Origin of the sequence: Gluconobacter sp. P1C6_b, assembly GCF_018811945.1 — a bacterium.
In the GTDB taxonomy this organism is placed as follows: domain Bacteria; phylum Pseudomonadota; class Alphaproteobacteria; order Acetobacterales; family Acetobacteraceae; genus Gluconobacter.
This window is the reverse complement of sequence record NZ_JACRVU010000011.1, coordinates 57,672-108,689: the sequence shown is the minus strand read 5'-3', so window position 1 is coordinate 108,689 and position 51,018 is coordinate 57,672. Positions and strand designations below refer to the sequence as shown.

Genomic DNA, 51,018 nt, shown 5'->3' with positions numbered 1-51,018 from the left:
CAGTTTCCGCCAGGACCTACTGCTCTACGGGATCCTGCCGATTATTCCATCACGCAAAGGCCGAAGTGCGCCGCAGAAAACAGACTGGCGGCGCTACCAGGACCGTAACCGCATCGAGCGGATGTTCAACAGGCTCAAGCAGATGCGCCGCATCGCAACCCGCTACGACAAGACCGTCCTGTCTTTCATGAGCTTTCTCAACCTCGCCGCCGCGAGGCTCTGGATTGGATCTTTTGTCAACACGGCCTAATCTAACCAATAGTTTTCTTGATACGTATGGGGTTATTTATGACTTTGAATATATTTTGGGATAATTCCAATATATGGCTTTCCGGGCGTAACGTATGCAGCGTTCAAGAACCGGGTTATGAAAATGAATTTCGAATTCATTTTTCTAAACTACTTGATTTCGTAAGCGCAGGACGTCCGGTATCATATGCCTTTGTCGGCGGATCAGTTCCCCCCAATAATGACCAGCTTTGGACTCGGCTTGAAAGCCTTGGAGCCAATCTTGAAACGCAAGAGCGCGCAGTGTCCGGCGGAGAAGTCGCTGTTGATGAGATAATCCAATTGAATATGGCAAATAGAGTTCTAGACGTTTCCCCTCCAGAGACTATTGTTTTGCTCACCGGAGATGGCAGTGGTTATAGCGATGGAAAAGGCTTCATTAAGCAACTTGAACGCGCAGTAAAGCATGGTTGGAAGATTGAAGTTGTGTCATGGGATGGCTCCTGCAATCGCTACCTCAAGGCATTCGCCCAAGCGAATGGTATTTATCGAGATTTAGACTCTTCCTATGATAAGGTGACATTCATAAATAATGTCCGGTGGGTTCGATAGTTACTGCCCGAGCGGTACTGTTTTTAAGTTCTCTTAATATTAGAAACCCCGAAACGGTATCGCGGGCATAGCCGTATTAGAGCATCAGGATTTCGCCCACCCCTCCCAGTCATCCATCATTTGTCGGCGCTTGGCAAAGAGATCGCCCCGCCGGTAGGCCCTCTCGACACTTGAACCCACGGTATGGGCCAAAGCCATCTCGGCCACCTCACGCGGATAGTCAGTCTCTTCAGCGGCCCAGTCCCGGAAAGTCGACCGGAGGCCGTGTATCGTGACAGCCTTCGTCCCAGCCGCAATATGAAGGGCCTTGGAGACAGCAACATCGGACAGAGGCTTACCGGTTTTCTGTCCCGGAAAGATGAGATCGCCTCGTCTTGTGTCTCGCAAAGGTAAGGCTTCCCGGAGAATTGCTATTGCCGAGTTACAGAGCGGGACGCGGTGCTCTTTCCCGGCTTTCATCCGCTCTTTTGGGATGGTCCAGACCCTCCCTTCGAGGTCGATTTCCGACCAGACAGCGCCCCGTGCCTCTCCGGACCGTGCCGCCGTCAAGCAGACGAAGCGCGCAACCTTAGCCGCTACCCCCTCCGACTGGGCCAAAGCTGCCATGACCCGTGGCACGTCTCTCCGGTCGAGTGCGGCGAAATGTCCTGCCTGTGTCACTTTTCCGGGGGCTGGGAGGATGTTGGATAAGTGGCCGCGCCAACGGGCAGGGTTCTCTCCCTCACGCCAACCGTGGCTCCTGGCGTAGTCAAGTACGCGCTCGATGCGCCCACGAACTCCGTTTACCGTCTCATTCTTCTCAGACCAGATCGGCCGGAGGATCGCAAGCACGTCTTCCGTGTCTATGGCGGAGACGATCTTCTCGCCAAGGGCAGGATAGGCATACCGGATGAGCACGCTACGCCAGATGGGGGCGGTCTTGGCGTTGCGCCAGCCGGGGGTCTGCTCAGTAATGTATCGCTCAGCGGTCTCAGCAAAGGTTCTCCCGACCTCCCTGTTTCGGGCGCGGGCATCTATCGGGTCGATACCTTCCCGGAGAAGCGCACGGGCGTCCGCTGCCAACGTCCGAGCCGTTGCCAATGACACATCGTAGGTGGGGCCGAAGCCCATTTCCCGACGCTTGCCTGTGGCCGGTGACTTGAAGCGGAAGGACCATGTCTTGGACCCGCCTCGTGCCACGGCCCACAAGTTGCCGCCGTCAGACAGAGCCCCTTCTCGCAGGGTCTCCACTTGACGTGCCTTTAGCCGATGTGGTGCCACCTTCATTAGTCTACCTCGCCCATCTTCCCGCCCCCCTTAAAGTCGGCGTTCCCTGGATAGCTTGAGATAGGACTGGACGCCTAGAAAATAATTTTCTTCATGATTTCAAAGACTTTAAGACACCCAGAGAAAGGACTGGATAGGCTGGTATGGCGCCCGTACGGACACCACGGCTTTCAGCCAGAAAAACAGATTTTCTGCCATGTCTGTTGATGGTCTACTCAGACCGCTACAGATACTGATCTTCTGCGCTCAGAAGCAGATACAGCGACGTCTTTTTTAAGTGATCTGAACTCTGGTTGTTCCCAGCCATTGAGTTGTCTCCTCAATGGAGGCGCTCATGCCTTTTCCAGACCGCACTTTCCCTGATGCTCCTGAAAACCCGCGTGATCGGGTTCAGTCTGTGTTTGCTCCATTATTCATGGTGAGCATCTGAGGATGGCTCATGTACGAACGGAAGACGCAGCTTCCGCATCGCGGGGCAAAGAGGCCCTGTTCTGGAAAAAGCCGAGAATCGTGGCGATCCCCGTATGCAATGAAGAAGACCACATCGTCGCCTGTCTTCTCGCCCTGGCAGCGCAGACGTCCCTTCCGGACAGGGTCGTTCTGTGGATCAACAATACGACGGACGAGACCTGTGATCGGGTTCTCTCTGTAGCCCACAGGCTTCCGTTTGAACTGGAAACAGTCACGGCCTGCTATCCCCTGGCCATTGCGAGTGCCGGACAGGCGCGCCGTGACGCCATGGCTCATGCCGCCGGAACCGCATCTCCTGATGCGATCCTCCTGACCACGGATGCCGACAGCGAAGTCGCCAGTGACTGGATCGAGAGCATTCTTGCGGCGTTTATTCAATATCCTGTGGAAGCGGTTTTTGGGCGCGTCCTGCTTCTGCCTGAAGAATACAGAAAGATTCCGCTTCATCTTCATGAAGATGAACAATCCGAACGGGCCTATGGCGCGCTTCTGGAGCAGATCGGGCTTCTGCTCAGCCCCGAATCCCATGACCCGTGGCCACGGCATCTGGAACATTCAGGCGCCAGTATCGCCGTAACGCATGCGGCCTGGCGCAGGGTGGGCGGCATTCCGGACGTGCCTTCCGGAGAAGACCGGGCATTTGCCAGAGCCCTGCGACAGAACGGCATTGCGGTTCGTCATGCGCCCCAAGTGCAGGTCTATGTCTCGGCGCGCCTTCAGGGTCGCGCACGCGGTGGAATGGCGGAAACTCTGGCGCGGCGCTTGATCACCCAGGACGAATATATTGACGATGCCTTCGAGCCCGTTTCCCGGCGTTTGTTGCGCATCCGCAGAGAACTCGCGTACTGGCAAAGCCGGTCTTCTTTCCTCGATATCCCCTATCCGGAGCTTCCGGTGGTCTGCATCCACAGGAAGGAACTGTACCAGCATCATGAACGGGCCCTGCGGGTTCTCAAGCTCCTTCGCCAGATGAAACGCCGCTCACCGGAGAATTTCCCGATCGAAACAGTCGATCAATACGATATCCCACCCCCTGCTCTGACAGGTCCCGAACCCAGTGTCTTTCATGGCAGGCCCGGATAAAATTTTCGGCCGCTTCACTCCCGGTGCAGGGCGTATCCGTCTGTCCGGTCCAGTTGACGATCAGGATATGGCCTTTGAGATGGAGACTCTCCATGACCATCCCCGCAAGACTGCGAATGTCTTGCGGCGTCAGGAAATACAGAAGCTCGGAGATCAGAACGAGATCACAGCCCGAAGCCTCCGCAGCAGGATAATCCGAAGGCAGGAAGGCTTTCAGAAAGCTGACATGCTCCTGCCCCTCACACCGCCGTCCTGCAATCGCCAGGGCATTTTCCGAAGCATCGACGGCCAGAACACGCCCGCAACGCTGCGCCAGCGCCAAGGTGCCGACGCCGATCGCACATCCGAGTTCCACCGCAAAGGAAATGGGCGAGGCCGGAAGACATTCCAGAACCCGCGAGAGTTTCTGGCGCTCATACGGACGGCTTTCAAACCCCCAGGGGTCAGGATTATCCTGAAAGAGACGTTCAAAGACCTCCGGTTTCCATGTTCCCATACTCATGACGCGATAAAGATTTCATAGGGCTGAAGCATTTTCTCCAGCAGATGATCGGGAAGAACAAAGCCGCCCGGATCATCATCCACGACCAGCCCCCTCTGGCTTCGATGCGCCTGAATGGCGTCCCGTTTTCTGCCCATAAACGGTCGGATATCAAGCCGCCATCCTGCCGGGGCGACGTCATCGAGTTCCATTTCAGGCGGCAGCGTCACGCCCCAGACAGGATAGGACAGGAGCCTCAACTGCGGCAACAGAGCCTTCAGCTTTTGCCCCATCATCCAGACAGCCTCGTGATCACAGTGCGGATCGTACCGCCACGGGACCAGAACCGTCTGGCACTCATAGCGGCCGATCATTTCAGCAAGGTGACGGATGACGGCATCGAAACTGTCGCCTTGTGTTGGAACGCCTGCATCCTGCAATTCCAGAAACAGTAGCCGCTCGGAAGGAAGGCCGAGCACTGCCGACGCGTCCCGGCTTTCTTCCTGACGAAGCCGCGCAATCCGCTCGGGTGGCCATGTCACTGAACCACGATGCGACGCAGAGCCGTCAGAAACGATCACAACCACCGGCGAACGCCCGTCCCTCACCGCAGAGGCGATAAATCCCCCACATCCCAGACTTTCATCATCCGGATGCGGGGAGAGAATGAGTGCCGTTCCGCGGGCGATTGTCTCAAGGGGCGCAACCGGAAATTCCGCGAAATACTGAAGCATATTCCGGACTTTCATAAGCAGTTCTCCCGCCAGTCATGCCTGACAAACCACGCCGCGCCTTCGATCAAAGCCTCGTCCGGAGCGGGCTGTCGCAGATAGGTCGCCAGATCCCGCATGACCTGCTCGACCGGCCGCCCTTTTACAAAAGCCGAAAGCCCCAGACCGCGCTGTACCAGCGTGATCAGTTCCAGGGCCGCGCGTTCAACGGCCAGCCGCGCCAGATTGACAGTCGCCGTAACCTCTTCGGGGGACCTATCCGGACAGTCGCATGCCGCCTGCGCGGCCTGCCCAACCCACAGAGCGGCTGTCTTCTGCAGGATCATGGCCTCTCCGATCCGGCAGAGCTGATGCGGGTTGTCAGCCCGCTTGCGGGCCAGAAGTTCTTCCCTCAGCAGATCGACCAGCCGGTCCACAGCGCCCAGCGCAACGGCCGATCCGCGCCACGCTCCCGCGGAAAACTCAGGCTGCCGCAGATAATCCCCCGCAGACCCCAGAATATCCTGAGCGGAGACCCTCAGACCGGTAAAATCATAGGCTCCCGTGCCACTTGCCTGCATCCCGGTCAGCTTGCCCGGTCCGGGCCGCCTGCGCGAGGGATCCGTGGTCGGCACGAGGAGCATGACCGACTCTTCCTGCTCGGTCGTTGCCGTGATCAGCGCGAGACCAACCTCACTGACACCGCTGGCAAATCCCTTGATCCCGGAAAGCCTGTATGTTTCGCCTTCCTTTCGCAGCGTCACAGGCGGTTCGCCATCCGTGACCCATATCCCGGCCAGAACCCCGTTTTTCAGCGTGTTGGCCAAGGCATGACGATGCTCTGGCGTGCCATACAGCGCCACAAGACGGACAACATTCACATGCCCTTCAAGACACCGTCCCAGAGACAGGCTTAAATAACCCGTCCGCCGCAGAAGCAGCGACAGAAGCCGCCCCCCGTCAGACGGAGAGGCCAATCCAAGCCCACCTTCCTCAATAGAAAGAAGGCCATCCAGTGCCCCGATCTGTCGCAGGGAGTTCAGGAGGTCTGACGGGAACAGATTTTCTGCAGGCGTGAAAGGTCTGGCTTTCCAGTCCGCGAACAGATGCTTCAGTCTGGCCAGAAAGGCAGACCGTTCCCCCTCGGTCATTCCATGACCAGAATTCGACATGCCCTATGACCCTTCCGCACAGCCCGTTCTGGGCAACGTCTGCAAGCCCGGCAGAGATCCCGATTAAAATTGCACCGCCGGTCACTATTCTGCGGGAATGGGGCAGGCGCCCATCCTGCATCCAGTCACGCCCCCTCACAGGCCGGTGAATGCGTCTCCGGCATCCCCCATGCAAACAGACAGGCCACAGCAGCCCCTGTCAGCCCCAGAACCACGAACGTCGTATTGAACCCATAGCCTGACGCCAGAGCACCCCCGGCGAGATTGGACAGCAGCGCCCCTATGGTCCCCAGCGCCAGCCCCAGACCGATCAGCAGATTGCGCCGTCCGCTGCCAGAAGCAATGTCCGAAAGAATGGCATAGAACAGCACCAGAATAATGCCTGAAGACAACCCGTCGAGGATCTGGACCAGGACCAGCGTCGGCCAGTCCGCGCTCAGGATCACCAGACCGTCCCGAACGGGTTGCAGCGCGAGCGCGAACACGAACAGCGGCTTGCGAGGCCATTGTGGCGCCTTTTTGCCCACGAGAAGGGCTACGGGCGCCATGGTGATCTGGGCGACCACGATACAGATCGCCGTCACGCTTGCTGGATCGCCCAGATGGAAAAAGGCATAACGCTCGATCATGAGCGGGACCACGGCGCCATTGGCGACATTGAACAGCAGATAGGTCGCCAGAAAAACGGCCAGCCGTGCCTCGGAAAGGAGCATAAAAATGGCACGCAGGGTCTGCCGCAGCGAAGCGGCATCCCGCGACTGTTCCGATGGGGCGTCCGCACGTTTCGAAAAGCCCCCGACCAGCAGCAGACTGACTGCTGCAAGGCCGCCCACACCCCACAGGGGAGCAACAGGCCCCATCATCCTGCCAAGAAGACTCATCACAAACCCGGACGACGCATTGCCCAGATGATTGAAGGATTCATTGCGGCCCATACGCGCGATATAGCCTCTGGCCCCCGCCGTATGATGGCTGATGGCCGCAAGAATGGGCGTAAAAAGAGCCCCTGCGCCGCCCGCGATGAAATGAGCCAGAACAATGGGATAAAACAGCGGCGTCCAGGCCATCACCGCGACGGAGAGGAACGTCACGGCACAGCAGGCAGCAAGCATCAGGCGCCGGCGCGGGAAGATATCCAGAGCCCATCCGCCGATGAACCGGGCCAGAACCGCCCCAAGTCCGCCCGCTGCAATCGCCGCACCAATCCGGCTTGAGGGCCAGCCCTGTATCGTCAGGAAGGCTGTCAGGAAATTCCCCAGATTGTCCTGAACATCAGCAAGAAGGAAGCTCAGACCGTCCAGGGAAACGTCATCCCTTCGGGGCCGGATCTGTGCTCTGTTTTTCGTCACCATAATTCCCGTCAAAGTCTTTTTGCAGTCGTCCCTCGTACTGAACGGTCGGGTCACGGGTCCGTTACAAAAAACAGTAAGGGTTTTCCTTTTTTGAAAAGGCGGATCCTGTGTGGTCAGGTCCGTATCTGCGGGATGTTTATTATCAGCACGCATTTTATGACCGGGAGCACAGAGAATTCCGTGAAACCTGAACGCTCCCGGACGCTTACACCCTGACACGCTGAAAAACCCTGACACCGAACGGAGCGCCCTCCCATGACCGATGTGTCTGTCGCCAGCCCCTGTCACCTCCGGATCAATGGACAGTCCTATTCTGCCGACCTGCCACCCAGCGTAACCCTGCTGGACCTGCTGCGGGAGCGCCTGGACCTCACGGGAACGAAGAAGGGATGCGATCACGGGCAGTGCGGTGCCTGCACCGTTCTCGTCGATGGCAAGCGGGTCAAAAGCTGCCTCATCCTGGCCGTATCGATCCCGGACGCCGAGGTCACGACGATCGAAGGTCTGGCACCGGATGGACATCTGCACCCTATGCAACAGGCCTTTATCGATCGGGACGCTTTCCAGTGCGGATACTGCACGCCGGGACAGATCATGTCGGCAGTGGCGCTTCTGGAAGAAGGCCATGTCCACACACGCGAGGAAATCCGCGAATTCATGAGCGGCAATCTCTGCCGGTGCGGCGCCTATAACGGCATTGTCGATGCCATTGAGCAGGTCGTCGCCCGGCAGCAGCAGGAGCGGGCGGGAGAAGCCGCATGAGACAGTTCTCCTATTCCCGCCCCGACACGCTCGGCACCGCCTGTCACATCCCGGATCATACGCGCTATCTCGCAGGCGGTACCAATCTCATCGACCTCATGAAATCGGACGTTGAACGGCCCGAACATATCGTCGATCTCAATGCCCTGTCCCTGAGCCAGATCGAGGAACGCCCTGATGGTGGCCTGCGCCTCGGCGCCCTCGCCACCAATGCCGATACGGCGGCTCATCCTCTTGTCAGCGAACGCTATCCCCTTCTGGCCTCCGCCATTCTTGCCGGTGCCAGCCCCCAGATCCGCAACAGGGCCACAAATGGCGGAAACCTGAACCAGCGCACCCGCTGCCACTATTTCTATGACCCCGATATGGCCTGCAACAAGCGCTCCCCCGGCACGGGATGTTCCGCCAAAGGCGGCCGCAACCGGATCATGGCCATCCTCGGCACCAGCGATGCCTGTATCGCCACATTCCCGTCCGACATGTGCGTGGCCCTCGCAGCCCTGAACGCGACCGTCAACCTCACAGGTCCCGAAGGCGAGCGCACCGTTCCCCTGCGCAACTATCACCGCCTGCCGGAAGACACGCCCTGGCAGGACAATATCCTGTGTGCCGGTGAAATCGTCACGTCCATCGACCTTCCACCGCTCGGCTTCGGCCCTCATCATACCTATCTCAAGATCCGCGACCGCCTGTCTTTCGCCTTCGCTATCGTGTCCGTCGCAGTGGGACTGCAGATGGGAAACAACACGATCCGCAAGGCCTGCATCGCTATGGGCGGCGTCGGCACAAAACCCTGGTGTGTCCCGGAAGCCGAAGCCCTTCTTGCAGGGAAAACGCCCTCTCCCTCCCTGTTCCGCGACGCCGCCGACTGCCTTCTGCAAGGGGCCGTCACCGACCGCGACAACGCCGCAAAGCTGAAGCTGGCCCCGCGCGTAATCATCCGCGCCCTGTCACAGGCTGCCGCGGGCACGCCCCAGTCCCAGACGCAAAAGACCATTTTCTGAAAGAACCCGGGTATGACCCTCCATTCAGCAAAAATCGGACAGCCCGTCTCCCGGATCGATGGCCTCGCCAAGGTGACGGGACAGGCCCGGTACGCTGCCGAACCTCATCCTGCTGGCATGCTGTACGGCTTCATCGTCAACAGCCCCATAGCCCGCGGCCGGATCGAGGCGATCCGGGACGAAGCCGCCCGCGCGGTGCCTGGCGTGGTGGAGATCATGACGCATCTCAACCGCCCCCACAGCGCGCTTTCTGAAAAATCCTATGTGGATGGTCTGGGCGTCCCCGGCTCTCCCTACAGACCACTTCATGACGCGGAAATCAGCTTCAACGGCCAGCCCGTTGCCGTTGTCCTCGCAGAGACATTCGAAGCCGCCCGTGAGGCCGCCATGCGTCTCGAAGTGGATTACGAACGCTGGCCGCATAACGCGGATTTCGAAGCGTCCCTGCACCAGAAATACATGCCGGGCAAAACCCGCAGCAATTATGTGCCGCCCAAGTCACGCGGGAACGCTGCCGAGGCCTATGCGCTCAGCCCGATCAAGATCGAAGGGCGCTATCACCTCGCCCCCGAACATCACAATCCCATGGAGATGCACGCAACCACCGTCATCGCCGAGGATGACGGTACCTTCACGGTCTGGGACAAGACACAGGGGCCGCAGGCGGTACAGGCCTATCTGACCAGCGCCCTGTCCCTTTCAAAAGATCAGGTCCGCGTGCGCAATCCCTATGTCGGCGGGGCATTCGGCTCCGGCCTGCGCGCCCAGCACAACGTTTTCCTCGCAGCGCTGGGCGCAAAAATGCTGAAGCACTCGGTCCGGATCACCCTGACACGCCAGCAGATGTTCACCCATGTCTTCCGTCCGGAAGCCGTTATGGACATCGCCCTCGGCGCCCAGCCGGACGGTACGTTGCAGTCCATGATCGTCGATGGCGTAACGGACACGTCGCGCTTTGAGCACAACATGGAAAATCTCGTGATCTGGGGCCTGATCAACTACAAATGCCCCAACGCCACGGCCGATTACAAAGTCGCCCCGCGTGACACCTACACTTCCAGCGACATGCGCGCCCCAGGCGCGGCCACAGGCGTCAATCTTTTTGAAATGGCCGTCGATGAAATGGCCTATGCCTGCAACATGGACCCGCTGGCCTTCCGCCTGCACAACTATTCCGACATCGACGCCATGCATGACATGCCCCTGACCAGCAAAGCGCTGAAAGAAGCCATGCAAGAGGGCGCGGAGCGTTTCGGCTGGTACAATCGTCCGATGGCCCCGAAAAGCATGCGTGACGGAAAAGAGCTGATCGGCTGGGGCATGGCGACAGGCATTTGGGATGCGATGTTTTCTCCCACCTCAGCCCGCGCCACCCTGACCGCTGACGGACGTCTGCATATCGCCACCGCTGCCTCCGATATCGGAACCGGAACCTACACCATCCTGGCCCAGACCGCCTCGGAAGCTTTCGGCATCCCCATCGAGATGATCGATATCGAACTGGGCGATTCAACCCTCCCCGAATGCCCGACAGAGGGCGGCTCATGGACAGCCGCCTCCGCAGGCGCCGCCGTCTGGCTCGCCTGTCAGAGCCTGCGCGAAAAACTGTTCAGGACGCTGGGCAAAAGCGGAAATATCTCCGCCTGGCTGACGGAAGGTCTGTCGAACAAGACCACGGTGCTACAGGACGGATTTCTCCAGGATAAGGGTGCAGACGAAAATCTCAGACTGTCCCTCTCCGAAGCCCTGTCCCTGACAGGGCAGGACAGGCTCGAAGTCGAGGAAACCGCAAAACCGGGCCTGCGCGGCACCATCAGCCAGATGAGAAAAGCCCGCTTCACCCATAGCGCCGTCTTCTGCGAAGTCCGCGTGGATGAAGAACTTGGCATCGTCCGCGTGACACGGCTGGTCAATGCCGTCGCCGCCGGTCGCATCATGAACCCCAAGACCGCAGCCAGTCAGGTCCGCGGCGCCATGGTGATGGCAACAGGTATGGCGCTTCACGAAGAGTCCCTGATGGACGAACGGGTCGGCCGCTTCATGAATCATAATTTTTCCGAGTATCACATCCCGGCCCACGCCGACATTCCGGACATGGACGTCCTCTTCGTCACAGAAAAAGACAAGGAAGTCAGCCCGCTCGGGGTCAAAGGCGTGGGCGAAATCGGCATGTGCGGAACGGCGGCCGCCATCGCCAATGCCATTTTCCATGCAACAGGCCAGCGCCACCGCAGCCTGCCCATCACCCCCGGAGATTAATCACCGCGCCTCTTCCGACGCGCCAGTCGGAAGAGGCACAGAAAGGCATCCTCAGCCGTTGATGATCATGCCGCCATTCACATGCAGCGTCTGCCCCGTCACGAAGGACGCATCTTCGCTCGCCAGATAGACATAGGCCGGACCCAGCTCGGCCGGCTCCCCACAACGCCCCATCGGCGTATCCTTGCCCAGATCGGCCACAGCCTGCGGATCAACCACACCCCAGCTCGCCGGCTGAAGCGGCGTCCAGACCGGCCCCGGCGCCACGGCATTCACCCGGATGCCCTTCGACACCAGCTGAAGCGCCAGCGCACGCGTCATGCCCATCTCCGCCGCCTTGGTCGTGGAATAGGCCAGAAGCGCCTTGTTCCCCGCAAATGCATTGATGGACGATGTGTTGACGATGGCGCTGCCCTTCTTCAGATGCGCCAGCGCCGCCCGGACGAGATAGAAATAGCCGTTGATATTGGTGTCCATATGACGCTGCCATTCCTCGTTGGAGATGGCTTCGATGTCTTCCTCGACAATCTGAACACCGGCGTTGTTGACGAGAATGTCGAGACCACCAAGCTCCTCGACCGTGCGCGCCACGGCATCCTCACAGACCTGGCTGGACGAGACATCTCCGGCAATAGCCAGCCCCTTGCGTCCTTCCTTCTCGATGAGCCGCACAGTCTCCTGTGCATCCTCATGCTCCTCCAGATAGAGGATCGCCACATCCGCACCCTCACGGGCAAAATGGATAGCCGCAGCGCGGCCGATCCCACTGTCCCCCCCGCTGATCAGGGCCTTCTTTCCCTCAAGCTTACCGCTTCCGCGATAATCCGGACGGATATGAATGGCCCTGGGCTGCATCAGGCCCTCAAGCCCTGGTTGATGATCCTGAGACTGCGGAACAATATGATCAGGCATGAAACAGCACTCCGAAAAGGGTTCTGGTGCTTTCCGCAGAAAACACTTCTGCCATGTTCAACAGCCCAAGCAGACAAATGTTGCCTCACGTCTTTGCGGAGCAGAATAGTCATGAAGAGCGGAAACGGGTTGTGCTATCGCTCGATTTCGCATCCCGGACACAGCAGCGACCAACGGCCGGGCTCTATACCTGAGAACTCCGAACAACGATGACATCCGATTTTACCATTTACTATTTTTCTCGGTGCAAGACGGTAATTGCGAAACCCAGCCAGGTACCATCGCCAGTTTTCGCACACGCTCGGAACAGGGTCTGCCCTTCGCATAAACAATGATAAAATCCGTTTTCATCGCCCCTTTTCGATTATCCTGTACAACTGATCGGGCGGAGTAATTAAGGGGCAGTGCACCCACCAGACTAATTCCTTCAGCGCCCTCAAGAGCTTTGAGGGCCTGCCATTCTTTCTGATGTCTCGAATTGAAAAGAAGAACAACGAACCCACCGTCTTTTACTTTTAGAGCTGTCGTTTGTAGCGCTTCCGTCAGTCTGGCATTGTACTCGTTCATCGTCATCTGACGGGCAGCCGCGTTCGAAACCACTATTTCTTCAGACAGACAGGGGATTTCGTCCAAAACGGCATTCCAAATTTCACTGAGCTCCAGATACGGTATTCTGTCACCGTGCGGGGGATCGGTGATGACGAGCTGAATCGAGCTTTCAGGAACTTCCTTGAGCAAAGATAAAGCGCCACGGTTGCTCAGGTAGACCGCAGCCTGGCCTCCAAGAACACTGCCGATCGTCTTTCCAACGGTTATTGGGACCGGTATCTCGGGCAAAGCCCTGGCAAGTTTGCTGGCTCTGGCCTCAAAGCAGTTCCAGACATTTATCTCGAAGTGTTGCTTTGGCCGCCAGAATCCGAGCACCCAGCTTCCGACTTCAACTTTCCCTGCGGTTGCTCCTGTCGTTTTCCCACGGGACGTGATGGCAAAAACCATCCGGGACATCTGACCTATGGATGCCGTCAGCGTCAGTTCAAAAGCTTCTCTCACATCAGAAGGTAGAAGTCTGATTGCCTTGATTAATATCTCGATATTACGAAGAGCACGCCCGCTAAACAGGGTTTTCCAGTCAAGATCAGCACTGGCATTGATCCGACTATTTTTGAATATCACCAGATCACGAAGGATTTTGGGCTCATATCCTTCATAAAGCGCAGACAATTCGTAATCGGCATCTGTTACACCGCGTTCAAGGCGGCGTCGAACGCCCGATACAGGGCGCTGCCAGACTGACGAGATAACACCCTCTTCCCATAAAAGATGGCTGGTCAGGCCCAGGCCCTCCACATCATAGCTTTCAAGAATACTGCTTTGGACGGTATCGGACAGATGCTGCAGTGCGCTCTTGTAAGCCTGTGCGGAGCAGGGATTTATATTGAAAGAAGCCAGACGGAGGGCGACAGGATTTATATCACTACCAAGAAAACGCCGCTTCAATACAGCGGCTTCCCTGGCAATCGCGCCAGCCCCCAAAAAGGGATCGGCCACAAGATCGCCAGCGTCACTGAGCACCGATATCAAGGCACGCAGGGGTTCAACCGGCTTCTTTCCCCAATATTTATGGAAACCATATAGCCCCGAATAGGCACTGGGTGCGGTCAGATCTGTCATCTCCCCACAGGCAAAGCTGAGAGGCTCTTCAAACGAGAGTTGAAACGACGAGGGCAATGGGCATTCCTGTTGGTCGACAAGACCCAGACTTGTCAGGGTTAAGTCGCCTTGACAAAAGATCTTTCGTCAACGTGACCTAAGATTTCTGGCTGGCTCTGCGCAGCTCGTTGAACAGGGCGCGGATGACGGGGCGGACGCCGTGGCCGGAGAACTGTTCGATATAGTAATTTCCCAGACCCGGTATGGCGGGAAGGGTGTTGCAGACCGTCAGTCCCAGCGCTTCGACAAGATTCTGCGCGGCCGGCCAGGGCACGAGGGCGAGAGCGGAGCCTTCCTTGACCATCATGAGGGCCAGGGGCGTTGTATCCACGGATTCCACCGTCAGGGCGGATGTGTCGGAAATCCCGGGATAGCGGGACAGCAGCGTATTCCAGCCCACTGCATGCGAGCGGACGTCAAGCAGTTTGTAGTCCACAACTGCTTCTGCCGTGGTAATGCGTTCCACATCCTGCGGCTGTCCGACCACGACATGGCTGATCCCCATCAGCCATCCCGGATGCTCCCGCGTTGTCATGACATAATCAAAACGGATCACAAGGTCCGGCTCTCCGTTGCGCTGGGAGTCTTCCGGGATGAGATCGACACGCACCGAGGGATGCTTCTTTTCAAAGGCCGCCAGACGCCGGGGCAGCCAGCTCATGGCCATCAGCTGACTGGCGACGAGGGACACACGCTCCACATCCCGTCTGGGGAACAGGGAGGCCGATTTGGCCTCGATGGCCCTGAGGGAGACCTGTATGGTCGGCAGGAATTCGTTGCCCTCCAGCGTAAGGCGGACCTTGTTGGCGCTTCTGAGGAACAGAGGTTTCTTGAGATAGGTTTCCAGCGCCAAAATCTGCTGACTGACAGCGGCGGCGGACATGTTCAGCTCGCGCCCGGCGGAGGCAAAGCTCTGGTGCCGTGCGGCGGCATCGAAGACGCGAAGCCAGTTCAGGGACGGGATACGGTGGGGCTGCATCCCTAAAGCGTAAGCTCAGCTTACGCTTTCTGCCAAGAAGAAATATATTCCGATATCGAACTCAAGGCCATAAAGCAGGTGAGTGATCCTTTCCCTCATGCCCTGGCGGGAACTTCATGAATGGCTGTTCGTGCGACTTGTCTGCTTCTTCCGGTCCTGTCTGGGGCGTGCCTGTTTGGGGCGTTTAAGGCGCCTGCCGTTGCAGAGGACTTTCCCCACCACCTTACCATCGGCGCGGAAGGCACATATCCGCCCTGGGCCTTTGCGAAACCGGACGGATCCTATGCCGGGTATGAAATGGACCTCGTGAAGGTGCTCTGCGAGCGGATGCACGCGACCTGCAAGATTGTCACGCAGGACTGGAACGGCCTTATTCCCGGACTTCGCGTGGGACAGTACGACGCCATCATTGCTTCCATGGGCGTTACGGACGAGCGGCGCAAAGTTGTCTCCTTCTCGCATCCCTATACGCGGGCGCCGAACGGTTTTCTGACCTCGGGCACAGGGTCCCTGACCCGTCTGGCCCATACGGGTGTGCCCTTTGACCTGACGCGCGGGCCGCAGGAAGCGCAGGCGGCCCTTGCGGAACTGAAGAGCGCCCTGGCCGGGAAGGTCATCGGGGTGCAGACAGGATCGACAGCCGCGGGGTTTGCCGATGCCTATCTTCAGGGCCTGAAGATCATGGAATACCCTTCCCTCGACCAGCTTGGACTGGAGCTGATTGCCGGGCGCATCGATATCGCCATCGCCAATGTCACCACCTTCGGGACGATGATGGAGGCGGCCCCAAAAGGGGCGCTCGTCATGACCGGGCCGACATTCTCGGGCGGGGTGCTGGGGTCGAACACGACCAATATTGCGTTCCGCCCGGATGATGCTGCGCTGCGCAATGCCTTTGACGCGGCCCTGACATCCGTCAACCGCGACGGCACCAATCAGAAGCTGTCCGAAAAATGGTTCGGTACGGATATCTCGATCCATGAATGAGTCCGTACCCCGCCCCGGCTCTGCCCATTCCCCTGCCCTTCAACCGGGACCGAAGATGTTTTCAGACCTCGCCACCCTCACCGATGCGGTCACCCTGTCTGTTGACGGGCAGCCGGTCAAAGCCCGTGCAGGTGAGACCGTCGCGGCCTGTCTGCTGCGGGCCGGGGTGCCTTATAACCGCCTGACACCGGTTTCCGGCGCCCGCCGCCTGCCCTACTGCATGATTGGACACTGCTTTGAATGTCTCGTCGAAATCGACGGCATCGGGAACCGGCAGGCCTGCCTGACACTGGTGCGCGAGGGCATGAAAGTGCGCCGGCAGGCCGGTGCGCCGCCGGCGCTGGAGCCGTCCGTTCCATGAGCATGACTGCGCCTCTCCCTGATGCGGATGTCATCATCATAGGTTGCGGGCCGTCCGGAATGGCAGCTGCGGTTACGCTGGCGGAGGCGGGTCGCTCCGTCATCGTGCTGGACATGCAGCCTGCGCCCGGCGGCCAGATTTTCCGGAGCCTTGAAGCCAATCTGTGCGACACGAGCCCCGCAGGCCAGAGCCTGCTGGCCGCGCTGGGGCCTGCCTATCGGGCGGGTACGGACCTGATCCGGCGTTTCCGGGCGTGTGCCGAAATTGATTACCGGCCGCAGACCACCGTCTGGGAAGTTCGCCCCGATGGAACCGTGGGCTGGTTACAGGGAATGAACGCCGGCTATGTGAGGGGGCGGCAGGTTCTGCTCGCGCATGGGGCGATGGAGCGGCCTGTGCCGTTCCCAGGCTGGACGCTGCCCGGCGTCATGACGGCCGGTGCGGTGCAGACGCTGCTCAAGGCCGGACATCTGAAGCCGTCGGGCAGGATCGTTCTGGCGGGGACGGGTCCGCTGCTGCTGCTTCTGGCCAACCAGTTGCACCAGCTTGGCGTCAAACCGGCGCTGGTAGGCCGGACAGACCGGCTTTCCGATAGTGTGCGGGCTTCACGGCATCTACGGCCGGATGGGCTTCTTCCGCTTGTGAAAGGGCTTGGCTGGCTGGGGCGTCTGAAGCTGGCGGGGGTAAAATCCGTGACGGGGCTTGAAAACCTTGCCGCACATGGGGCGCAGAACGTCGAGAGCGTGAGCTTTACGGCTGGTGGCAAACGGCAGACGCTACCCTGCGACCTGTTGATCGTCCATGACGGGATCGTGCCTGCCATCGATATTCCCAATGCGGCCGGGCTGCGTCTGCAATGGGACGGGCCCAATGCGAGCTGGCGTCCCGCGACGACGCCGGACGGGCTGGGCGCCTCTACCCTTCCGCCGGAGCTTTCCGCAGGGCCGTGCGTGCTGCGCGTTACGGGCGATGCCCGCAGTATCGGGGGCGCGGATGCGGCCATAGCGCACGGCAAAGTGGCCGCGCAGGCCATTCTGGCGGAGCTGGATCACGGTGCGGGGCCGTCCGGGGACGCTCTGCGGGCGGTCGATAAGGCGCTGTCCGTGCGTCCGTTTCTGGATGCGGCTTTCCCGCCGGGTCTGTCACAGAACCTGCCGGACGATGACACGATCGTCTGCCGCTGCGAGGAACTGACGGCCGGAGATCTGCGAGCAAAGATCCGTTCGGGCTTTCGAAACATGGATGCGCTGCGCGGGGAATCCCGCTGCGGCATGGGGCCGTGTCAGGGCCGCAGTTGCATGGTGACGGCGGCGCGGCTGCTTCAGGATGAGACGTCTGCTGCGGGCTGCCCGCCAACGTTCCGGGGACGGCCGCCGATCCGGCCGGTTCCGCTTGGGGCGGTGGCGACGCTGTCGGGTCTTGACCCCCGTGCCACCATCCGGCTGACGCTTGAAGACAAGCCCGAAAATGCATCAGAGGATACGGTCAATGCCCCGGCAGAATGAAACCGCCCTGATCATCGGTGCCGGACTTCAGGGCTGTTCGATCGCCCTGTTTCTGGCGCGTGCGGGCTGGCGTGTCACGCTGCTCGACAAGAATGTCGCCGGGCGCCATGCTTCCAGCGTCAATGCGGGCGGCCTGCGCACGCTGATGCGCGACTGGCGGGAATATCCGCTGTCCGAACTGGCCATGAAGCACTGGCGGCATCTTGATCAGCTTGTCGGCACGGAGGCCGCCGAAAGCTGTGAAGTACGGCTCGGCGTGGGGCAGATCGCGGTGGCGCTCGATCAGGCGGAGCTGTCCTGGACGCTGGGCCGTGCGCAGGACATGGAGCGGCGGAGACTGGGGGCGGAAGAACTTCTCTCCGCCACAGAGGTCCGGAAGATGCTGCCCGGTCTGACAGATCAGGCTCTGGGCGGGCTTGTCTCCCGTGGGGATGGACATGCCAATCCGGCCGCCTCGACCCGGGCTTTCAGACAGGCTGCCATGGCGGCGGGCGCAAAGATCGTTGAGAACTGCCGCGTTCTGGGCCTCGACCGTCTGCCGGGCGGCGGATGGTCCGTTACGGCAGCGTCAGGGCGGTACGAGGCGGGCGTACTGGTGAACTGCGCCGGAGCATGGGGTGCACAGGTGGCAGCCATGGCGGGGCAGACGCTACCGCTGAAGGTGGTCGCCCCCTCCATGATGGTCACGGCACGGACGCAGCCGTTTCTTGAACCCGTGGTCATCGGGATCGACCGTCCGCTGTCCTTCAAGCAGAGCGCTGTGGGATCGCTGGTGATCGGCGGAGGCATTCTCGGAAAGCCCTGCGCGGATCATGACACATCCTTTACCGTCATGGACCGGATGCCCGAGGGCGCAGCTGCCACGCTCGAAGCCTTTCCGGCGCTGGCCCACGTCCCGGTCCTGCGGACATGGACCGGGCTTGAAGGCGCGACGCCAGACGGGATTCCCGTGATCGGGCCGGACGAAGGCACGCCGGATCTGTGGCACGTCTTCGGATTCTGTGGGCACGGCTTCCAGCTTTCGCCGGCGGTAGGCGATGTTGTGGGGCGCTCGCTGGTTGGCGGAACCGTCGATCCGTTACTCGCGCCGTTCAGCGGCAGGCGCTTTGACGCGGGAGACGCCGCGTGAGCACACCGGCCTTCACGCTCATCGGGTTCGGCCCGGAAGGCTGGGGGAAGCTCCTGCTGCTGGCAGCCGGGCTGACGCTCGTGGCGGCGGTGTGCAGCTTTGCGCTGGGCAGTCTGCTTGGAGCCGCAGGCGCGGCGCTCAAGCTGGCATCGTCTCGGAGCCTGCGGGGGATTGGCACTTTTTACACGACGGTTTTCCGAGGCATTCCGGAGATCCTCGTCGTCTATCTTTTCTATTTCGGGGGCTCGCTCGCGCTGACGCGGCTGATGCATCTGGCGGGGTTTCCGGGGTTCTTCTCCCTGCCCTCTTTCATCATCGGTGTCGTGGCTATCGGGCTGGTTTCGGGGGCCTATCAGACCGAGGCCTATCGTAGCGCCTGTCTGCGCCTCGAACGCGGACAGATTGAGGCCGGCAAAGCCTGCGGCATGTCCACGTTTATCCTGCTGTGGCGTGTCATAGCACCTCAGACCCTGCGGTTTGCGCTGCCTGCGCTGGGCAATATCTGGCAGTCCGTTCTCAAGGAGACAGCGCTCCTGTCCATCATCGGGCTGGTCGAACTGCTCCGCCAGTCCACGATTGCGTCGGGTGCGACACGGCAGCCGCTACTGTTCTACGGTGTGGCCGCGCTGCTCTATCTTGTCATGGGTCAGATCACGGCGCTGGGCATCAGGACTGTCGAGAAACGTCTTGCACGCAGCTGGGGGCGATAGGATGGACTGGCCTTTTCTTTTCGCAACGGCGAAGACGCTTCTTATGGGTGTGCCGCTGACCCTCAGGCTGGCGGCAACGTCGCTCTGCGCGGGGTTTGTGCTGGCGGTCGGGATCGCTGCCCTTGCCGGGAGCCGGTTTGCTCCCGCGCGCTGGATTGCTGCGCTCTATGTGATGCTCTTTCAGGGCACGCCGCTGCTGGTGCAGATTTTCATCGTCTATTACGGCTTCGGGCAGATCGATTTCCTGCGTGCGTCCTTTGCCTGGCCGTTCCTGCAGCAGCCCTACTGGTGCGCCATTCTCGCGCTCTCGCTCAACACCTCGGCCTATGGTGCGGAAATCATCCGCGGGGCCATCGCCGCCGTTCCCGAACGGGAGATTGAGGCGGCGCGCGCCATCGGCATGTCCGGGCTGCGGCTGCGCCGGCGGATCATCTGGCCGCAGGCGCTGCAATACGGGCTGGCGAATTACGGCAACGAGGCCATCCTGCTGCTGAAAGCCACGTCTCTGGCCAGTGTGATCACGCTGATGGACGTTACAGGTCTGGCTTACAGGCTGGTCTCAAAGACCTATCGTTCGGAAGAAATCTTCACGGTCGCGGGTCTGATCTATCTTGCACTGACCTTCGTGATCGCCACGGGGGTCCATCTCCTTGAACGCCGCCTCACGCCCTGTCGCCGGGTCTAACCCAGACGCCCCCGTCTTTTCCGGAGTTTTCATGGAACCGATCCAGTCCGCCTCCCCTGTCATCAGCGCCACCGGCCTGACGAAACGCTATGGTGCCCTGGACGTCCTGCGGGGCGTTGATCTGGACGCGCATGAAGGCGAGGTGATTTCGATCCTGGGGGCTTCCGGATCAGGAAAATCCACGTTCCTGCGCTGTTTGAACCTTCTGGAAGTCCCTTCGAGCGGCACGCTCAATGTACTGGAAGAGGATGTCCGTTTCCGCATGAAGGGCGCAGAGCGGCAGATTGCGGATGCACGGCAGGTCAACCGGCTGCGATCGCAGGTCGGCATGGTGTTTCAGAACTTCTGCCTGTGGAGCCATCGGACGGTCCTGCAGAATGTCATGGAAGGACCGGTCCATGTTCAGGGACGCAACCGCCACGAGGTGCGTGAGGAAGCCGAAAAGGCTCTGGACCGTGTCGGTCTGCTGAACCGGGCGGATTACTATCCGTCCCAGCTTTCCGGCGGGCAGCAGCAGCGCGCCGCGATTGCCCGCACCATCGTCATGCGCCCGCGCGTCCTGCTGTTCGACGAGCCGACCTCCGCGCTGGACCCGGAGCTGGTCGGGGAAGTGCTCAAAGTCATGCAGGGTCTGGCCGCCGAGGGCAGGACCATGCTGATTGTCACGCATGAAATGGCGTTTGCGCGGGATGTCTCAAGCCGGGTCGTGTTTCTGGAAAAAGGAACCGTCCGCGTCCAGGGTGCCCCGCAGGATCTGTTCAAAGGCGGTATGGATGAGCGTTTCGACAGGTTTGTCAGCCATTTTTCGCGTCAGGGCTGAAGCCCCGGCGCAGAGCATCGGAAAGGAGTTGAGATGAAGACGTGCCAGATTCTGGGAGTCCCCACCCAGAGCGGAACCTCCGAAAGAGGCTGCATCATGGGCCCGACGGCCTTTCGAATCGCGGGACTGCCCGAAATCCTGCAGGAGCTCGGATGGCAGGTTGAGGATGTGGGAGACGCCGTACCCGCCGCGATGCCGGATATACGCCATTCCAACCCCGCCGTGCGCAATCTGGACGCGATCATCGCCTGGACGAAAAGCGTGGGGGAGCGGGCCTATGAGATGGCAAAAGCCTGCGATTTTCCGATTTTCCTGGGTGGCGATCATTCCATGTCCGCCGGCACGGTCTCGGGTGTGGCGCGTCATGCACAGGATCTGGGGCAGCCCCAGTTCGTCCTGTGGCTGGATGCCCATACCGACCTTCACACACTGCATACGACCACCAGCGGCAATCTGCACGGCACGCCTGTGGCCTATTTCACGGGTCAGTCGGGATTCGAGGGCTTCCCGCCACCGGCCGCGCCCGTCGATCCGCGCAACATGTGCATGATGGGCATCCGCTCGGTCGATCAGGCCGAGAAGCTCCATGTCGCGGAAATCGGCATCACCGTGTTCGACATGCGCGCCATTGACGAACAGGGCATCGTCGGTCCGCTGAACAGCTTTCTGAACCGCGTTCGCGCTGCCAATGGCCGCCTGCATGTCAGCCTGGACGTGGACTTCCTCGACCCGGACATCGCACCGGCCGTGGGAACGACCGTCAATGGTGGTGCGACCTTCCGTGAGGCGCATCTCATCATGGAGATGCTGCATGACAGCGGGCTCGTGACGTCGCTGGATCTGGCGGAACTCAATCCGTTCCTCGACGTGCGCGCCAAGACCGCTCTGCTCATGACCGATCTGGCCGCCAGCCTCTTTGGCCGCCGTGTTCTCGAACGCAAGACAAGGACCTACTGAGATGACTTCCTCCGCCCCTGCCCCTTCCCATCTCGCCTTCGTACCGTTCGTCTCGGTCGAGAACATGATGGCGCTGGTCCATACCATCGGGATCGAGACCTTCCTGCGCGAACTCGCGGAGTATCTTGAAGCCGACTTCAAACGCTGGCCGGAATTCGACAAGACCCCGCGCGTGGCCGCGCATTCGGCCGAAGGCGTCATCGAGCTGATGCCGACGAGCGACAGCAGCCTGTACGGGTTCAAATACGTCAACGGCCACCCCAAGAACACGAAGGAAGGCCTGCAGACCGTCACGGCGTTCGGCATGCTGGCGGATGTCGCTTCGGGCTATCCGACGCTTCTGTCCGAAATGACGCTGCTGACGGCCCTTCGGACGGCGGCGACGTCGGCCATGGCGGCGAAATACCTCGCACCCGCGAACTCGAAGACGATGGCCATTATCGGAAACGGCGCGCAGTCCGAGTTCCAGGCCATGGCATTCCGTGAGATCGTTGGGATCCGGGCGCTGCGGCTGTATGATCTGGACCGGACGGCTTCGGAAAAATGCGCCCGCAATCTGAGCGGACAGGGCTTTGACATCACGATCTGCGACAGCAGTGAAGAGGCCGTGGACGGAGCGGACATCATCACGACCGTCACGGCCGACAAGCAGTGCGCGACGATCCTCTCCGACAACATGGTTGGCGCAGGCATCCACATCAACGCGGTCGGCGGGGACTGCCCGGGCAAGACGGAGCTTCAGCGCGATATCCTGCTCCGCGCCTCCATCTTTGCAGAATATCCGCCCCAGACGCGCATCGAAGGCGAGATCCAGCAGCTTCCCGAAGATCATCCGGTGACGGAGCTGTGGCAGGTCATCAACGGCGAAGCGAAGGGCCGCGCCAGCGACAGCCAGATCACGCTGTTTGATTCCGTAGGTTTCGCGATCGAAGATTTCTCGGCCCTGCGTTATGTCCGCGACAAGCTGGACGCAACCGGCCTGTACGAGAAGCTGGACATGCTCGCCGATCCGGATGATCCGCGCGATCTGTTCGGAATGCTGCAGCGTTCCAAGGGCGCTGGCAAAGCCTGAAACGCCGCTCTGGCTGCTTCTATAAAGGGGCAGCCAGAGCAGGTTCCCAGATTAGAGGCCGCCCTGTTCGACGATGAAGCGGGCGATTTCAGCCACACCCTCGCCCGCGCGGATATTGGCGAAGACGAAAGGCCGCGTGCCACGCATCTTTTTGCTGTCGCGGTCCATCACGCCCAGATCCGCACCGACATAGGGGGCGAGATCGATCTTGTTGATGACCAGCAGGTCACTTCGGGTAATGCCGGGGCCGCCCTTGCGGGGGATCTTGTCTCCGGCCGAAACGTCGATCACGTAGATCGTCAGATCGGCCAGTTCGGGGCTGAAGGTCGCGGCCAGATTGTCGCCGCCGCTTTCCACCAGAACCAGATCCAGCCCTTCAAACCGCTCCGTCAGTTCGGCGATGCCCGCCAGATTGATGCTGGCATCCTCGCGAATAGCCGTATGGGGGCAGCCGCCCGTCTCGATCCCCTTGATCCGTTCCGGCGGGAGGGAGCCCGCGCGGGTCAGGAACTCGGCATCTTCGCGCGTGTAGATGTCGTTCGTGATGGCGGCGATGTTGTACTCGTCGCGGAAGGTCCGGCACAGGGCATCCATCAGGGCTGTCTTGCCCGTCCCCACCGGTCCACCAATGCCGACCCGCAGCGGGCCGTGTTTTGCTTTTGTCATGTTCTGAACAACCTTGTCGTCTGGGTTTCGTGATGCATGGCCGCAAGGTCGGAGCGGAAGCACGCGCCCCCGACATCGTCCAGGGTCCAGTTTTTCGTAACGGTTACGGCGCGCGAGAGAAGCGGTTCCAGCCGGGCCAGAGCGTGCAGGCCGTCCGTCTGTCCCAGCGGCACGAGGCGGACGGCCGCTGACACGAGGGCGGCGATGGTAGCGTATCCCCCCGAAAGCAGCGCCTGTTCCAGCGTCAGACCGCCGCGCCGGAACACCAGCCCCTGCGCGACCGGCAGCGGCCAGCGTATGCCGCGCAGTTCGGACGGATCAGGCGTGACGGGCCAGACGGACGCGGCTTTGAGGAAGGCTTCGCCCTGATAGACTGTTTCGTCATACCGCTCCCGCGATGAGGCGCAGGCGCAGGCAAATTCCGCCAGAGCGCGCAGCCGGAACATGTCGTGCGCAGCGCTCCATGCTTCCTGAAGGACGATCAGGTCGCTGCCCGGCGCACCGTGTTCCAGCAGGCAGCCGATCCAGTCGCAGAGTGTTGCGACATCCGTGACGTCTCCGCTTTCCACCGCCCATTCCAGACCGTGGCTGTAAGCGTATCCGCCCGTTGGAAAGGCTGGCGACACCCATGACAGGAGGCGCAGGAAGGCGGCGCCTGTCTGCGGGAGCGGGGTTTCAGTCATGCGTGTGGTGATGGTGCCCGTCCCCGTGGTGGTGCGGTTCGTGGCCGCCCGCGCGGGAGGCGTAGGCCCCGCTTTCCGGATCGAACGGGGCTTCCACCCGGCGAACATGACCGCCCAGACCGTGGATCATGTCGGCGATGACGTGATCGTAGCGCACGAGGATGCGATGTTCGGCGATGGCGGCGGGCAGATGGCGGTTGCCCAGATGCCATGCGAGCTGAAGCAGTTGCAGGGGGCTGTGGGTCGTGACTTCCATCAGTTCTTCGGGCAGGGCTTCCACGCGGATGATGCGGCCATCCTCCAGACGCAGCCCCTCCCCGGCCTGAAGCAGGCGGGCATGTTCCAGCTCCAGCCGGATTTTCTCGCCGTTCTGCAGGGTCAGCATCATCCGGCGACGGTGCCGCCCTTCATAATCGGCGGCAAAGACGCCGCTGGCCTCGGCTTCGGGCCAGCTTCCCGCAGGAAGGATATCCAGAATTTGGGTCATCAGAACAGGAAATACCTCTGGGCCATGGGAAGGACTTCGGCGGGTTCGCAGGTCAGGAGCACGCCATCGGCCCGCACTTCATAGGTTTCGGGATCGACTTCGATATGAGGCATGGCGTCATTATGGATCATGCTCCGCTTGCCGATCCCCCCGCGCACGTTCGAAACAGCCGAGAGCGGCCGACGCAGACCCAGCTTTTTGCCGATATCATCTTCCAGCGCGGCCTGTGACACGAAGGTCAGGCTGGTATGGGTCAGCGCGCCGCCATAGCCGCCGAACATCATGCGGCCATGCACGGGCTGCGGCGTGGGGATCGAGGCGTTGGGATCACCCATCATCGCATAGACGATGGCGCCGCCCTTGATGACCAGATCGGGTTTGACGCCGAAGAAAGCGGGCTCCCACAGGACCAGATCCGCCAGCTTGCCGACTTCGATTGATCCGACTTCATGGGACAGACCATGCGAAATGGCGGGGTTAATGGTGTATTTGGCGATATAGCGCTTTACGCGGGCATTATCCGCCGCACCATCCCCGGCCAGAGAGCCGCGCTGGATTTTCATTTTATGGGCCGTCTGCCATGTGCGGAGCGGGACTTCGCCGACGCGGCCCATGGCCTGACTGTCCGAGGACATCATAGAAAGCACGCCCATGTCATGGAAAATGTCTTCAGCGGCGATCGTCTCGCGGCGGATGCGGCTTTCGGCGAAGGCGATGTCTTCCGGCACCCGCTGGTCCAGATGATGGCAGACCATCAGCATGTCCAGATGTTCGTCCAGCGTATTGACGGTGAACGGGCGCGTGGGATTGGTCGAGGACGGCAGGACGTTGGGCAGGCCAGCCACGCGGATGATATCCGGCGCATGGCCCCCTCCCGCGCCTTCCGTATGAAACGCATGGATCGTCCGGCCCTGAAAGGCGGCGATCGTGTCTTCAACGAAGCCGCTTTCGTTCAGCGTATCGGTATGGATCATGACCTGCACGTCCATGCGGTCGGCAACGCTCAGGCAGCAGTCGATGGCGGCGGGGGTTGAACCCCAGTCTTCATGCAGTTTCAGACAGCAGGCCCCGGCGCGCACCATTTCCTCCAGCCCGTCCGGACGGGAGGCGTTGCCCTTGCCCGCGAAGGCCAGATTGACCGGGAAGGCTTCCGCCGCCTGAAGCATCCGCGCCAGATGCCAGGGGCCGGGTGTGCAGGTTGTGGCGGCCGTGCCGGTGGCAGGGCCGGTGCCGCCGCCGAGCATGGTCGTGATGCCCGATGCCAGTGCTTCCTCGATCTGCTGCGGGCAGATGAAATGAATGTGGCTGTCGATCCCGCCAGCGGTCAGGATCTTGCCCTCGCCCGCAATGATTTCCGTGCCCGGGCCGATGATGATGTCCACGCCCGGCTGGATGTCGGGGTTGCCTGCCTTACCGATGGCCGCGATCCGTCCGTCGCGGAGTGCGATATCGGCCTTCACGATCCCCCAGTGATCGATGATGACGGCGTTCGTGATGACGGTATCCGCCGCCCCTTCTTCCCGCGTGACCTGCGACTGGCCCATGCCGTCACGGATGGTTTTGCCGCCGCCGAAGCGGACTTCCTCGCCGTAGGTCGTGTGGTCGCGCTCGATTTCCACGAGCAGCGCGGTATCGGCGAGGCGCAGGCGGTCGCCCACCGTGGGGCCGAACTGTCCGGCATAGTCATGTCTGGAAAGACGCATCACTGATCCACACTCCCCATGACATCCCCCCGGAAGCCCACAACGCGCCGCAGCCCGCGCAGGGGGACGAGCGTGACTTCACGGTCCTGCCCGGGTTCAAACCGGATGGCTCCGCCGGATGCGACGTCCAGACGCCAGCCCCTTGCCAGTTCACGGTCGAATTTCAGCGCCGGATTGACCTCGGCAAAATGATAATGGCTGCCGACCTGCACCGGCCGGTCGCCGGTATTCGTCACCAGAAGTATCCGGCGCGCCTGACCTTCGTTGAGCACAATCTCGCCTTCGGCGGGCAGGATTTCGCCGGGAATGGCACCGACGGCAAGGGATTCAGCGTATCGGGTCATGAACGGTCACCAGCTTTGTGCCATCAGGAAAGGTTGCTTCCACCTGCACGTCATGAATCATTTCAGCCACGCCCTGCATGACCTGGTCGCGCGTCAGAACGCGGCCGCCACTGGCCATGAGTTCAGCCACGCTTCTGCCGTCCCGCGCGCCTTCGACGACGTGATCGGTGATGAGGGCCACGGCTTCCGGATAATTGAGCACGACACCGCGTTCCAGCCGTCGGCGTGCGACGTTTGCCGCCATCGCCACCAGCAGCTTGTCCTTTTCCCGGGGGGTAAGTTTCATGTCCTGCTCCGTTCCGAACTCTGTGTCATGACCGCCATGTGGCTGGCATGGGGCGCCCGTCCCGCAGGACCGGCAGGATCTGTCTGATCGTCTTTTCCAGCGACCACCCGCCCGACGCCACACCTCGGATAACCAGCATGCCATTCCAAGCGGATGCTGCAAACTCATGCGGCACGATCGTATCCAGCACGTCCCGCACGGCGTCGAGCCGCGCTTCCGCAAACGGCGAGACCAGCACCAGTGTGGCGACCGCGAGCTGATCCGCACTCACGGCTTTCCGGGCCATCAGCGCGGACACATCCCCGCTTTCCAGCCGCACGAGGTCTTCCAGAATGAGGCGGTCGTCCCGCCGGATTGTCAGCCGGTCGCGCAGGGTGAGTGTCTGCAGGATTTCGCCCGATCCGGTGCGGCCGAACATCCGGCTTTCGAGGAACAGAAAGCTGGATGACGCGTCCATCTCAACCGTCATGTGTCGACGGAGCTGACTGCCATCGAAGAAGATCGTGCCATGGGGCAGCCAGTCCAGTCTGGCTCCGGCCGCGATATGGCAGGATGTGAGGATTTCGGGCGGCGTATCGCTGGCGCGGGCGCGGTAGATGCGTTCTGCGGCCTGCGATGTGACCAGAAGTTCCGTGTCCGGAGCGCAGGCGATGCGGCCTTCAATCCGATCCCCACCTGCGATGCCGCCGGAAATATTGACAGTGACGGCTTCCAGAGACGCGCCGTCCACGCGTGGGAACAACAGGCGACAGCATCCGCCCTGCTCCAGATCGCCGCGAACAGTCCGCCCGTCACAGAGTTTTGCCGTCAGGCCGAACCAGCCTCTGGCGCGCTGAAGGACTGCCGTGCTCATGCAGGCTCCTCTTCCCGGCCGGATCGGAGCAGAAACCATCCGAGGACGGAGGCGCAGAAGACGGCGCCGCCGATCAGTTCAAAATGATCGGACAACACGCTGGCGAGAGGCGTGAGCGTTTCCAGCCCCGGCAGATGGTCCGCAAGAAGGTTCACCAATTCGATCCCCGCAATCACCAGCGCCAGCATAACGGAGATGGTGGTCAGGGCCAGATTCCAGTTCACCCTGCGCCCTGCCCGTCTGTAAACACCATGCATCAGAACGCTGTCAGCCGTGTCCAGCAGGGCCATTCCGGCGGTGAAGAGCATCGGGAACATCATGATCTGCCAGATCGGCAGACCGTGCTGGTTCTGGACGATGGAGATGCCCAGAAGGCTGATTTCCGATGCGGTATCAAAACCCAAACCAAAGAGAAACCCGACCGGATAGAGGTGCCAGCTCACCGAGACCTGACGCAGGACCGGGGTAAGCAGCCGGGAGAGCCCTCGTGGTGGCGTATCGGGAGGGGATGCATCTGCTCCGCGCCGTCTGCGCCACAGATCATGCAGGGTCGTGGCGTTGAGGGTGGCGATGACGAGCAGGAACAAGACGGAGACCCATGTTCCGAACAGGCCACCCTGCACTGCAAACGCATCGATCTGCGCGCGGTAATGCTGCCCGGCAAGGACGATCACGAGTGTTGCCAGACAGACGATCGTGGAGTGACCCAGCGAGAAGAACAGTCCGGCCGCGCGGGCCTGCCGGTTCTCACGCAAAGCCGCCCGCGTGACATTGTCTATGACGGCAATATGGTCCGCATCCAGGGCGTGGCGCAGACCCAGCCCGTAGGCCAGTGCGGCCGCACCCAGAAGAAGTGCGTTTCCGTGGAACAGCAGAAACGCCAGAAGCCATGCCAGAGCGTTGACCCCAATCAGAAGTCCGATCAGGCGCAGCGCTCCGGAACGATGGGGGAGATCCTTCCCTGTCAGGAGCTTTCTCCCGTGTCTGGCACCCTCATGACGCGTGTGTCCTAGAAGTTCAGATTGGCCTGCAGGTAGTAGTATCCACCGTTATAGCCGAGCTGTTCAATCTGATAGTCGTACTGGAACGCACCAAGATAGCGGAATTCCTTGGGAATACGGCGCTGCTTCGCGTTGCCGACATTATTCCCGCCGAGCGTCAGCCCAAGTTGCGGCAGGACCTGATAGGACACGGCCAGATTGGTCTCGAAGCGGGCCTTGTTCACGTAGCGCATGAAATCGGTATTCGAATAGGCCAGCGGACCTTCGTAATAGGTCAGGGACGACGTCGCGTGGCCGTAGCGGACTTCGTGTACCGACACGCCCAGCTTCTTATACTGCCAGGTTCCACCGAAGATCAGCTTGTTCTTGGGCGTATAGCTCGTGATGTAGGCGGCCTGCTGGGAGTTCAGAAGACTGTTGCCGTTCCCGTCCTTGCCCGTATGGGTCAGGTCCGTCTCGTTGAGGTTCAGGGCCACATCCCAGTCGATCTTGCCCCAGTCGCGGAAGCGGGTTTCATAGCGGGCGGTCACGTCCAGGCCCCGCGTCCGCGTGTCGGCCGCGTTGGCGTAGTAGGAGGCGGTGACGGCGTTGGACTGGAGCGTGGACGGCACGGTGAAGCCGTCGAGACGAAGGGCTTCGATCGCATTCGCGCCGTTATAGACGCCTGCCGCTAGGATGCGGTTCTTGATGGTGATCTGATACGCATCCACACTGATATGCAAGCGCGGCAGCGGGTCCAGCGTAAAACCCGCACTGTAGCTCATCGTGTGTTCCGGATGGAGCGGCTTGGCTCCGATCAGGCGTGCACCGGCGGAATTGACCGGCAGATAACCCGTTGCATAGGTCGGTGCGACAGACAGGTTGGACCAGTGCTCCTGAAGCAGGGAGGGTGCGCTGAAGCCGTTCGAGATCGTCCCGCGCAGGGCGAAGTACTTGTTGAAATCATACCGCGTGGAGACCTTGCCGGTCTTCGTATCCCCAGCATCCGTGTAATATTCGTAGCGCCCGGCGAAATCGACCTGCCAGTTCTTCAGCGGCCGCATGGAAAGTTCCACATAGCCTGCCGTGACATCACGGTTGCTCTCACTGGCATTCTGCGGGCTCAGACCATGCAGACCCTGTGGGCCGGTGCCGTAATATGAGTTGGCGTCGCCCGCCATAATGTCGAATTCATCGTAGCGGTACTGCGCGCCCATCGCGAGGTTGATCGGGCCTGCGAAGATCGGCGTATGAAAGCTGCGATGGATGCCGAAATCATTCGTCCACTGGGTGTTTGTGAACGCCATTTCGTGGAAGCTCGTCGGAGAGGAACCCGTTGCGGCATAGAGCGACGGGTTGACGGTATTGAAGAGATCCATCGACGTATGGTCGCTGCCATAGGTCGTGCTGAGATCCCAGTTCCAGCCGAATTTCTCACCCTTCAGGCCGAGGGTGACGCTGTAATCGTCTTCCGAAACGCTCTCCTTCGGGCTGAAGCCATTGGGGTACATGGGCCAGTCTGAAGAGGCGACGCGTGCATCCTGATAGCTCTCGCCATAGCGATGGCCGTAAGTCGAGAACGAATACAGCGACAGATCCGGCAGGAAGTCATACTGCATGTTGTAGGAGATGGTGCCGCGCTGCTGACGCGGATCGCCCTCGTCCTTGAAGTCATACTTGCCGTTCCGGCTGTCGGCCGAATTGCGGATGGTGTGATCCTGATATTTGTATTCCGCGCTCAGATCGAAAAAGCCGCGCCCCATCAGATCAAAACCCGCATTGATGGACTCGCCGGACTGGAAACCGTCACCAGCGTAACGTCCGCCATTGGTGGCCTGCATCGTGATGCCGGACTTGCGGTGCTTGAGAATGATGTTGATGACGCCTGCGACCGCATCGGAGCCGTAAAGGGCGGCGGCGCCGTCCTGAAGGATCTCCACATGATCGATCGCGGAGATCGGGATCATGTCGATATCAACACCGTTCGATCCCTGTTGCGGCCCGGAATTGTTGGACAGCACGGAGGTCGCATGACGGCGCTTTCCGTCAACGAGGATCAGGGTGTGATTAGGGGACAGGCCACGCAGACGCAGGACATCCACCATATTGGCGTTACCGATCAGAAGCGGCGCACGCGTCAGGGACGGTGTCAGCTGCGTCAGGGCATCACGGAGATCGGACTGGCCCGTGCGGGAAATTTCGGCAGAGGTGACGACCTGGATCGGGCTGGCACTCTTGCGGACCGTCTGGTGCGGGTCACGCGTTCCGGTTACGATGACGGTTTCGTCTTCCCTGGGGAGCGCCACCGCTTTCTGTTTTGAAGCCGTACGGATACCTGCCGCCTTGCGGGTCTTGGCGCTGTCTGTCTCCGGTGCGGGATCTGCCGCGTGGGCCTGCATACAGACCAACTGGCTCGCCGCGCAGGTGAGCAGAAGGGCACTTAGAGGAATGGAGACCTTTTTCATCGGCTGATATTCTTCCCGCTCGTCTCCCGCGTGCCTGTCGCTCAATCCAGGCATCCGGAAGTTCTGAATGTTCCCGGTGACCTCCCGCACTCAGCCGATCACCTTGAGGGAAAATCTAACGAACTTCGGAACGATAACGGAATGTATGTTTTTTTCTATCCTACCGTAAGCTGTTCTTATCCTTTGAGAGGAAACGAAGCGGCCCCCCCCCCGCTGCCCCTCCTCCTCTCGGATATTATGCGCCTGCTGGATGAAGCCAGTGTCTGACGGCATCCATAAAAAAACGCGGAAAGGATAACCTTTCCGCGCTCAAAGCATGATCTGCTCAAACCGTTTCTGATATCAGAGCGTGAAATTGACACGTCCGTAATAGTACCCGCCGGTCATCGGAACCTGCGACGAGAACGTATCGTAAGGGTTGCCACCAAGCTGGTTCAGCTCGCCCGGGAGCTTGCGGGGACGGACATTGAAGATGTTGTTCGCCCCCACCGCCAGATGCCAGCGGGAATTCACACGATAGCCGATCTCAAGATCCGTCAGCCAGCGCGGAGAATTCTTGAACTGGGCGAAGCAGCTGCTGGACTGCTGAAGCTGCTTGCCGTCGATCGGACAGATCGAGGCCGTCGGCGTCCAGTCCTGATAGGTCATCATGTCCGTCGTCTCACCGTAACGGGTCTGACGCACGTTCACGTCCCATTTGCCGATCGTCCAGAACGCATTCAGGATGATCTTGCTGCGCGGATAGGCCGTCGTCAGATAGGCAATGTTCTGGGCATTCAGAAGCGGCGATCCCGTAGCGGACATACCGTTATGCGTCAGGCGCGTCCGGTTCAGATCGAGCGCCATGGACAGGCTCAGATTGCCGTAACGATGCATGCGGAACATGTAATCCGCCTTGATGTCCAGCCCCTGCGTCCGGGTGCTTGCCCCGTTCGTGAAGTAGTAGGTCTGTACGGCGTTTTCGGAAAGCTGGGTCAGGGCCGGGAGAGAGACACCCATGGCTTCCAGCGCCGAAATCGCAGTTGCCCCCGTCACGTTGCCGCCCTGCACGATGCGGTCGCGGATGTTGATCTGATAGACATCCGTCTCGATATGAAAGCCGTCGATCGGCTCAAGAACAATGCCACCGGTCGCGCTGGTCGAACGCTCCGGCTTGAGGGGGGACGCACCCGTCGCACGGGCTTCGGATGACGAAACTGGCAGCAGACCCAGCACCGAGGTCGGACCGACATTGATGGCGCTGTAATGCTGTTCGGCCATGGTTGGCGCACGGAAACCGTTGCTGATGGTTGCGCGCAGGCCAATCCGCTTCGTGATGTCGTAACGTGTGGAGACCTTGCCGTTCTCGGTATTGCCGACATCGGTGTAGTGTTCGAAGCGGCCGGCGAAATCGAGGTCCCAGTTCTTCAGCAGATGGAAGTCACCGTCCAGATAAGCAGCCCAGACGTCACGGTTCCACTTGCCGGCGTCCTGCGGCGTCAGACCGGCAAGTGCGGACGTACCACCATATTCATAGGATGCGGGATCTCCGGCCATGATGGTGTACTGCTCGAGGCGGTGTTCGCCACCAAACGCAACCGTCATGGGAACCACATTGGCAATCTTGAAGTTCCGCCGGAAATCAAGATTATTCGTCCACTGCGCGAGGCGGAAATTGGACGTCCGGACGGTCGTGGGCGTGTATCCGGTTGCGGCATACATGTTCGGGTTGGTCGTGTTCTTGTTGGAAATCTTGTCCAGATCCTCGCCCCAGGTGCTGCTCAGATCCCAGTCAAACCCAAAAAAATGCCCGCCCTTCAGGCCCAGTGTCGCCGCATAATCGTTCTCGTCGATCGTCTCCAGCGGAGAGTAACCGTAGGGGAACAGTTCCGGATTACTGGCACTGGCACCCGACGGGACACGATAGTTCTCATACGCTTCCGCATGGCGGTGCGCATACGTGATCTGTCCGTAGAACTGGATGTTCTCGGTCAGGTTCTTGCCGAAATCGATCCCGAGATTTTCACGCGTCTCTTCAGGCGTGCTCATGATCTTGTTGGAGTTCTTGGGCACCTTGACGGACCCTGTATACAGCTCATTCGCAGCGCCTGCCGGGACATAGCCCGCAAGGCGGTTGTCGACCGTATTCGTGACGAAATGATCCGTATGGTAAACCTGTCCCGAAATATGGATGAACCCGTCATTGCCGAGCTTGAGGCCGCCATCGGCGTTCAGCTGGTACTGCCAGCCATCCCCGTTATAGGCATTCGCCCCCGTCTGGGCGCTCATGTTCAGACCATGATCCTGCTTTTTGGTGATGATGTTCACCACGCCCGCAATAGCGTCGGAACCGTACATCGCGGCCGCGCCGTCCTCGAGCACCTCGATATGATCGATCATGTTCGACGGGATCATGTTCAGATCCACAGGCGTCGCACCGAAGTTCGGGCCCGCATCCGCATTGATGTTGGCGGTGGTGTGGCGGCGCTTGCCATCCACCAGCACCAGGACCTGGTTCGGATTCAGTCCACGCATCCGGATGAAGGATGTCAGTGCGCCGGCGTCATTGCCCATCGTACTCATGTTGATGGACGGATACGTCTTCGCCAGCGCATCGGCGAGGTTCATCATGCCTGAGCGACGCAGCGTCGCGCTGGACAGAACCGTGATCGGACTCGTGCTCTGACGGGCATGGCGGTTCGTGGCATGCGTACCGGTCACGATCACGCCCTCTTCGCCCCCTGCGACGAACGGGGCATTCCTGGCTTTTGCCACCCGCCTGGCGGGCGCCACTGCCTTCACTGGCGCCGCCTTGGCAGGCACCTTGTGAACCGACGCCTTCACGGGACCTGAAGTGGCCTTTGTCGTGGCGGCAAAAACCGAACCAGCGCAGAAACTGACGGAGAGAAAAGTCGAATAAAGCGCAAGTTTCCTGATGTTCATGATCGGCTCCATCGCCCTGGCAAGACAGGGATATCAGTCGGAATAGTCAGATCGCACAGCAGGAACCGCAGGGCCCACTGCTGCACGGTGGAATTATTTCGGGGTCGGGACTACATGGCTTCGGGGCGCAGCAGACAGGCCAGTGCATTTGCAATCACCTTCGTCGCACGGCGCATGTCTTCGAGAACCACATGCTCATTCGCACGGTGGCCATTGGCGTCCTGAAGCCGACGTGGTCCGGCTCCGTACAGAACAGTGGGATAACCCGCATTGCTGTAAATCCGGGCATCCGTGAAAAGCGGCATGCCCTTCACGGCAATCTGCTCCCCGAAAACAGCCTCAGCAGCATCCTGCAACGCTGCGATCAGGGGGGCCTGACCCGCGTCCGGCACCAGAGGCAGCGCCAGCAGATGCTGCGTCACGACGCATTGCACCCCCGGAACATCCGCCGCCTCCAGAATGATCTGACGCAGCCCGGCCTCGACATCGGCCGCTTTTTCGTCGGGAAGGATCCGGCGTTCCAGACGGAATTTCGCATGTTCGGGAACGACATTGGCTGCCACCCCGCCTTCGATCGTTCCGATGACGAGCGTTGGCGTATCAATTCCCGGAATGGAGCAAACCGTCTTTACCAGCCCGTCCCGATAGGCATACAGCGCCGACATGACACGACTGGCCGCTTCGATGGCATCCGCCCCTGTTTCGGGCCATGCGGAATGGGCTGCCTTGCCAGTGAAAGCGACGTCCAGCTGAAGGCTGCCGTTATGCGCGATCATCACGTCATAGGTGAAACCGGCACTAATGACATGATCCGGTTTGCTCAGCCCTTCAGCCAGAAGCCAACCCGGACCGACATGGCCGCCGATTTCCTCATCATAGGTCAGATGCAGCTCGACGGTCCCGGAGAGATCCGAAGCAGCTTCCTTCAGCGCCCGCAATGCAAACGCATAGGTTGCGAAGTCGGACTTGGAGACCGCGGCCCCGCGACCATAGAGCTTTCCGTCCTCGATCACACCGCCATAGGGATCGTGAATCCATCCTTCACCAGGGGGCACCACGTCGCCATGTGCATTGAGGGCAATGACCGGCCCCTTACCGTCCCCGAAACGTTCCCGGATGATCAGATTGGTTGCGCTCTGCATTCCGTGGCGTTCCACGAAATCGCGGGGCACAGGATGACATTCGACTTCAAACCCAAGATCCCGCAACTGCCCGGCAGAGAACAGGGCATGCGGTGCGCAGTCACCGGGCGGGTTGTCCGACGGAACCCTGACAAGCTCCTGGAGAAACGGCACCTGCCGCGTCTCGAAATCCCGGTCGACAACACAGTCCAGACTCTCGGTCAGCGTTTTCTTGCAACAGGAAGTCTTTTCCAGCACAGCGCCTTCTCCCACCGGATCGCCTTTTCGTCTTCAGTTCATATTCTCTTTGTATACGAACTGAATTCGATATCGAAGCGGAATGTTGTCCGAACTGAAAAAAAATTTCTTATCCGGGATGATCGGCCTCAAATCGCAGAAAAGCCTGGGCCCGCATCGAGCAGCGACCCGCGAAAAAGTCCGCTGCCGGACAGTCATCGACAATCTCGCCCGCATCCACGAACAGAATCCGCGTTGCCACCTGCCGGGCGAATCCCATCTCATGGGTCACGCACATCATGGTCATGCCCTCACGGGCCAGTTCCGTCATGACCTGAAGAACTTCCTGCACCATCTCGGGGTCGAGCGCCGATGTCGGCTCATCGAACAGCATCACATCCGGCTTCATCGCCAGAGCACGGGCAATCGCCGCACGCTGCTGCTGCCCGCCGGAAAGCGCGATCGGATACTTGTCCGCATGGCGCTCCAGCCCGACCCGGCGCAGAAGGGTTTTCGCATGCTCGCGGATTTCGTCCTTCGCACGCTTCTGGACCAGGCGAGGCGCCAGCATGATGTTGTCCAGAATGCTCAGATGGGAGAACAGCTCGAAGCTCTGGAACACCATCCCCGCTTTTGCCCGCAGCGCCGAATGATCAGTCTGTGCAGACCGCACGGCCATGCCATCGACCCAGATCTGGCCGCCTTCGAACGTCTCCAGCGCATTGATGCACTTGATGAGCGTGGACTTGCCCGAGCCTGACGGACCGCAGACAACGACCACTTCGCCCCTGCCGATTTCCGCCGAACAGCCTTTGAGCACCTGAAAGGTGCCATATGATTTCGTCACATTGTCCAGCGTGATCATGACGGATCTCCATAAAAACGTGCGGGAGAAAAGATCTCCAGATCGGGACGTTCGGAACGGCACAGAACCATATCCGCAACATGCCGCCCCATGGCTGGCGCGAGCGTGACTCCATTGGCCGTCACCGCCGTGAAGAATCCCGGGACATCGGGGCTTTCCCCAAGGATCGGAGCACCATCGATATCGATGTTCATCGCAGCCCAGCTCCTGACGACATTCACCGCGCCCAGAGCCGGAACGAGCCTCTGGGCAACCCAGAGATTCCCTTCCAGATTCTCCCGCAGCGGACGCGGATGGCCATGCACCGGATCCAGCCCGGCGCTCCACCCCCCACCAATCAGCAGGGAGCCGTTTGCAGCCTGTTTGAGCGTCAGGTGACGGCTGGCATGTGCCAGAAGCGAAAAGACCAGCGGAGCCACAGGCTCGGTCACGATCATCTGCAACGGAGCCCCAAAAACCGGCAGACGCCTCCCGACCAGCTCCGCAACCTCTCCCGCATAGGCCCCGGCAGCATTCACCACAGCCCCGGCCGACCAGCTTGCCGCACCCGCACTGACGCGGAACCGGCTTCCCTCGCGCGCGATCGCGGACAGGGCCGTCAGTTCCTCAACCCGCACACCGGCCCGGCGCGCCCGGGTAAGGACGGCCTGCGTTGCTGCCATGGGATTGATCTTGCCTTCCTCGGAACAATACGCCCCTCCCAGAAAGCCCTGTTTCAGGTTTGGCTCGATCCCGTGTAGCTCACCCGGATCCAGGATCCGCGCGTCAACGCCCAGAGACTGCTCGACCGCAACCTTGCTGCGCAGACGCTCCATGTCAGATTCGGTTTCCGCCACGACCAGGCCACCACAGACCTTGATTTCCAGATCCCGGTCAAACGTTCCGCGCAGCGCCTCCCACATGCGGATGGATTCCCGCTGCAAGGCCAGTGTCCGCGCGGGCATCGACGGCCCATCCGTATCCGCACTGGCATCGAACGCCATGAGCTGGGCATGCAGACTGCCCGCATTGCCGCCCGAGGCCAGGGCCCCGGCACGTCCGCGTTCCAGCACCACGACACTCTTCCCGGCCTCCGCCAGAAACAGCGCCGCAAAAAGCCCGACAATCCCGCCACCCACGACCACGACGTCCACGGTCTCTGCGGTGCCAGAAGCCGATTGCACAGCCTGTCCCAGACCCGACGGAATGGGAACCCGCACATGCCCACGCCATTCCGGCTTCTGCCGCGCCAGTGCCGCAACCGGCACCGGGCGCAGGGGAATCTGGGGCGCCGTAAAGTCTTTCTCGCTTTTCGGCCCGGGCAGGACCTTCATGAGCGATGCCTGACAAAACCGCCCCTGACAGCGCCCCATCCCGGCACGTGTTGCCCGTTTGAGAGCCGCCAGATCCGCAATCCCGTCCTCGGCCACCCGTGCCCTGACAGCCCCGGCCGTCACACATTCGCACCGGCACAGGATCGTGGTATTCTCCGGCACCGGAAGCGGCACAACCGGCTGATAGAGTTTCCACAGAAGGGCCTGAAAGCGCGCATTGTCGCGGTACATCCGCCGGCTGCGTTCCAGACCGGGGGGTATCATCTTTCCGGAACGCTCCAGCAGCCGCGCCGCACACAGCCTGCCCTGGACCTGCGCCAGAAAAGCTCCTCCAAAACGCCCCGCCTCACCGATGACGGACACATCCGCCTGATCGGTCCGCCCGTCGGGCTGTCGTCCTGTTTCAGGGTGGGTCACGGGCCAGTCCCGGACGTCCTGCCGACAGCCCAGAAGACGCGGCAACTCGCTGGCCGGCACAAACCCGTCGCCAAGACAGACCGTCTCGACCGCGATCGAACGCGCTTCCGCTCCGGCCTGCTTCACCGTCACACGTTCGACACGGTCCGAGCCCTCGATCCGTGTCACGACGCTCTCCCACCACACGGGCACACCTGCCCGACGCAGCGTCCAGAGATGCCGCATCCCGGCAAGTGCGAGACGTGGCGCCCCCGCAGAAAGCTGCCCGGCCAGGACGGGCCGTTTCACGGGCGCGGGCGCTGCCTCCACAACAGCCACTACCTCGGCCCCACGACCGACGAGTTCCGCCGCGAGCTGAAGATTGAGCGGCCCGTTTCCGGCAATGATGACCCGGCCCGGAGAGACGGTTTCATAGGCCCGCAACAGCGTCTGCCCCGCTCCCGTCGTGATGACGCCCGGCAGGGTCCAGCCCGGACGTGCAGCAGGCGTTTCCTGCGCCCCTGTTGCCACGATGATGTGCTGCGTGCGGATATAGAACGCCTCGCCATCCCGCAGCCCCCCGATGACGAGCGCGCCGTCCTCGCGATGAGCGCACCATACGAGCGTGTCATGCCACAGACGTGCACCACTGGCCTGCATGGCCTCAATCAGGTACCGTCCCCTGCGCGCCTGATCGTCCTGCCGGTCCGGATGTACGACGTTCTGCTTGAAATACTGGCCGCCCGGAATGTGGCGTTCATCCACGACAAGAACGTCCACACCGCCCCGTGCCAGCTCCGTCGCGGCCACCAGCCCCGCCGGCCCGGCACCCACCACGAGAACCTCGCAGACATGCTCGGCCAGCCGCTCCTCACCCTGCGACAGGGGCGCTGAAACAGCCGCATCCGGAAGACGGTCATTGCTCCGGACCCGCATGCCGTCCCGCACCGGCGTCATGCAGCCCCGGCGCGACATCTGTCCGTCCACTTCCAGCAGGCAGTCCTGACAGGCCCCGATCCCGCAGAACGGCCCGCGCCCTGACCCGTCCGGAGCCGTGCGATGTATGATCCGGCCCGCAGCCATCAAAGCTGCCGTCAGCGTCTGACCTGCTTTCGCGGAAACAGGACTGTCATTGAACGTGAAACTCAGACGCTCCGACATCAGCGTGCGTCCTGCGTCGTAACAGGGAGTTCAATGGGATCAACTGCCACGGACTGCTGCTGACGGCGATAGGGCCGCTCCGCATAATGCTCAATCCGCCGCTGCAGGAAATCCCAGGCTGTCGTCATGAGCAGGTAATACAGGGCCGCCACCGAGAACAGCTCCAGAACCATGAACTGGTCCTGCACCAGGATCTGGCTGCGCTGCATCAGTTCCTCCATGGAAATGACCGACGTCACGCTGGTCGTCTTGAGCAGACCATTCACCGAATTGCCCAGCGGCGGGATGATGAGCCGGAACGCCTGCGGAAACGCGATGCGCCAGGCGATCTGCCGCTCACTCAGACCCAGCGCCCGTGCCGCCGCGATCTGGCCGGTTGGCACGGCATTCAGACCCGCACGAATGATTTCCGCCAGATACGCTGCCTCATTCAGCGTCAGCCCGATGATCGAACACGCCATCACGCTCAGCCGGATGTCCAGCTTCGGCAGTCCGGCATAGATCACGACCAGCTGGACCAGCAGCGGCGTACCCCGGAAAAACCAGACATAGAACCGCGCGGGCCAGGACAGCAGACGGCGCTGCGAGCGTTTCATGACGGCGATCAACAGGCCCAGCAGGAACCCCATCACCATTGAGACGGCCGTCATGTAGACCGTGATGAGCGCCCCGCGGAAAATATAGGGGCTGCCAAGATAGGTGAAGAAGCCGTGCCAGCTCCAGATCTGCATGTCGATGCCCCGTGCTCGTGTATCGAATCAGTGTGTCGTATCAGTGTATGTCGGACGGATGGGACGGCCCTGAGACCGTGATCCGTCCGGGAAAGGGCGAAACGCCAAAAGGCGACATCAGCCGGTCCAGCGTTCCGTCTTCACGCATGTCTTCCAGAACATCCGCCAATCGCTGCGCCAGAGCCGGGTCCCGCAGCGCCAGTGCGACGGGCGTGGGATACAGTCCCTTCAGAACCGGCCTTACGCCGCCCTGAAGCGCATTGCGCCGTGCCACCGCGTCGATGGAAAACACGGCCGTCACCTGCCGCGCCCGCAGGGCGGCAAATGCGATCCCCACGTTCTGAAAAGTCTTTATGTCGAAGCCCGGGCGCCCGGCGTCCCGCAGCGCCTTGTCGGCCTCCCGGGCATGATGCTCCTCGATCCCGCCCATCTCGACCCCGATCGAAGATCCTGACAGATCCTCGAGCCGTGCAGGATGCAATGCAGAATCATCATTCAGGGAAACGCTGATCGCCTGGATTTCGTAGGGGATCATTTCCATCAGACGCGCCCTCTGGGCGGTATAGAACATCCCCGTATTGATGACATCCCACCGCTTTTCAAGCAGTCCAAGCGTGAGCTGCGCAAAGGACGTCGAGAGCGTAACCGGCCTCAGGCAGAGCCTGCGGGCGATCTCGTTTCCGAGTTCGATCCGCATCCCGGCGATCTGCCCGTCCACCGTCACATATTGCAGGGGTGGCAGCGTCGGATTGGTCGCCATGACCAGATGTCCGGAGGAAATCAGCCCGCTGACCGCCTCCGGGCATGGCGCAGCCTGCGCTCCGAACGTCAGGGCTGCACAGAGCAGCCCCATCCCCCGGATCAGACAGGATACAGGGCTGCCCCCCATATCAGGCGCTTTCTTCGAACCGCAGGTCCAGATCGCGGACGATCTGAAGCGCCCGCGCATCATCCTCAGCCGGCAGCGGCAAACGCGGCGCGCGCGGACCACCCACATCGAAGCCCATGTGCTTCAGCAGGGCTTTCGTCCCCGAGACATAACCCTGGCCGCCCACGAACTGAATCAGCGGGACATGGCGGAAATACATCTCGCGTGCCTTGCCGATATCCCTGTAACCGTCACAGAGATTGAAAATCTCGCTCATGACATGCGGCGCCACGTTGGACGCAACAGCCACCCAGCCGATCGCGCCTTCAAGAAAGCTCTCGAAGCCCATGATGCCGCCGAAAACCGAGAGGCGGTCACCGCAAAGCCGGATAATGTCCCGCACGCGGGTCACATCCATCGTGGATTCCTTGATCAGGCAGCAGTTGTCGATATGGGACAGCCGCGCCACGAGTTCCGGCTTCAGATCCACATTCGCCGTGGCGGGGTTGTTGTAGAGCATGATCGGCAGGCCGATTGCATCCGATACCCGGCGATAATGGACGAAAAGCTCGTCATCCGTCGGCGTGGAATAGAACGGCGGGATGATCATCACGCCATCCGCCCCAAGCTTCTCGGCTTCCTGACTATAGCGGATCACGTCATAGGTATTCTCGGCGCCCGTCCCGATGAACACCGGAACACGGCCTGCGGCCTGCTCGATGACCGTCTGCGCAACGAGCGTACGCTCGTCATCCGTCAGCGACAGGAACTCGCCGGTGGATCCCAGCGGGATGAGACCCGCGATACCCTGGGCGATCTGCCAGTCAGTGAAGCGCCGCAGCCCCTGGACATCAACGCGCCCTTCGCTGTCATACGGCGTGATCATGACGGTATATGTTCCACGAAACTTCATGGGTCTTTCCTTCCTCAATGTTCCGGGTCCGGCCGCAAGCCGGCTGGATCCGCTGCGGCATCACCGCCATGGGTATTCATGAACGCCGCGATATCCGGCTGCTGCGCCGCACATCCACGACCCTTTCCGACAGCCCTGACCTGACCATCCTCCAGAAGGACGATTCTGTCGGACAGCGATGAAACGACATTCATCGCGTGGGAAACCTGAACGATCGTCATGCCGTCCTGCGCCAGATCGCGCAGCAGCACACCGACATCGCGCACCTTGTGCGGATCGAGAGCCGATGTCGGCTCATCCAGCAGAAGCAGCGAAGGCCGGAGCATGAGCGCACGCGCAATCGCCACACGCTGCTTCTGTCCGCCGGACAGGTCGGCAGGCAGCATATCCGCCTTGTTCGCCAGACCCAGCCGCTCCAGCAGCGCCCGGGCCTCATGCTCGGCATCCCGGCGCGAGCGCTTCGCCACGACCGTTGGCGCCAGCGTCAGATTCCGCAGAACCGACATGTGACCGAACAGCCCGTACTGCTGGAACACGATCGCCGCCTGCTCCCGCAGGATGCGCGCCGAGGCCGGAGCGGCCATGTCCACAATCCGCCCCTCAACGCCCATCTGTCCCTGCCAGACCGGCTGCAGCCCGATCAGGGTGCGCAGGAACGTGGTCTTGCCCGAGCCAGACGGCCCGATGAAACTCACGATTTCCCCGCGCTCGGCCTCGAACCCGGCATGACGCAGGGTCTCGTTCTTCCCGTGGCGAACGCAGACGTCGCGGACATCAATGTACGGCAATGCGTTTCTCCAGCAGGCGGCTCAGGCAGGTCAGCGGATAGGAAATGGCGAAATAAAGCAGCAGAACCGCGCAGAAGACCTGCGCCGAGGGCAGCCCGCGGTTGGACAGGATCACTCCCGCCTGACTCAGCTCCACAACCCCGATCTGCGAGGCCAGCGCCGTGTCCTTGATGAACAGAACCAGATATCCCACGGCCGGCGGCACGATGGCGGACATCGCCTGCGGGCCGATCACGTAGCGCCACCGCGCCCAGAGCGGCAGGTTCAGCACCAGCGCCGCCTCGACCTGTTCCACTGGAACCGTCTTCACGCCACCATGCACGATCTCGCAGAGATAGGCCGCTGCAATCAGTCCGATGGAACAGATCGCCACAATGGTCGCCGACACGTCCACACCCATCATGCCCGCGCAGAAAAAGACGATATACAGCGTCACGATGAACGGAATGCGACGGATGGTCTGCACATAAAGCACTGCCAGCATCCGCAGCGGAAACATATAGCGCAGCTCCGACAGCCGCAGCGCCGTCAGGATGATCGCCCCGGCAATCCCGAGAAGACCGCCGCCCAGCGACAGCTCGACCGTGCGGGCCATCGCCTGCAGCAGAAGCGCGATGTCATAATGCGAAAACGCGATCATACCATCCGCTCCATCGTCCGGCGGCACAGGGCAAACACGCCGGTCAGAGCAAAGGACAGCACGGCATACAGACCGCCCGTCACGAGCATGACCTCAAGAATCCGGAACGTTGTCGATCCGATATCGTAGGCCCGGCCGGTCAGATCCTCGACGCCGAAAATGGATGCCATCGCACTGCCCAGGATCATGATCTGGAAATGATTGGCCAGCGCCGGAAACATCGTGCGCCCCGCATAGGGCAGGATCACCCGCAGATAGGTCTGACGCCGGTTCAGCCCCAGCGTCAGCGCAACCTCATGATAGACCGGCGGCACCCGCGCCATGCCAGCCCCGAGAATATCCGCCAGATAGGCCGCCGCATTGAGCGTCATCCCGATCACGACCGACAGAAACGGCGAGACCATCAGCCCCATCAGCGGCAGACAGTAAAAGACCGCGAAAATCTGCGAAAGCTGCGGCGTGTTGGTCAGGGCCGTGCTGTAGCTGCGGCTAAACCTGCGCCAGATCCCCTGATTTTCAAAGCGCAGCACAGCCAGCCCGACCGCCAGCAACAGACCGAACACGAAGGCCAGCCCCGCAATCAGGACCGTCACGCCGACACCCCCCAGAAGAAACGGCAACCGCGCAAAAACGGGACGGAAATCCAGCCCCGTCATGGCGCGCGTTCCGCCACGACCGGGTCGAACCACCGGCGATGGATCTGCTGCAGGCGTCCGTCATGCTCCATCGCGTCGAGAATACGGTTCACATCCCCGCGCAACGCCACATCCTGCCGCGTCATGCCGATGCAGTCGTCCCCTACCGGTGGCGCAAATCCCCGAATGATCCGCCAGTGAACCTGGGGTTGGGACGGCAGGTAATGGCCGACATACTCAATGACATCCACCATCGCATCGCCGCGTCCCTGGGCCAGAGCCCGGATGGCATCGGCATAGCTTTCCAGAAGCAGCATCGGCGCCCTGGGAACGCGCTGCTGCAGATACGCAACCGCCGTTGAACCCCGCACCTCGATCAGGCGATGCGCGCCCGATTCAAGATCCGCAAAGGATGTGATGCCCCGATCCCCGGGAGTGATAACCGCAAACTGCTCGGAATACAGGGGACGCGAAAACGCGATGACCTCCGCGCGACCGGGCGTCAGTGTCAGACCGCCGAGAACGATATCGACCTTCCCGGCCATCAGATAGGGAATGCGTCCGCTGGAAGCGAGCGTCACGAAACGCGGCTCGACACCCATGCCCCGGGCAATCTCCCGACCGATATCGACATCATATCCCACGAGTTCGTTGTGATCGTCATATTCCCCAAGCGGAGGCAGCCCGGGTTCCACACCGATATTGATGTGCCCGCTCGCCCGGATGGCGGCACTGTCCCTCGCTCCTGCTCCCCCGCCCCACAGGACACCGGAAACAGCGCAGAACCCCAGCAACAGACTGTTCCAATTCGCTCTCAAGAAAGGTTTCCCTGCATGCTGTGCGACTTTGGGGTTGCGGTTGCCCGATCACTGATCTAATTCAGATATACGTTCTGTATACGATAGAAAACCCTTTAAAAGAAATTTCTTCTCCGGACCGATCCCGATAGGAAACAAGATGCAATCCGTCACCTTCACCTTCCTGAGCCAGGCCATCGAAGGCATCGAGGGAGAACCGGTTGCAGCGGCCCTCAGACGCGCCGGAATCACGGAACTCGGCCAGTCCGGCGTCGATGGCACACCACGCGGCGCCTTCTGCTTCATGGGCAGCTGCCAGGAATGCCGCGTCCGCATCGACGGCGCCGTCGCCTATGCCTGCAAGGCTCCCGTCCTCCCGAACATGACCGTCACGCCCTATGTCCAGTCCTGATTTCTCCCCCGTCACCGTCATCGGTGGAGGCATCGCCGGTGCGACATCCGCCATTGCGCTCTCCCGACACGGCTTTCCTGTCACCCTGATTGACGAACAGCCGGCTGCGGGCGGTCAGATCTTCCGCGCGCCCTCACCCTATGCCCGCCAGACGGTTCCCCCCAATCACGAATTTTCTGGCGGCGATGCCCTGCGCCAGAAACTGGCCGCATCCCCGGTGGATGTCCGGTTTTCCACCCGCGTCTGGGGACTGTCTTCCACCCTGACCCTCGACCTGATCGGGCCGGGCGGCATCGATCAGCTTCCCCCGTCGACCGTCGTCGTCGCGAATGGTGCCACCGAGCGTTTTCTTCCGTTTCAGGGCTGGACCACACCCCGCATCACCGGGCTCGCGGGCGCCAGCATCCTGATGCGCAACGGCGGGACCCTGCCCGGCCAGACCGTCGTCGTGGCTGGATCGGGGCCACTCCTGTTCTCGGTCGCCCATCAGGTGCTTGAACTGGGCGGCAAGGTCGTCGCCATCGTGGATGCAGGCCACCGCTCCGACTGGTTCCGTCTCGGCGCCATGCTTTCTCTGGATCCGGCACGCCTGACGCAGGCCACACGCTGGATGCTGCGTCTTCGGAAAGCCGGCATTCCGATCCACCACCGCGCCCACATTTCGGCGGCACAGGAAACGGAAACCGGCCTTCTCCTGACCGTCAGCGAAATGGATCATCCCGAGCGCCGCCACGTCTATGCTGCCGAGGCCGCAGCCTGCGGATATGGGCTCAAGCCGACCACCCTCATCACACGCACGGCCGGTGTCCAGCACCGTCATGATCCCGCCGGCGGTTACCTCGAACCCGTTACGGATGCCGCAGGCCGTACCAGCCGCCCCGATCTTTACGTCACGGGCGACGCCGCAGGCATCCGGGGCATGGCCGTGGCCCGTCTGCGGGGCCTGATCACAGCCCATGCCATTGCTCAGGACCGGGGTGTAATCTCCGCCCGAACCTACGAGACCCTGACACGTGCGCCCCGGCGGCAGCTTCGTCGTCTCGAAGCCGTCTCCCGCCAGATGCTTCCCCTGATGAACGCCGGGAGCGCCATCCCGACCCATCTTCAGAATGAGACAATCGTCTGCCGCTGTGAGCGGGTAAAGGCCGCGACCCTGCGCTCCGCCATCGAGGCCGGAGCCGAAGACCTGAACCAGCTCAAGGCCTGGACACGCTGCGGCATGGGGCCCTGTCAGGGCCGGATGTGCGAGGACAGCGCCCGGGGCCTGCTAACGGCGGCCTGTGGCAACACTCCAGAAGAAGCGGGGAGTTTCACAGCCCGGATGCCCTTCTTCCCCCTCCCCCTCACAGCCGTGACCGGGACCTTCGCCTATTCCGACATTCCCCTTCCAAAGGCGGCCCCGCTATGACCCCCGCCCTGCAGACCAGACCGGACGTCTTCGATACGGTCATCGTGGGTGCCGGCGTCATGGGCGCCACGACCGCGCTTTTCCTCGCGCGCGGCGGCCAGAAGGTGGCCCTGGTCGACAGGCAGGATATGTTCCGGGCGGCATCCGGCGTCAACGCAGGCACCCTGACCCTGCACATGACCCGAGCCCAGCTCATTCCCCATGCCATCCGCGGCCGGGAAATGTGGCTCGACAGTGCCAACTGGCTTGGGGAAGACGTAGGGGCCCTGGCGACACCAGGGCTTTCGATGGCCTTCACCGAAGCCGAAGAAGAGCTTCTGCGCCAGCGCGCACGGGTCAGGCAGGACATGGGAGCCCCCATCGAGGTGGTCTCTCCCAAAGAGGCAGTCCGGATCGAACCGGGCGTAAATCCGGCCCTCCGCGCCGCTGCCTATTGTGCGCTGGACGGCCATATCCCGACCTACCGCGTCGGGGGAGCCTATGCCCGTGCGCTCCGGCAGGCCGGCGTCACGATCATCGAAAACAGTCCGGTCGAGACCATTACCCCCGCCACTGGCGGCGGCTATGACGTCCGGGTTTCCAGTCGCGCCCGGCCCGTGCATGGCCGCAGGATCGTGCTCAGCACCGGAGCATGGCTCGAAAAAATGCTGGGGTGGCTTGGATACAACATTCCGATCCGCTGTCTCATCAACCAGCTCGTCGTCACGGAAACGCTTCCTCCCGTCATGGGGAGTGTCCTGAGCATTGCCAATGGCCTGCTGTCCCTCAAGCAGTTCGCCAATGGCAGCGTGCTGATCGGCGGCGGCTGGCAGGGCGAAGGCAACATTCATCAGGGCGGCACCCGCGTCATTCCCGAAAACCTGCGCGGCAATGTCCGTCTGGCCCAGTATGTTGTCCCGCGCCTCGACGAAGCGCAGGTCCTGCGTGTCTGGCTCGGCCTCGAATCCGAAACGCCGGACGCCATGCCCCTGATCGGCGCGCTGACTCCAGATGACGATGCCTTTGTCGTCGGCTGCGTCCATTCCGGCTTTACGAGCGGCCCGTATATGGGCCGACTGCTCGCCGAGCGGATCCTGGGCGGCAACCCGGACCTGAGCGCCTTCGACCCCACCCGCTTTTCCACCCCCGCAGCCACTGGACCACAGTCATGATCCCAGCATCCCCCACACCGTTCCGGGGTGTCTATGCCGCAACGCTGGTACCCTTTCTGGAAAACGGGACGCTGGATGAGCCCCTGTTCAGACAGCATCTGCTCGACTGCACCCGTCCCGAGGGTATCGTGGGCATCCTGTGCAACGGTCATGCAGGCGAGAACCATCTGCTGACGCGTGCAGAAAAGCGGCGCATCGTGGAACTGGCAGCCGAAACCATTGGTGCGGACCGCATTATCGTTTCGGGCATCCTGTCCGAAGACGTTGACGAAGCCTGCCTGCACGCCCGGGATGCCGTCGAGGCGGGAGCCGACGCCCTGCTCGTGTTTCCGCCTTTCTCATGGGCCGTCTCGCAGGACCGGGACGCGATCATCGCCCATCATGCCGCCATCTGTGAGGCCGTAGACGCCCCGATCATGCTGTATCAGTCGTCAGTCGGCAGTGGCGGCATGGCCTATTCCCTTCCGATCCTGGAAAGCCTGCTCAGGCTCCCCGGCATTGTCGCCATCAAGGAAGGAAGCTGGGAAACCAACGCCTATGACAAACATCGCAGGCTCGCCACCCGCGTCGCACCACATGTAGACGTCATGGCTTCGGGGGATGAACATCTCCTGCCCTGCTTCGCCATCGGAACGACAGGCAGTCTCGTCAGCCTCGCAGCCATCCTGCCCGTCTCGCTCGCAAAGCTGTGGCGCGCGATGAAAAACAATGACCTCCCGGCCGCCCGCAAAGTCCATGACGTCATCCAGCCGCTGGCCAATCTGATCTACGGCCGTGCGCCGTCAGGTCGAGCCACCCTGCGGCTGAAAGCCTGTCTGGTCATGCAGGGCAAATGGCCCTCCTGCCGTACCCGCAAGGCTTCTGATATCATCGCTCAGGAAGAATGGCAGGAACTGTCAGCCGCATTGCAGGACGCAATGATTCTGGAAGGACCATAATGGGCGATTACATGATGGCCGAACGCGAGTTGAATCTTGCTGAACTGGCCTACACGCAGATCCGGCGCATGATTCTCGAAAAAGAGCTTCCGAGCGGCATGTCCGTTGTGGAGGGCCGTCTGGCCGATCATCTGGACATCTCACGGACCCCCGTCCGCGAAGCCCTGATGCGACTCGCTGCCGAAGAACTGCTGGTCAAACGGGGCTCGCGTTCATTTGCTGTCCGGAATGTCTCGGCCACCGAGTTCTTTCAGGGCATTCACATCCGTGAGATCCTTGAAAGCGAAGCCATCAACCTGTCTTTCGACAGACTTGATCGCAGCATGCTGGAAAACCTTCGTCAGGAGGTCATCGAGCTCGGCGAAACGCCAGAACAGACTGCCGCCCAGTGGCAGCTCGATGACAGGCTGCATCTGATGTTTCCCAAAGTGTCCGGAAACACTGTCCTGCTGCGCTCCATCCGCGAGCTGCGGACCCTGACCCGCCTGTGTGAGGTCACCTACCCTCTTGGCCGTGTTCCCGCGTCCACACGGGAACATCTGGCCATTCTGGACGCCCTGCTCGACGGTGACAGCACCGGCGCTCGCGAAGCCATGGTCATGCATCTGCGCAATGTCGCAACCGATTGCATGGACATTCTCAGGGGCGGCTGAACAGCTCCCCCATATTTCAGGAGAACCCGTCATGACGACTTTTGACATCGTTATCCGCAACGGCATGATCGTGACCGCAACGGATAAATATATTGCCGATATTGGAATAAACGGCTCAAAGATCGTCGATATCGGTTTCGACCTGAAAGGCCATGAAACCATTGATGCAACCGGCCTGCTCGTCCTGCCGGGCGGAATCGACGGTCACTGTCATATCGAGCAGGAAGAAGCCGACGGGACGATCCACGAAGACGATTTCGTTTCCGCCACAGGCTCGGCCCTGCTGGGCGGCACCACTACGGTCGTCTGTTTTGCCTCCCACGTTCCCGGTCGTGGCCTCGTAGAGCAGTTTGATGCCTATCGCAGGAAAGGCGCCAACTCCCGTATCGATTTTGCCATTCATCAGATCATCACCCGGACCGACGAACAGACCATCCGTGATGAAATTCCCGTAGTCGCCGAACGGGGGGCCGCAGGCCTGAAGGTCTTCATGACCTATGACGATTTTCACCTTTCGGACGGCCAGTTCCTTCAGGTTCTGGAAGCCGCGCACAAAAGCGACATCCTCGTCTCCGTACATTGCGAAAACTATGACGCCATCCGCCACCTGATCCTCAAGCACCTGGCTGAAGGTCGCACCGAGCCACATGGCCATGTCACGTCCCGACCGCCCTGCGTTGAGCGCGAGGCCACCTATCGCGCCATGACGATGAGCGAGTTGACCCATCAGAAGATCCAGATCTTCCACGTTTCCTGCCCTGAAGTCGCCGAGGAAATCGGCCGCGCCCAGTCGCGTGGCGTAAAGGTCGTGGCGGAAACCTGCCCGCACTACCTCACCCTGACGGAAGAGGACCTCAAGCGGGATGGCTTCGAAGGCACGAAATATATCTGCAGCCCTCCCCTGCGCACAAAAGCGGCTCAGGAAGGGATGTGGCAGTATATCCGCAGTGGCGTAATCAGCATTATTTCCTCGGACCACTGCGGCTATACGTTCGACGGCTCGGCCGGCAAGGGACGACACGGCCGGGACGCGGATTTCTCTCTGATCCCCAACGGTATGCCCGGCCTGGGAACGAGACTGCCAGTTTTCTATGACGCGGCCATCAATAGCGGAAAAATCGACCTGACAGACTTCGTACGTCTGACGGCGACTACCCCCGCCCAACGATACGGCCTCTACCCGCAAAAAGGCACCATTGCCCCAGGCTCCGACGCTGATCTCGTCCTGTGGGATCCGAAAAAATCCGTGACGATCACCAACAGCCTCTTCCAGAGCAATATCGATTACACACCCTATGAAGGTCGAAGCGTCCAGGGATGGCCAGTCAAAGTCTACCAGAGGGGCAAGCTCGCCATGAATGATGGCAGACTGGTC

The 51,018-nt window shown here is 61.1% G+C and carries 49 protein-coding genes and 1 pseudogene (1 of these 50 cut by a window edge); 22 read left to right on the top strand and 28 right to left on the bottom strand.

The window, feature by feature from the left end:
* Positions 1 to 250 (top strand): transposase (locus KP701_RS09620; RefSeq protein WP_215746999.1); only part of this gene is annotated, 250 nt, incomplete at its 5' end.
* A gap of 38 nt (positions 251 to 288) precedes the next feature.
* Positions 289 to 840 (top strand): NYN domain-containing protein, encoded by a 552-nt coding sequence (locus tag KP701_RS09615; RefSeq protein WP_215746998.1) that lies wholly within the window; start codon positions 289 to 291, stop codon positions 838 to 840.
* Positions 841 to 924: 84 nt separating this feature from the next.
* Here the strand turns inward: KP701_RS09615 and KP701_RS09610 are convergent, their stop codons facing one another.
* Complete coding sequence (locus tag KP701_RS09610) at positions 925 to 2,106, bottom strand: phage integrase central domain-containing protein (protein ID WP_215746997.1); 1,182 nt, start codon at positions 2,104 to 2,106, stop codon at positions 925 to 927.
* 432 nt (positions 2,107 to 2,538) lie between these two features.
* Here KP701_RS09610 and KP701_RS09605 point away from each other — a divergent pair, with 432 nt between their 5' ends.
* The gene (locus KP701_RS09605; protein WP_252345523.1) at positions 2,539 to 3,660 is read left to right on the top strand and encodes a glycosyltransferase family 2 protein; all 1,122 of its coding nucleotides are present in this window, start codon (positions 2,539 to 2,541) and stop codon (positions 3,658 to 3,660) included.
* A gap of 76 nt (positions 3,661 to 3,736) precedes the next feature.
* Here KP701_RS09605 and KP701_RS16285 read toward each other — a convergent pair.
* The 4 genes and pseudogenes from KP701_RS16285 to KP701_RS09585 all read right to left on the bottom strand — a co-directional run.
* A pseudogene (locus KP701_RS16285) lies at positions 3,737 to 4,156 on the bottom strand (methyltransferase domain-containing protein); the annotation flags it as partial.
* A 2-nt stretch (positions 4,157 to 4,158) separates the two neighbouring features.
* Positions 4,159 to 4,890: a PIG-L deacetylase family protein gene (locus KP701_RS09595; protein WP_215746995.1), complete on the bottom strand. Its 732-nt coding sequence runs from the start codon at positions 4,888 to 4,890 to the stop codon at positions 4,159 to 4,161.
* Positions 4,887 to 6,023: an acyl-CoA dehydrogenase gene (locus KP701_RS09590; protein WP_215746994.1), complete on the bottom strand. Its 1,137-nt coding sequence runs from the start codon at positions 6,021 to 6,023 to the stop codon at positions 4,887 to 4,889. The genes KP701_RS09595 and KP701_RS09590 overlap by 4 nt, the downstream gene beginning before the upstream one ends.
* Before the next feature lie 125 nt (positions 6,024 to 6,148).
* Positions 6,149 to 7,375: an MFS transporter gene (locus KP701_RS09585; protein WP_252345522.1), complete on the bottom strand. Its 1,227-nt coding sequence runs from the start codon at positions 7,373 to 7,375 to the stop codon at positions 6,149 to 6,151.
* 255 nt (positions 7,376 to 7,630) lie between these two features.
* On the opposite strand from KP701_RS09585, the gene KP701_RS09580 reads away from it, so the two are divergent.
* From KP701_RS09580 to KP701_RS09570, 3 genes are read left to right on the top strand one after another with little or no spacing between them, the layout of a single operon-like run.
* The gene (locus KP701_RS09580) at positions 7,631 to 8,137 is read left to right on the top strand and encodes a (2Fe-2S)-binding protein (protein WP_215746992.1); all 507 of its coding nucleotides are present in this window, start codon (positions 7,631 to 7,633) and stop codon (positions 8,135 to 8,137) included.
* Positions 8,134 to 9,141, top strand: coding sequence for a xanthine dehydrogenase family protein subunit M (locus tag KP701_RS09575; protein WP_215746991.1), 1,008 nt, complete (start codon positions 8,134 to 8,136; stop codon positions 9,139 to 9,141). The genes KP701_RS09580 and KP701_RS09575 overlap by 4 nt, the downstream gene beginning before the upstream one ends.
* 12 nt (positions 9,142 to 9,153) lie before the next feature.
* Positions 9,154 to 11,400: a xanthine dehydrogenase family protein molybdopterin-binding subunit gene (locus tag KP701_RS09570; protein ID WP_215746990.1), complete on the top strand. Its 2,247-nt coding sequence runs from the start codon at positions 9,154 to 9,156 to the stop codon at positions 11,398 to 11,400.
* A 51-nt stretch (positions 11,401 to 11,451) separates the two neighbouring features.
* Here the strand turns inward: KP701_RS09570 and KP701_RS09565 are convergent, their stop codons facing one another.
* From KP701_RS09565 to KP701_RS09555, 3 genes are all read right to left on the bottom strand, one after another.
* Positions 11,452 to 12,312, bottom strand: a complete 861-nt coding sequence (locus KP701_RS09565) for a glucose 1-dehydrogenase (RefSeq protein WP_252345521.1) — start codon at positions 12,310 to 12,312, stop codon at positions 11,452 to 11,454.
* A gap of 222 nt (positions 12,313 to 12,534) precedes the next feature.
* Positions 12,535 to 13,983: a DNA methyltransferase gene (locus KP701_RS09560; protein ID WP_215746989.1), complete on the bottom strand. Its 1,449-nt coding sequence runs from the start codon at positions 13,981 to 13,983 to the stop codon at positions 12,535 to 12,537.
* Between the two features lie 136 nt (positions 13,984 to 14,119).
* On the bottom strand, positions 14,120 to 15,001 hold the full coding sequence (locus KP701_RS09555; RefSeq protein ID WP_215746988.1) for a LysR family transcriptional regulator: 882 nt from the start codon (positions 14,999 to 15,001) through the stop codon (positions 14,120 to 14,122).
* Between the two features lie 120 nt (positions 15,002 to 15,121).
* Here KP701_RS09555 and KP701_RS09550 point away from each other — a divergent pair, with 120 nt between their 5' ends.
* Genes KP701_RS09550 through KP701_RS09510 form a run of 9 tightly spaced genes read left to right on the top strand, consistent with a single transcriptional unit; the run spans position 15,122 to position 23,227 of the window.
* Positions 15,122 to 15,988, top strand: coding sequence for a transporter substrate-binding domain-containing protein (locus KP701_RS09550; RefSeq protein WP_215746987.1), 867 nt, complete (start codon positions 15,122 to 15,124; stop codon positions 15,986 to 15,988).
* On the top strand, positions 15,981 to 16,349 hold the full coding sequence (locus KP701_RS09545; protein WP_371818942.1) for a (2Fe-2S)-binding protein: 369 nt from the start codon (positions 15,981 to 15,983) through the stop codon (positions 16,347 to 16,349). The genes KP701_RS09550 and KP701_RS09545 overlap by 8 nt, the downstream gene beginning before the upstream one ends.
* The gene (locus KP701_RS09540) at positions 16,346 to 17,854 is read left to right on the top strand and encodes an NAD(P)/FAD-dependent oxidoreductase (RefSeq protein ID WP_215746986.1); all 1,509 of its coding nucleotides are present in this window, start codon (positions 16,346 to 16,348) and stop codon (positions 17,852 to 17,854) included. The genes KP701_RS09545 and KP701_RS09540 overlap by 4 nt, the downstream gene beginning before the upstream one ends.
* Positions 17,838 to 18,983, top strand: coding sequence for an FAD-binding oxidoreductase (locus KP701_RS09535; RefSeq protein ID WP_215746985.1), 1,146 nt, complete (start codon positions 17,838 to 17,840; stop codon positions 18,981 to 18,983). Before KP701_RS09540 ends, KP701_RS09535 begins: the two co-directional genes overlap by 17 nt.
* The gene (locus KP701_RS09530) at positions 18,980 to 19,693 is read left to right on the top strand and encodes an ABC transporter permease subunit (RefSeq protein ID WP_215746984.1); all 714 of its coding nucleotides are present in this window, start codon (positions 18,980 to 18,982) and stop codon (positions 19,691 to 19,693) included. Before KP701_RS09535 ends, KP701_RS09530 begins: the two co-directional genes overlap by 4 nt.
* Position 19,694: 1 nt before the next feature.
* Positions 19,695 to 20,378: an ABC transporter permease gene (locus KP701_RS09525; protein WP_215746983.1), complete on the top strand. Its 684-nt coding sequence runs from the start codon at positions 19,695 to 19,697 to the stop codon at positions 20,376 to 20,378.
* A gap of 40 nt (positions 20,379 to 20,418) precedes the next feature.
* Positions 20,419 to 21,198, top strand: coding sequence for an ATP-binding cassette domain-containing protein (locus tag KP701_RS09520; RefSeq protein WP_371818944.1), 780 nt, complete (start codon positions 20,419 to 20,421; stop codon positions 21,196 to 21,198).
* A 33-nt stretch (positions 21,199 to 21,231) separates the two neighbouring features.
* Positions 21,232 to 22,155 carry an arginase gene (gene rocF / locus KP701_RS09515; RefSeq protein WP_215746981.1) on the top strand — a complete coding sequence of 308 codons (924 nt, stop codon included), beginning with the start codon at positions 21,232 to 21,234 and terminating at the stop codon, positions 22,153 to 22,155.
* A gap of 1 nt (position 22,156) precedes the next feature.
* Positions 22,157 to 23,227, top strand: coding sequence for an ornithine cyclodeaminase (locus tag KP701_RS09510; RefSeq protein ID WP_215746980.1), 1,071 nt, complete (start codon positions 22,157 to 22,159; stop codon positions 23,225 to 23,227).
* A gap of 51 nt (positions 23,228 to 23,278) precedes the next feature.
* On the opposite strand, the gene ureG is transcribed toward KP701_RS09510, so the two are convergent.
* From ureG to KP701_RS09470, 8 genes are read right to left on the bottom strand one after another with little or no spacing between them, the layout of a single operon-like run.
* Positions 23,279 to 23,893, bottom strand: coding sequence for an urease accessory protein UreG (ureG, locus tag KP701_RS09505; RefSeq protein WP_215746979.1), 615 nt, complete (start codon positions 23,891 to 23,893; stop codon positions 23,279 to 23,281).
* The gene (locus tag KP701_RS09500; protein ID WP_215746978.1) at positions 23,890 to 24,576 is read right to left on the bottom strand and encodes an urease accessory protein UreF; all 687 of its coding nucleotides are present in this window, start codon (positions 24,574 to 24,576) and stop codon (positions 23,890 to 23,892) included. Before KP701_RS09500 ends, ureG begins: the two co-directional genes overlap by 4 nt.
* Positions 24,569 to 25,063: an urease accessory protein UreE gene (locus tag KP701_RS09495; protein ID WP_215746977.1), complete on the bottom strand. Its 495-nt coding sequence runs from the start codon at positions 25,061 to 25,063 to the stop codon at positions 24,569 to 24,571. The genes KP701_RS09500 and KP701_RS09495 overlap by 8 nt, the downstream gene beginning before the upstream one ends.
* Positions 25,063 to 26,769, bottom strand: coding sequence for an urease subunit alpha (ureC, locus tag KP701_RS09490; protein WP_215746976.1), 1,707 nt, complete (start codon positions 26,767 to 26,769; stop codon positions 25,063 to 25,065). Before ureC ends, KP701_RS09495 begins: the two co-directional genes overlap by 1 nt.
* Entirely contained in the window at positions 26,766 to 27,110 is a 345-nt protein-coding gene (locus KP701_RS09485) for an urease subunit beta (protein ID WP_215746975.1), read from the bottom strand. The genes ureC and KP701_RS09485 overlap by 4 nt, the downstream gene beginning before the upstream one ends.
* Positions 27,094 to 27,396 (bottom strand): urease subunit gamma, encoded by a 303-nt coding sequence (locus tag KP701_RS09480; RefSeq protein WP_215746974.1) that lies wholly within the window; start codon positions 27,394 to 27,396, stop codon positions 27,094 to 27,096. The genes KP701_RS09485 and KP701_RS09480 overlap by 17 nt, the downstream gene beginning before the upstream one ends.
* A gap of 25 nt (positions 27,397 to 27,421) precedes the next feature.
* Positions 27,422 to 28,249, bottom strand: a complete 828-nt coding sequence (locus tag KP701_RS09475) for an urease accessory protein UreD (RefSeq protein ID WP_215746973.1) — start codon at positions 28,247 to 28,249, stop codon at positions 27,422 to 27,424.
* On the bottom strand, positions 28,246 to 29,037 hold the full coding sequence (locus KP701_RS09470; RefSeq protein WP_371818943.1) for a HoxN/HupN/NixA family nickel/cobalt transporter: 792 nt from the start codon (positions 29,035 to 29,037) through the stop codon (positions 28,246 to 28,248). The genes KP701_RS09475 and KP701_RS09470 overlap by 4 nt, the downstream gene beginning before the upstream one ends.
* Here KP701_RS09470 and KP701_RS16280 point away from each other — a divergent pair, their 5' ends adjacent.
* Positions 29,038 to 29,262 carry a hypothetical protein gene (locus tag KP701_RS16280; protein ID WP_252345519.1) on the top strand — a complete coding sequence of 75 codons (225 nt, stop codon included), beginning with the start codon at positions 29,038 to 29,040 and terminating at the stop codon, positions 29,260 to 29,262.
* On the opposite strand, the gene KP701_RS09465 is transcribed toward KP701_RS16280, so the two are convergent.
* The 12 genes from KP701_RS09465 to KP701_RS09410 form a co-directional block, all read right to left on the bottom strand.
* The gene (locus tag KP701_RS09465) at positions 29,259 to 31,739 is read right to left on the bottom strand and encodes a TonB-dependent siderophore receptor (RefSeq protein WP_252345518.1); all 2,481 of its coding nucleotides are present in this window, start codon (positions 31,737 to 31,739) and stop codon (positions 29,259 to 29,261) included. The two genes, KP701_RS16280 and KP701_RS09465, sit on opposite strands and share 4 nt — an antisense overlap.
* 297 nt (positions 31,740 to 32,036) lie before the next feature.
* Positions 32,037 to 34,616, bottom strand: a complete 2,580-nt coding sequence (locus KP701_RS09460) for a TonB-dependent siderophore receptor (RefSeq protein WP_252345517.1) — start codon at positions 34,614 to 34,616, stop codon at positions 32,037 to 32,039.
* Positions 34,617 to 34,726: 110 nt separating this feature from the next.
* Positions 34,727 to 35,992, bottom strand: a complete 1,266-nt coding sequence (locus KP701_RS09455) for an ArgE/DapE family deacylase (RefSeq protein WP_252345528.1) — start codon at positions 35,990 to 35,992, stop codon at positions 34,727 to 34,729.
* Positions 35,993 to 36,104: 112 nt separating this feature from the next.
* Positions 36,105 to 36,839: an amino acid ABC transporter ATP-binding protein gene (locus KP701_RS09450; RefSeq protein ID WP_215746970.1), complete on the bottom strand. Its 735-nt coding sequence runs from the start codon at positions 36,837 to 36,839 to the stop codon at positions 36,105 to 36,107.
* Positions 36,836 to 39,709 carry an FAD-dependent oxidoreductase gene (locus tag KP701_RS09445; RefSeq protein ID WP_215746969.1) on the bottom strand — a complete coding sequence of 958 codons (2,874 nt, stop codon included), beginning with the start codon at positions 39,707 to 39,709 and terminating at the stop codon, positions 36,836 to 36,838. The genes KP701_RS09450 and KP701_RS09445 overlap by 4 nt, the downstream gene beginning before the upstream one ends.
* The gene (locus KP701_RS09440) at positions 39,709 to 40,440 is read right to left on the bottom strand and encodes an amino acid ABC transporter permease (protein WP_215746968.1); all 732 of its coding nucleotides are present in this window, start codon (positions 40,438 to 40,440) and stop codon (positions 39,709 to 39,711) included. Before KP701_RS09440 ends, KP701_RS09445 begins: the two co-directional genes overlap by 1 nt.
* A 40-nt stretch (positions 40,441 to 40,480) precedes the next feature.
* A complete protein-coding gene (locus KP701_RS09435) occupies positions 40,481 to 41,329 on the bottom strand; it encodes a transporter substrate-binding domain-containing protein (RefSeq protein WP_215746967.1) in 849 nt (282 codons plus the stop codon).
* A gap of 1 nt (position 41,330) precedes the next feature.
* Positions 41,331 to 42,221: a dihydrodipicolinate synthase family protein gene (locus KP701_RS09430; RefSeq protein WP_215746966.1), complete on the bottom strand. Its 891-nt coding sequence runs from the start codon at positions 42,219 to 42,221 to the stop codon at positions 41,331 to 41,333.
* A 14-nt stretch (positions 42,222 to 42,235) separates the two neighbouring features.
* Positions 42,236 to 43,009 carry an amino acid ABC transporter ATP-binding protein gene (locus KP701_RS09425; RefSeq protein ID WP_215746965.1) on the bottom strand — a complete coding sequence of 258 codons (774 nt, stop codon included), beginning with the start codon at positions 43,007 to 43,009 and terminating at the stop codon, positions 42,236 to 42,238.
* The gene (locus KP701_RS09420; RefSeq protein WP_215746964.1) at positions 42,996 to 43,649 is read right to left on the bottom strand and encodes an amino acid ABC transporter permease; all 654 of its coding nucleotides are present in this window, start codon (positions 43,647 to 43,649) and stop codon (positions 42,996 to 42,998) included. Before KP701_RS09420 ends, KP701_RS09425 begins: the two co-directional genes overlap by 14 nt.
* On the bottom strand, positions 43,646 to 44,305 hold the full coding sequence (locus KP701_RS09415; RefSeq protein WP_215746963.1) for an amino acid ABC transporter permease: 660 nt from the start codon (positions 44,303 to 44,305) through the stop codon (positions 43,646 to 43,648). The genes KP701_RS09420 and KP701_RS09415 overlap by 4 nt, the downstream gene beginning before the upstream one ends.
* Positions 44,302 to 45,102, bottom strand: coding sequence for a transporter substrate-binding domain-containing protein (locus KP701_RS09410; RefSeq protein ID WP_215746962.1), 801 nt, complete (start codon positions 45,100 to 45,102; stop codon positions 44,302 to 44,304). Before KP701_RS09410 ends, KP701_RS09415 begins: the two co-directional genes overlap by 4 nt.
* Before the next feature lie 139 nt (positions 45,103 to 45,241).
* Here KP701_RS09410 and KP701_RS09405 point away from each other — a divergent pair, with 139 nt between their 5' ends.
* The 6 genes in view from KP701_RS09405 to hydA are tightly spaced (at most 31 nt apart) and all read left to right on the top strand, a layout consistent with a single transcriptional unit that may run on beyond the window.
* Complete coding sequence (locus tag KP701_RS09405; RefSeq protein WP_080691930.1) at positions 45,242 to 45,493, top strand: (2Fe-2S)-binding protein; 252 nt, start codon at positions 45,242 to 45,244, stop codon at positions 45,491 to 45,493.
* Positions 45,480 to 46,901 carry an FAD/NAD(P)-binding oxidoreductase gene (locus tag KP701_RS09400; protein WP_215746961.1) on the top strand — a complete coding sequence of 474 codons (1,422 nt, stop codon included), beginning with the start codon at positions 45,480 to 45,482 and terminating at the stop codon, positions 46,899 to 46,901. The genes KP701_RS09405 and KP701_RS09400 overlap by 14 nt, the downstream gene beginning before the upstream one ends.
* Positions 46,898 to 48,052: an FAD-binding oxidoreductase gene (locus KP701_RS09395; RefSeq protein ID WP_215746960.1), complete on the top strand. Its 1,155-nt coding sequence runs from the start codon at positions 46,898 to 46,900 to the stop codon at positions 48,050 to 48,052. Before KP701_RS09400 ends, KP701_RS09395 begins: the two co-directional genes overlap by 4 nt.
* Positions 48,049 to 48,990, top strand: coding sequence for a dihydrodipicolinate synthase family protein (locus KP701_RS09390; protein ID WP_215746959.1), 942 nt, complete (start codon positions 48,049 to 48,051; stop codon positions 48,988 to 48,990). The genes KP701_RS09395 and KP701_RS09390 overlap by 4 nt, the downstream gene beginning before the upstream one ends.
* Positions 48,990 to 49,643: a GntR family transcriptional regulator gene (locus KP701_RS09385; protein WP_252345516.1), complete on the top strand. Its 654-nt coding sequence runs from the start codon at positions 48,990 to 48,992 to the stop codon at positions 49,641 to 49,643. The genes KP701_RS09390 and KP701_RS09385 overlap by 1 nt, the downstream gene beginning before the upstream one ends.
* 31 nt (positions 49,644 to 49,674) lie before the next feature.
* Positions 49,675 to 51,018: the 5' portion of a dihydropyrimidinase gene (gene hydA / locus KP701_RS09380; RefSeq protein WP_215746958.1), read on the top strand. Its footprint extends 45 nt past the window's final position; the window shows 1,344 of its 1,389 coding nt (coding positions 1-1,344); the start codon lies at positions 49,675 to 49,677; the stop codon falls past the right edge of the window.

What these genes read in the sequence shown, in the direction of transcription:
- KP701_RS09615 (WP_215746998.1), top strand. Translation starts at nt 289, where the DNA reads ATGACTTTGAATATATTTTGGGATAATTCCAATATATGGCTTTCCGGG.
- KP701_RS09610 (WP_215746997.1), bottom strand. Translation starts at nt 2,106, where the DNA reads ATGAAGGTGGCACCACATCGGCTAAAGGCACGTCAAGTGGAGACCCTG.
- KP701_RS09605 (WP_252345523.1), top strand. Translation starts at nt 2,539, where the DNA reads ATGGCTCATGTACGAACGGAAGACGCAGCTTCCGCATCGCGGGGCAAA.
- KP701_RS09595 (WP_215746995.1), bottom strand. Translation starts at nt 4,890, where the DNA reads ATGAAAGTCCGGAATATGCTTCAGTATTTCGCGGAATTTCCGGTTGCG.
- KP701_RS09590 (WP_215746994.1), bottom strand. Translation starts at nt 6,023, where the DNA reads ATGTCGAATTCTGGTCATGGAATGACCGAGGGGGAACGGTCTGCCTTT.
- KP701_RS09585 (WP_252345522.1), bottom strand. Translation starts at nt 7,375, where the DNA reads ATGGTGACGAAAAACAGAGCACAGATCCGGCCCCGAAGGGATGACGTT.
- KP701_RS09580 (WP_215746992.1), top strand. Translation starts at nt 7,631, where the DNA reads ATGACCGATGTGTCTGTCGCCAGCCCCTGTCACCTCCGGATCAATGGA.
- KP701_RS09575 (WP_215746991.1), top strand. Translation starts at nt 8,134, where the DNA reads ATGAGACAGTTCTCCTATTCCCGCCCCGACACGCTCGGCACCGCCTGT.
- KP701_RS09570 (WP_215746990.1), top strand. Translation starts at nt 9,154, where the DNA reads ATGACCCTCCATTCAGCAAAAATCGGACAGCCCGTCTCCCGGATCGAT.
- KP701_RS09565 (WP_252345521.1), bottom strand. Translation starts at nt 12,312, where the DNA reads ATGCCTGATCATATTGTTCCGCAGTCTCAGGATCATCAACCAGGGCTT.
- KP701_RS09560 (WP_215746989.1), bottom strand. Translation starts at nt 13,983, where the DNA reads ATGACAGATCTGACCGCACCCAGTGCCTATTCGGGGCTATATGGTTTC.
- KP701_RS09555 (WP_215746988.1), bottom strand. Translation starts at nt 15,001, where the DNA reads ATGCAGCCCCACCGTATCCCGTCCCTGAACTGGCTTCGCGTCTTCGAT.
- KP701_RS09550 (WP_215746987.1), top strand. Translation starts at nt 15,122, where the DNA reads ATGGCTGTTCGTGCGACTTGTCTGCTTCTTCCGGTCCTGTCTGGGGCG.
- KP701_RS09545 (WP_371818942.1), top strand. Translation starts at nt 15,981, where the DNA reads ATGAATGAGTCCGTACCCCGCCCCGGCTCTGCCCATTCCCCTGCCCTT.
- KP701_RS09540 (WP_215746986.1), top strand. Translation starts at nt 16,346, where the DNA reads ATGAGCATGACTGCGCCTCTCCCTGATGCGGATGTCATCATCATAGGT.
- KP701_RS09535 (WP_215746985.1), top strand. Translation starts at nt 17,838, where the DNA reads ATGCCCCGGCAGAATGAAACCGCCCTGATCATCGGTGCCGGACTTCAG.
- KP701_RS09525 (WP_215746983.1), top strand. Translation starts at nt 19,695, where the DNA reads ATGGACTGGCCTTTTCTTTTCGCAACGGCGAAGACGCTTCTTATGGGT.
- rocF (WP_215746981.1), top strand. Translation starts at nt 21,232, where the DNA reads ATGAAGACGTGCCAGATTCTGGGAGTCCCCACCCAGAGCGGAACCTCC.
- KP701_RS09510 (WP_215746980.1), top strand. Translation starts at nt 22,157, where the DNA reads ATGACTTCCTCCGCCCCTGCCCCTTCCCATCTCGCCTTCGTACCGTTC.
- ureG (WP_215746979.1), bottom strand. Translation starts at nt 23,893, where the DNA reads ATGACAAAAGCAAAACACGGCCCGCTGCGGGTCGGCATTGGTGGACCG.
- KP701_RS09500 (WP_215746978.1), bottom strand. Translation starts at nt 24,576, where the DNA reads ATGACTGAAACCCCGCTCCCGCAGACAGGCGCCGCCTTCCTGCGCCTC.
- KP701_RS09495 (WP_215746977.1), bottom strand. Translation starts at nt 25,063, where the DNA reads ATGACCCAAATTCTGGATATCCTTCCTGCGGGAAGCTGGCCCGAAGCC.
- KP701_RS09485 (WP_215746975.1), bottom strand. Translation starts at nt 27,110, where the DNA reads ATGACCCGATACGCTGAATCCCTTGCCGTCGGTGCCATTCCCGGCGAA.
- KP701_RS09480 (WP_215746974.1), bottom strand. Translation starts at nt 27,396, where the DNA reads ATGAAACTTACCCCCCGGGAAAAGGACAAGCTGCTGGTGGCGATGGCG.
- KP701_RS09475 (WP_215746973.1), bottom strand. Translation starts at nt 28,249, where the DNA reads ATGAGCACGGCAGTCCTTCAGCGCGCCAGAGGCTGGTTCGGCCTGACG.
- KP701_RS16280 (WP_252345519.1), top strand. Translation starts at nt 29,038, where the DNA reads ATGGTCCGCATCCAGGGCGTGGCGCAGACCCAGCCCGTAGGCCAGTGC.
- KP701_RS09460 (WP_252345517.1), bottom strand. Translation starts at nt 34,616, where the DNA reads ATGAACATCAGGAAACTTGCGCTTTATTCGACTTTTCTCTCCGTCAGT.
- KP701_RS09450 (WP_215746970.1), bottom strand. Translation starts at nt 36,839, where the DNA reads ATGATCACGCTGGACAATGTGACGAAATCATATGGCACCTTTCAGGTG.
- KP701_RS09445 (WP_215746969.1), bottom strand. Translation starts at nt 39,709, where the DNA reads ATGTCGGAGCGTCTGAGTTTCACGTTCAATGACAGTCCTGTTTCCGCG.
- KP701_RS09440 (WP_215746968.1), bottom strand. Translation starts at nt 40,440, where the DNA reads ATGCAGATCTGGAGCTGGCACGGCTTCTTCACCTATCTTGGCAGCCCC.
- KP701_RS09435 (WP_215746967.1), bottom strand. Translation starts at nt 41,329, where the DNA reads ATGGGGGGCAGCCCTGTATCCTGTCTGATCCGGGGGATGGGGCTGCTC.
- KP701_RS09430 (WP_215746966.1), bottom strand. Translation starts at nt 42,221, where the DNA reads ATGAAGTTTCGTGGAACATATACCGTCATGATCACGCCGTATGACAGC.
- KP701_RS09420 (WP_215746964.1), bottom strand. Translation starts at nt 43,649, where the DNA reads ATGATCGCGTTTTCGCATTATGACATCGCGCTTCTGCTGCAGGCGATG.
- KP701_RS09415 (WP_215746963.1), bottom strand. Translation starts at nt 44,305, where the DNA reads ATGACGGGGCTGGATTTCCGTCCCGTTTTTGCGCGGTTGCCGTTTCTT.
- KP701_RS09405 (WP_080691930.1), top strand. Translation starts at nt 45,242, where the DNA reads ATGCAATCCGTCACCTTCACCTTCCTGAGCCAGGCCATCGAAGGCATC.
- KP701_RS09400 (WP_215746961.1), top strand. Translation starts at nt 45,480, where the DNA reads ATGTCCAGTCCTGATTTCTCCCCCGTCACCGTCATCGGTGGAGGCATC.
- KP701_RS09395 (WP_215746960.1), top strand. Translation starts at nt 46,898, where the DNA reads ATGACCCCCGCCCTGCAGACCAGACCGGACGTCTTCGATACGGTCATC.
- KP701_RS09390 (WP_215746959.1), top strand. Translation starts at nt 48,049, where the DNA reads ATGATCCCAGCATCCCCCACACCGTTCCGGGGTGTCTATGCCGCAACG.
- KP701_RS09385 (WP_252345516.1), top strand. Translation starts at nt 48,990, where the DNA reads ATGGGCGATTACATGATGGCCGAACGCGAGTTGAATCTTGCTGAACTG.